Genomic DNA, 55,190 nt, shown 5'->3' with positions numbered 1-55,190 from the left:
GAGGAAGAGTTCGCCGACCAGTTCAAGGCGGCCGGCATCCACTACGAGCATCGCCTGATCGACGACATGGTCGCCTCGGCGATGAAGTGGTCGGGCGGCTATGTCTGGGCCTGCAAGAACTACGACGGCGACGTGCAGTCGGACACGGTCGCGCAGGGCTTCGGCTCGCTCGGGCTGATGACTTCGGTGCTGATGACGCCGGACGGGAAGATCGTGGAATCGGAAGCCGCGCACGGCACGGTCACGCGCCACTACCGCGAGCACCAGAAGGGCAACGCGACCTCGACCAACTCGATCGCGTCGATTTTCGCCTGGACCGGCGGCCTCAAGCACCGCGCGAAGCTGGACGACAACACGGCGCTGATGAACTTCGCCAGCACGTTGGAGAAGGTCACCGTGCGCGCCGTGGAAGACGGTCACATGACCAAAGACCTCGCGCTGCTGGTCGGCCCGGACCAGAAATGGCTCACCACGATGGGCTACCTGGAAAAGGTGGACGAGTACCTGAACAAGGCGCTCGCCTAAGATCGACGGCCGGGCCAAGCGCCCGGCCTCTTTCTTTGCGGCCCCGGCTGCGCTAAGGGGCTGCCATCCCAGATCAGGAGCCGCGCCATGAAAGCCGCCGTCGTCACCTTTCCCGGATCGAATTGCGACCGCGATCTGGCCGTCGCCTTGAAAGCGGCCGGTGCCGAGGTCGTGCGGGTCTGGCACAAGGACAGCGCGCTGCCCGAGGGGATCGACCTCGTGGGCGTGCCCGGCGGCTTCTCCTATGGCGACTACCTGCGCTGCGGGGCCATCGCGGCTCATTCGCCCATCGCGGGCGCGCTGCGCGCCCATGCGGCGCGGGGCGGCTACATGCTGGGCATCTGCAACGGCTTCCAGGTCCTGACCGAGCTGGGCCTGCTGCCCGGCGCGCTGATGCGGAACGCGGGGCTGACCTTCCTCTGCAAGCCGGCCAAGCTGCGGGTGGCGACGGCAGAGAGCGCCTTCACTGCGGGCTATGCAGCGGGGCAGGAGATCACGATCCCGGTCGCACATCACGACGGCAACTACCAGATCGATCCCGAGGGGCTTGCCGCGCTGCGGGCCGAGGACCGCATCGCCTTTACCTACGTCCCGGCGATGAACGGCTCGGTCGCTGACATCGCGGGGGTTCTGTCGGCCAACCGCCGCGTCCTCGGCATGATGCCCCATCCCGAGCGCGCGGCCGACGCCGCAACCGGGGGCGAGGAGGGCGCGCCGCTCTTTCGCGGACTGGTTGAATCGCTCGTCCGCGCCTGATCCGTCGGGTCACCGGAACGCCCTGCGGCTTGAGAAGCGGGGCGCTTGCGCGTAGATTGCGCCAGCCATCTGGTGCGGGGTTGCCGCGCGGACAGGCTCCGGGGGGGTGATGGCTCGGCGCGCGAAGATCGACGACGACATCGAAAGCAGGACGAACGGCCGGCGGGATTTCACCGCCCGGCTGAACGGCCAGTGGTGGCTTCGTGCCGCCTTGGCGCTGCTGTTCCTGGGCGCCGCCGCGACGATCTGGACGACGAACGCCTGGCTGACGGAACGGTTTTCCGAGAACACGCGCGTGCGGTCGGAACTGCGCCTCGCGCTCTATACCGGCAACCTGATGTCGGAGCTGCAGCGCAACTCGGTCGTGCCGCTGCTGCTGGCGCGCGATCCGGCGCTGATCGGGGCGCTCAACGGCAACGACTTCTCGACCACCTCGGCCCGGCTGATGACCGCGCAGAAAGAGATCGGCGCCGCGACGATCCGGCTTCTGGATGCCACGGGCCGCGTCGTCGGCTCGACCGACCGCTACCAGATCAGCGCCAACATGTCCGCCGCGCCCTACTTCGTCGAGGCGCTGCGCTCGCGGGATACGGTCTTCTCCGTCTCCGAGCAGGCCTCGGGCGCCTATGAGTTCAGCTATTCCCGCGCCGTCGTGGCCGAGGGGCGCACGCTCGGCGTGATCGTCGTCGGCGCGGACCTGACGCGGCTCGAGCGGTCCTGGGCCGGGATCTCGGACGCTGTCGCGGTGACGGACAGCGAGGGCAACATCATCCTTTCGACCGAGCCGCGCTGGCGGGGGCTGACGCTGCCGCAGGCGCTGGCGGTGCGCTCGGCCCCGTCCGCCATCCAGCGCGCCTTCCAGGTCACCGCCGACTGGACCAGCCAGCCGGCCGACGCCTATCTGCAAGGCCGCGCCGTGATGCAGTCCGACGCGCGGGTGCCCTTCCGCGGCTGGCGCATGATCAGCTTCACCGCCTATTCCAGCGTCCGCGAGCGGGTGAACGCGATCCTCGCGCTGCAGATCATGGGCTTTGCCATCCTGCTGGCCGGGACCTTCTGGGTGCTGTCGCGCCGTGCCCGGATGCAGTCGGTCGCCTACATGCGCGAATCGGCCGACCTGCGCGCCCTGAACGCCCGCCTCACGCGCGAGATCGCCGAGCGCGAGCGCGTGCAGAAGGAACTGCGCGTGGCCGAGCAGACGATGCAGCAATCCTCGAAGCTGGCGGCCCTGGGCGAGATGTCGGCCGGCGTCAGCCACGAGCTGAACCAGCCGCTGGCCGCGATGAAGACCTATCTCGCCGGGGCGCGCCTGCTGCTGCAACGCGGCCGGCCCGAGGAGGCGCTGTCCTCGTTCCAGCGCATCGACGACCTGATCGACCGCATGGGCGCGATCACACGGCAGCTCAAATCCTATGCCCGCAAGGGCGGCGAGGCGGTCGAGCCGGTGGACCTGCGCGCCGCCGTCAGCAGCGCGCTGACGATGATGGAGCCGCAGCTGCGGACCCGCCCCATCCGCATCATCAGGAACGTGCCGCGCCAGCGGGTCATGGTCATGGCCGACCGCATCCGGCTGGAGCAGGTGCTGATCAATCTGCTGCGGAATGCCGTCGATGCCGTTCACGGCCGGCCAAACGCCCAGATCGAGATCACGGTCGAGGCCGGCTCTCACGCCTATGTGTCCGTCAAGGACAACGGTCCGGGTGTCTCGGACCTGGAAAAACTGTTTGAACCCTTCTTCACCACGAAGAAGCCGGGCGAGGGGACCGGGCTGGGCCTGGCCATCTCCTCGAGCATCGTGGCCGATTTCGGGGGCAGGCTGACCGCGCATAACGAGACCGCCGATGCCGAGAATGGCGGCGGCGCCGTCTTCCAGGTCGAGCTGCCGCTGCACGCCCCCACCGAGACACGTCCGGCGCTGGCCGCCGAATGACCAAAGAGAGGAAGAAATGTCCCGCAAGTTGAAGATTGCCATTGTGGACGACGAACCTGACATGCGGGAATCGATCAGCCAGTGGCTGGTCCTGTCCGGGTTCGAGACCGAAACCTATGCCAGCGCCGAGGATGCGCTGAAGATCATCGGCCCGGACTGGCCCGGCGTCGTCGTCAGCGACATCCGCATGCCGGGCATGGACGGGATGGCCTTCCTCAAGCGCCTGATGCAGCTCGACAGCAGCCTGCCGGTCATCATGATCACCGGGCATGGCGATGTGCCGATGGCGGTCGAGGCGATGCGGATCGGCGCCATGGACTTCATGGAAAAGCCGTTCAATCCCGACCGGATGACGCAGCTGGCCAAGAAGGCCACGCAGTCCCGCCGCATGGTTCTGGACAACCGCGCGCTGCGCCGCGACCTGTCGGAAGGCCAGCAGGTCATGTCCAAGCTGATCGGCACCAGCCCGGTGATGGAGCGTCTGCGCGAGGACATTTTGGATCTTGGCCAGGCCGACGGGCACGTCCTGATCGATGGCGAGACCGGCACCGGCAAGACGCTGGTCGCCCATGCGCTGCACGCGGTCGGCCCGCGCGCCTCGAAGAAGTTCGTCCCCGTCTCCTGCGCCGCCTACAACGACGAGGCGCTGGCCGCGCGGCTCTTCGGACCGCTGGAGGAAGGGCTGCCGGCGGTCGAGGAGGCGCGGGGCGGCACGCTCTGCCTCGAGGACATCGAGGCGCTGTCCGAGGCGATGCAGGCCCGGCTGCTGGCCTTCATCTCCGAGCAGGGCACCCCGGCCGAGACGCGGATCATCGCCATCTCGAACGCGCGAGGCGAGGGGCGGCGGGCCGAGGATTCGCTGCGGCCGGACCTCTTCTACCGCCTCTCGGCGCTGAAGATCACCCTGCCGCCCCTGCGCGCGCGGGGCGAGGACATCCTGTCCCTGTTCGCGCGCATGACCGAGCAGTTCAGCGAGGAATATGGCTGCGAGCCGCCGCAGGTCAGCGCGCAGGAAGCCGCGCAGCTGCTGCAGGCCCCGTGGCCCGGCAACATCCGCCAGCTGATCAACGTGGCCGAACGGGCCGTGCTGCAGAACCGGCGCGGCTCGGGCTCGATCGCCTCGCTGCTAATGGCGGATGGCGAGGACAACCAGCAGGCCACCACGACCGAGGGCAAGCCGCTGAAGGAATATGTCGAGAGCTTCGAGAAGATGCTCATCGACAACACCATGCGGCGCCACAAGGGCAGCATCTCGGGCGTGATGGAGGAGCTGTGCCTGCCGCGCCGGACGCTGAACGAGAAGATGGCGAAATACGGGCTCCAGCGCGGCGACTACCTCTAACGGCGCACTTGCGCGGGATGGGCGCGGCGGGTTAGTCCCGCGCCCATCAGGGAAAGGCGCGACATGTCCGAGACGAAGCTTCACCCCCGCACGCAGGCGGTCCACCACGGCACCCGCCGCAGCCAGTATGGCGAGATGGCCGAGGCGATCTTCCTGACGCAGGGCTTCGTCTATGACAGCGCCGAAGAGGCCGAGGGCCGCTTCCAGCAGGCGGGCCCGGACGAGTTCATCTATGCCCGCTACGGCAACCCCACGAGCCGCATGTTCGAGGACCGCATCGCGGCGCTGGAAGGGACCGAGGACGCCTTCGCCACCGCCAGCGGCATGGCCGCCGTCAACGGCGCCATGTTCGCCATGTGCAAGCCTGGCGATCACGTCGTCGCGGCGCGGGCGCTGTTCGGCTCCTGCCTCTATGTGCTGGAGCTGCTGGCGAAGTTCGGGGTTGAGGTCAGCTATGTCGACGGCACCGATCTCGATCAGTGGCGCGCGGCCATTGGGCCTTGCACCAAGGCCGTCTTCTTCGAGAGCGTGTCGAACCCGACGCTGGAGGTCGTGGACCTGAAAGCCGTCGCGGACCTTGCCCATGCGGCGGGCGCCACGGTGGTGGTGGACAACGTCTTCGCCACCCCGGTCTTCTCGCGCGCGGTCGAGCTGGGCGCGGATGTGGTGATCTATTCGGCGACCAAGCATATCGACGGCGGCGGGCGGGCGCTGGCCGGCGTCATCTGCGGCACGCGGCATTTCGTGCGCGAGGTGGCCGAGCCCTACATGAAGCACACGGGCGGGGCGATCAGCCCCTTCCACGCCTGGATCATGCTGAACGGGCTGCAGACGATGGACCTGCGCGTGCGGGCGCAGGCGGCGAGCAGCGCGACGATCGCGGCGGCGCTGCAGGGCCACCCGGCGCTGTCGCGGGTGATCTATCCGGGCCTGGCCGACCATCCGCAGCACGCGATCGCGATGGAGCAGATGGGCTCGGGCGGCACGATGATCGCCATCGACCTGCATGGCGGCAAGGAGGCGGCCTTCGCCGCGCTGAACCGGATGCGGATCGTCAAGATATCGAACAATCTCGGGGACGCGAAATCCATCGCCACCCATCCGGCGACGACGACCCACCAGCGCCTGACGGACGAGCAGAAGGCGCATCTGGGGATCACCCCCGGCCTCATCCGCCTGTCGGTGGGGCTGGAGGATGCGGGCGATCTGATCGCGGACCTGCACCAGGCGCTCGGCTGAGGCGGGCGCCGCGACAATCCGTCCGGGGTCTGGTTTCCGGAGGATCATCTTCTATATCCCTGTGGCCCCATCCGGAGGTTGCCATGACCGAGATCCGTCCCCTGACCCCCGCCTATCCCGCCCTGGCGCGGGACTACGACCGCAGCTTCCGCGTCACCGACGACTACAAGGCCGGGCTGCCCGACCTGCAGAACGGACCCGCCAGCCTGATCGTCGGGGCGCGCGCGCCGATCCAGCATGTCGGCATCTCGAACTTCCGCCTGCCGATCCGCTACCTGATGCGCGACGGCGGCGAGATCACGCTGGAGACCAGCGTGACCGGCACGGTGAGCCTGGAGGCAGACCGCAAGGGCATCAACATGTCCCGGATCATGCGCTCGTTCTACAACCACTCGGAACATGCCTTCAGCCTGTCCGTGCTGGAGGCGGCGCTGCAGGACTACAAGATCGACCTCGGCTCGCTGGACGCGCGCATCCAGATGCGGTTCTCGTACCCGATGCGGGTCGAGTCGCTGCGCTCGGGCCTGTCGGGCTGGCAGTACTACGACATCACGCTGGAAGTGGCCGAGCACCAGGGCCAGCACCTGCGGAACATGCATATCGACTATGTCTATTCCTCGACCTGCCCCTGCTCGCTGGAGCTGTCGGAACATGCCCGCCAGACCCGCGGTCGGCTGGCGACGCCCCATTCGCAGCGCTCGGTCGCGCGCATCTCGCTGGTCATGGCCGGTCCCGAGCGGCTGTGGTTCGAGGACGTGATCGAGCTGTGCCGCCGCGCGGTGCCGACCGAGACGCAGGTCATGGTCAAGCGCGAGGACGAGCAGGCCTTTGCCGAACTTAACGCGGCGAACCCGATCTTCGTCGAGGACGCGGTGCGGGCCTTCGCCGCCGAGCTGCAGGCCGAGCCGCGGGTCGGGGACTTCCGCGTGGTCGCGAGCCATCAGGAATCGCTGCATTCCCACGACGCGGTGAGCCTGCTGACCAGCGGGACGACCTTCGCGCAGGCCTCGCTGGACCCCGCGACCTTCATGGGGCTACGGGCCTGATCTCTTGCGTCCCGCGACGGCCGGGGGCGCTTCGCCCCCGTCGCCGGCTGGTCCTCGGACCAGTGGCGCACCAGCCTGCGACCCCCCGGAGGATATTTTCGCACAGGTGATTTCTGCGCCGGAAGGGAACGGATGAGGAACAGAGGCTTTCCTCGCCGCCGCGGCGCGCTTATGTTGGGCGCATGGACCTGATCGACGAATCCGACCGCGGGGCGCGGGTGCCCCTGTCGCAGCGCGCCGTGGCGGCGCGGCCTGCCCCCTATCTGGACGGGCTGAACCCGGCGCAGCGCGCGGCGGTCGAGGCGCTGGACGGGCCGGTGCTGCTGCTGGCCGGGGCGGGGACGGGCAAGACGCGGGCGCTGACCACGCGGATCGCGCATCTTCTCATGCTGGGCCGCGCGCGGCCGGGGCAGCTGCTGGCGGTGACCTTCACCAACAAGGCGGCGCGCGAGATGAAGGACCGCATCGCCCGGCTTCTGGGCGAGACGGTCGAGGGGATGCCGTGGCTGGGCACGTTCCACTCGATCAGCGTGAAGATCCTGCGCCGCCATGCCGAGCTGATCGGCAACGGGCAGGTGCATCTGAAGCCGTCGTTCACGATCCTCGACACGGACGACCAGATCCGGCTTCTGAAGCAGCTGCTGTCGGCCGAGAACATCGACGAGAAGCGCTGGCCCGCCCGCCAGCTGGCGCATCTGATCGACGGCTGGAAGAACCGCTGCCTGACGCCATCGAACCTGCCGCGGGGCGAGGGCGAGGCCTTCGACGGGCAGGGCGGCAAGCTCTATGCCGCCTACCAGGACCGGCTGCTGACGCTGAACGCGGTCGATTTCGGCGATCTGCTGATGCATTGCGTCATGCTGTTCCAGGCCCATCCCGACGTGCTGCGGCAATGGCAGGACCGCTTCCGCTACATCCTCGTGGACGAATACCAGGACACGAACGTCGCGCAGTACATGTGGCTGCGGCTGCTGGCGCAGGGGCATCGCAACATCTGCTGCGTGGGCGACGACGACCAGTCGATCTATGGCTGGCGCGGCGCCGAGGTCGGCAACATCCTGCGCTTCGAGAAGGACTTTCCCGGCGCAGAGGTGATCCGGCTGGAGCAGAACTACCGCTCGACGCCCGAGATCCTGGGCGCGGCCTCGGGCCTGATCGCGGCGAACCAGGGGCGGCTTGGCAAGACGCTGTGGACGGATGCCGCGCCGGGCGAGAAGGTGCGGCTGATCGGGCATTGGGACAGCGAGGCCGAGGCCCGCTGGATCGGCGAGGAGATCGAGGCCTTCCAGGGCGGCCACCGCGCCGCGCTTGGCCGGGTCAGCCTGAACGACATGGCGATCCTCGTGCGCGCGTCCCACCAGATGCGGGCCTTCGAGGACCGCTTCATGACCATCGGCCTGCCCTATCGCGTCATCGGCGGCCCCCGCTTCTACGAGCGGCAGGAGATCCGCGATGCGATGGCCTATTTCCGGCTGGTCGTCAGCCCGGACGACGACCTGGCCTTCGAGCGGGTGGTGAACACGCCCAAGCGCGGCCTCGGCGACAAGGCGGTGCAGACGGTGCAGCAGATTGCGCGGCAGAACGGCGTGAACCTCCTCGAGGGCGCGCGGATCGCCGTCGAGGAGCAGCAGCTGGGCGGCAAGGGCCTCGCGAACCTGCGGGACTTCGTGGCGCTGATCGGACGCTCGCACATGGCCGTGCGCGACGGCGCGCCGCATGTGGAACTGGCCGAGCGCATCCTGGACGAGTCGGGCTACACGGCGATGTGGCAGAACGACAAGTCGCCCGACGCGCCCGGCCGCCTCGACAACCTCAAGGAGCTTGTTAAGGCGCTGGAGGAGTTCGAGAACCTGCAGGGTTTTCTCGAGCATGTCTCGCTGGTCATGGACCGCGACGATGGCGAGCAGGCCGAGCAGGTCAGCATCATGACGCTGCACGGCGCCAAGGGGCTGGAGTTCCCGGTCGTCTTCCTGCCGGGCTGGGAGGATGGGCTGTTCCCCAGCCAGCGCGCGATGGACGAGCTGGGCACCCGCGGCCTGGAGGAAGAGCGGAGGCTGGCCTATGTCGGCATCACCCGGGCCGAGCGGCTGGCGACGATCAGCTTCGCGGGCAACCGGCGGCTCTATGGGCAGTGGCAAAGCTCGATGCCGTCACGCTTCGTCGACGAGTTGCCCGAGGAGCATGTCGAGGTGCTGACGCCGCCGGGCCTCTATGGCGGGGGCTACGGGGCGGCGATGGCCTTCGCCGGCGCCGCGCCGGCGGGCGGGGCGATGCATGACCGCGTGGCGCAGGCGGATGTCTACAACTCGCCCGGCTGGAAGCGGATGCAGGCGCGGGCGAGCGAACGCAAATCCCCCGTGGGCCGCACGCCGGTGACCATCGATGCGACGCCGGCGGCGCGCTTCGCCGTCGGCGACACGGTCAGCCATGCCAAGTTCGGCACCGGCAAGATCATGGGCATCGCCGAGGACACGCTGACCGTGCAGTTCGACGCCGGCTTCAAGAACATCAAGGCGGCCTATGTTCAGCCGGCCGGGGGCGGGGACGACGTGCCCTTCTGAGCCGGGTCGGCGCGGCTTCTCGTGCCGCTATCGGCCAGCCGCTTCAACCGGGCGCCAAGCCCGCGCGGGCGGGCGCGGACCCGCTCCAGCGCGCGGGCATATTCGGCGTGGATGTCGATGCCGGGGTTCTGGGCCTCGAGCCGCAGCAGGCGGAAATGGATCTGCGCCACGCGCTCGTAATAGTCGACGAAGGCGAAGTTGATCGCCGCGCCGGTGGCCGCGCCAAGCACCGGGATCGCCTGCGCCCCCAGCTTCGTGGTCAGCCTTGCCGCAAAGCCGCTGGCAAAGCGCGAGATCAGCGCCGAGACGGTCTGCCCGTTGGTCAGGACGCGGTTCGCGAGGAAGGACTTGGCGGCCGCGTCCCCGCCCTCGCCGGGCTCGCCGAACTGGAAGACGGCCAGGCATTCCAGCCGAACCTCGGGATCGGTCGTGTCGAAGCCGTGCTGCCGCGCGACCTTCTGGATCGAGTTGAAGATGACCGTGGTCGAGGCGATCAGGTCCGGGACGATCCCGACCAGCCCGAACCAGCCGCCCGTCGCGCCCGACAGGACCGCGGCGGCGCGATTGGCGATAAGGGGCGAATCGCGCACCACGCTGACCTGATCCCCGCGCCCGGACAGGTCGTAGAGCTGGCGGAACGCGCTTTCCAGCACCGTCTCCAGCGCGACGGGCGAAAGGTTCAGCACCGTCGTCGCCGCCCCTTCGGTCATCCGTCCCACCGCCTCGACCCCGCGCATCAAGAGGCCGCGGCTCTCCAGCTGCGTGGCGGCGATCCGGTCCAACTCGGCGCGCAGGGCGGCCTGGGGATCGAGGGGCAGCGTCATCTTTGCTCTCCTTGCCATGACCCCGTGCGGGGCGTCGTCCGTGAGGGATCAATCCGCCGGCCGGCCCTTGGGTTCAGTCGGCCCATTCGGGATCGGTGGTAAAGGCGATGGTCAGCCAGCGGTCGGGGCTCTCGCCGCCGATCGCCTCGCCGATCTCGTCGCGGATGGCGTCCCATTCCTCTAGCGGGCGGGCGGGCGCGCCGCGCGGGACGATGAAGAACAGTTCGATCTGGCGGCCGCGGCCCACACGCGCGACATAGGCGCGGTGATCGGTGAAGCCGTGGCGGGCGGCGATCTCGGCGGCGATGGAGTCGATGCGGGCCTTCATCTCGGGCGGGGTGATCAGCAGGATGTCGGCCAGCGCCCGCCGGATCGTCGGGATCGGCAGGGGCAGCATGACCAGGCAGACCAGCGCCAGGATCGCGGGGTCCACGTAGGGCGACATCCAGTCGAGCGCGGTTCCCTGAATCAGCCAGCCAAAGAGGAAGGCGGCCAGCAGCGCCCCGGTCAGCGCGGCGGACATGGTCCAGCCCTTCACGTCCAGCGCGACGAAGCTGGACCGGATGGTCCGGTTCGCCCGGCGGTTCTTCAGCGCCATCAACGCCGCGACCACGACGACGATCGCGGCGTAGAGGATCGCCTGCCCGAAATCCAGCTCGCGCCCGCCCGACAGCAGGCTGCTGACCGCCGTCACCAGCGCGTACAGCGCAGCACCCGTCAGCAGGACGCCGTTCACGCCCAGCACCATGGGCTCCAGGTGCCAGAAGCCCATGGTGAAGCGGTGGGCCAACCGCGCCTGCCGCCGCTCGGCCATGGTCTGGGTGATCAGCATCGAGACGACCAGCGCCACCGCCGTCATCGAGGCGTCGATCAGAGAATAGATCCCGTCGAAGATGATCGAGGCCGCGCCGCTGGCGATCCCGAAGCCGATCCCGACCACCGCCAGCACGAAGGTCATCGCGATGGAAAAGCGCAGCACCCCCTGCTCGGTCGGCGCGGCGCGGCTGGACGTGGCGTCGGTCATCTTCTTCATGTCCCCCTGCCTCGCCCCAACGCCGCTGCGCCTTGCGCGGTTCAGCCGCAGGCGGCGTGTCGCAAATCGAGGTGATCCTGCCGCAACCCGTCTTGAGCCGGACGTGCCGCCGCCGCATTCTCTGCCCCGAAACGACAGGAGCTGCCATGCCCGAAGCCCCGACCTCCGGCCGCTATTCCGTCTTCGCCCTCGCGCGCGAGGCGCTGCGCCAGCACACCGGCTGGCGCCGGGCCTGGGCCAGCCCCGAGCCGCGGAACCGCTACAAGGTCATCGTGGTCGGCGCGGGCGGGCACGGACTGGCGACGGCCTACTATCTCGGCAAGAACTTCGGCATCACCGACATCGCGGTGCTGGAGAAGGGCTGGCTGGGCGGCGGCAACACGGGGCGGAACACGACGATCATCCGCTCGAACTACCTGAAGGACCCGTCCGCGGCGCTCTACGAGAAGGCGCGCAGCCTCTACGAGACTCTCAGCCAGGACCTGAACTACAACATCATGTTCAGCCCCCGCGGCCTGATCATGCTGGCCCAGACCGAGCACGAGGTCCGCGGCTACCGCCGCACCGTCCATGCCAACACCCTGCAGGGCGTCGCGACCGAGTGGATCGAGCCCGCCCGCCTCAAGCAGCTGGTCCCGATCATCAACCTGGACGGCCCGCGCTACCCGGTGCTCGGCGGGCTCTACCAGGCCCGCGGCGGCACGGCCCGACACGACGCGGTGGCTTGGGGCTATGCCCGCGCCTGCAGCGACATGGGCATGCACATCATCCAGAACTGCGAGGTCACCGGCGTCGAGACCGAGGGCGGCAAGGTCCGCGCCGTCAACACCTCGAAGGGCCGGATCGGCTGCGACAAGCTCGCCATCGTGGTCGCCGGCCATTCCAGCCAGCTGGCCGAGATGGCCGGCTTCCGCCTGCCCATCGAAAGCGTCGCGCTGCAGGCGCTGGTGTCCGAGCCGATCAAGCCCTGCATGGATGTCGTCGTGATGGCGAACACCGTTCACGGCTATCTCTCGCAATCGGACAAGGGCGAGATGGTGATCGGCGGCGGCACCGACGGCTTCAACAACTTCACGCAGCGCGGCTCGTGGCACCATGTCGAGGAGACCGTGCGGGCGCTGATCGAGACCTTCCCCATGCTTTCGCGCCTCAAGATGCTGCGGCAATGGGGCGGGATCGTGGACATGACCGGCGACCGCTCGGCGATCCTCTCGGCCACCCCGGTCGGCGGGATCTTTGTCAACTGCGGATGGGGCACGGGCGGCTTCAAGGCCATCCCCGGCTCGGGCTGGGCCATGGCCGAGCTGATCGCGAAGGGCAGTCCCGGCCCGCTGGCCGCCGATTTCGGCCTCGGCCGCTTCCGCGAGGGCCGGTTCATCGACGAATCCGTCGCCGCCGGCGTGGCGCATTAGGCACGGAGCCGCGCATGAGGACGCTGTCCGGAACTCCCGCCCAAGTTGTCGCATTGGATTGTCATCATTCGGAAAACCGAAAGGGACATCCATGGCTGACCGCAACAACAACGGCCTCTACTTCATCGTCGGCGGCATCGTCGTCGTCGTCGCGCTGCTCTTCTTCTTCATGTCCGGCAGCAACACCGGCACCGGCACGGTCGAGACCACGGCCCCTGCCGCCGGCGGCGACACCGTCATCATCGACACGCCCGACACCGGCGCCGCGGCCTCGCCCGACGTCTCGGTCGAGCCTGCCCCGGCCGATCCCGCGACCACGCCCACTCCGGCAAACTGACCGCTCCGGCTTCGGTCTTGAAATATCCACGGGGGTCCGGGGGCAGTCAGCCCCCGGTTTCCGCCTGACCGCAGGTCAGGCAGGTCTCGCCCGGCGCGTCCGGTGCGGGGCTCTTGTCCGTTCCACCCCTCCGACCAAGGCGCCGCCATGCTGATCCTGACCTGCCCCTGTTGCGGCGTAGCAGCCGAGGAAACCGAGCTTCAGCCCGGAGGCGAGGCGCATCTGAAGCGCGTCGGCCCCGGTGGCAGCGACGACGAGTTCGAGGCCTATCTCTTCGCCCGCAAGAACCCCAAGGGCGTCCATTTCGAGCGCTGGCGCCATGCCTATGGCTGCGGCAAGTGGTTCCTCGCCGCCCGCTGCACCGCCACGCTTCAGGTCTTCGGCACCTACAAGGCGCAGACTCCGCACCCGCCCGCCGAGATCGTCGAGAAGATCCGCGAAGCCCGCCCCGACTGGCAGCCAGACTGGAGCGCCGAATGACCCACACGCCCCCCTTCCGCCTCTCCTCCGGCGGCCGGCTGATCGACCGCGCCTGGCAGGTTCCGTTCCGCTTCGACGGCCGCCACCTCAAGGGCCTGACCGGCGACACCATCGCCTCGGCGCTCTTGGCGAACGGCCAGATGCTCATGGGCCGGTCCTTCAAGTATCACCGCCCGCGCGGCCCCCTCGCCTCGGGCGCCGAGGAGCCGAACGCCCTCCTCGGCCTCGGCCAGGGCGGCCGGTTCGAGCCGAACCAGCGCGCCACCACCACCGCCCTGACGCAAGGCATGGTCCTGCGCCCGCAGAACTGCTGGCCCTCGCTCGACGCGGACATCGGCGCGATCAACAACTGGCTGGCGCCGCTGCTGCCGGCGGGCTTCTACTACAAGACCTTCATCCAGCCGCGCCCCTTCTGGAAGCATCTCTTCGAGCCGGTGATCCGCCGCAGCGCCGGCCTCGGCCGCGCCCCGACGGAAGCCGATCCCGACCGCTACGAACAGGCCTACGGCTTCGCCGACGTGGTCGTCGTCGGCGGCGGCATCGCCGGGCTGGAGGCCGCGCGCGAGGCGGCCGAAGGCGGCGCAACCGTACTGGTGCTGGAGCAGTCCCCGGTCTGGGGCGGCCGGACGCCGACCGACCATCCGGGCGGGCAGGGCGCCATCGACGCGCTGCTGGCCGACCTGCGCGCGCGGAAGAACGTCACCCTGCGCCGCAACACGATGGCGACGGGGCTCTACGACCACGGCTATCTCATCGCCCGCGAAGCGCTGGCCGATCATGACCCGAACCAGGGCATCCCCCGCCAGCGCCTCTGGCGCATCCGCGCGGGCCATGTGATCGCCGCCACCGGCGCGCTGGAGCGGCCCCTCAGCTTTGCCTGCAACGACGTGCCGGGCGTGATGCTGGCCTCGGCCGTGCGCGACTTCATCGCGGATTATGGCGTCGCCCCCGGCCGGCGCATCGTCGTCGTCACGAACAACGACGACGCCTATCGGACCGCGATCATCGCCAAGCGTGCCGGGCTCGACGTGCCCGCCATCATCGACGCCCGCCACAACCCGGCCGGCGCTCTGCCGGACGAGGCACGCGCGCTCGGCATCACCGTCCTCGGCGGCACCGGCATTGCCAAGGTCAAGGGCCACCGCCATGTCGAGGCGGTCGTCACCTGCGCCTATCACGGCGAGGGCGCGCCGCTTCAGACCATCGACTGCGACGTGGTCGCCATGTCGGGCGGCTGGTCGCCGGTCGTGCATCTCTACAGCCATTGCGGCGGCAAGCTCACCTGGGACGAGGCCGGCGCCATGTTCCGCCCCGACCCCGACCGCCCGCCGCTCGGGCCTGACGGCAAGGGCAACGTCACCTGCCTCGGCGCCGCCAGCGGCAACCTGACCTGCGCCGGCGACCTGGAGCATCCCGAGGCGCCCATCATGCCCGTCTGGGTCATGCCTGCCCGCGCACCCTACAAGCTGCGCGCTAAGATGTGGCTCGACTTCCAGAACGACGTGAAGGTGACCGACGTGGAACTTGCCGCGCGCGAGGGCTACGCCTCGGTCGAGCACACCAAGCGCTACACCACGCTCGGCATGGCGACGGACCAGGGCAAGGTCAGCAACATCAACGGCCTCGCCGTCCTGTCGGGCACGCTGGACCAGCCCATCGCGGCGACCGGCACCACGACCTTCCGCCCGCCCTACACGCCGCTGACTCTCGCCACCATCGCCGCCGAGGCCAAGGCCGAGGCCTTCCAGCCCCTCCGCAAGAGCCCGATGCACAGCTGGCACGAGGCCCACGGCGCCAGCTTCGAGCCCATCGGCCAATGGCGCCGCCCCTATGCCTACCTGCAGGGGACCGAGGACCGCCACGCCGCCGTCCACCGCGAGATCCTGGCGGTCCGCCGCGGCGTCGGCACGCTGGACGCCTCGACCCTCGGCAAGATCGTGGTGAAGGGCCCGGATGCCGGGCGTTTCCTCGACATGCTCTACACGAACATGATGTCGAATCTCGGCATCGGCAAATGCCGCTACGGCCTCATGTGCAACGAGAACGGCTTCCTGATGGACGACGGCGTCGTCGCGCGCCTCGCCGAGGACACCTGGCTCTGCCACACCACCACCGGCGGGGCCGACCGCATCCACGGCCATATGGAAGACTGGCTGCAATGCGAATGGTGGGACTGGAAGGTCTACACCGCCAACCTGACCGAGCAATACGCCCAGGTCGCCGTCGCCGGCCCGCAGGCCCGCACCCTGCTGGAACGCCTCGGCGGCAGCATCGACCTGTCGCCCGAGGCGCTGCCCTACATGCAATGGGCCGAGGGCGATCTCGCCGGCATCTCCGCGCGCATCTTCCGCATCAGCTTCTCTGGCGAACTGAGCTTCGAGATCGCCGTTCCTAGCAATCGCGGGCTGGAGCTGTGGGAGCGTCTGCACCAAGCCGGCCAAGACCTCGGTATCACCCCCTACGGGACCGAGGCGATGCATGTCATGCGCGCCGAGAAGGGCTTCATCATGATCGGCGACGAGACCGACGGGACCATCATCCCACAGGACCTGGGCCTCGAGTGGGCCATCTCGAAGAAGAAGGCGGACTATATCGGCAAGCGGGCGCAGTCGCGGCTGCACATGAAGGACGGCAACCGCTGGAAGCTGGTCGGCCTCGAAAGCCTCGACGGCCGCGTGATCCCCGACGGCGCCCATGCCGTGGCCGAGGGCACGAACGCCAACGGTCAGCGCAAGGTGCAGGGGCGCGTCACCTCCTCCTACCACTCGCCGACGCTGGACCGGCCCATCGCGATGGGCCTCGTGCACCACGGCCCCGCGCGCATGGGTCAGGTGCTGGACTTCCCGATCCCCGGCGGCGGGGTGATGAAGGCCCGCATCGTGGACCCGGTCTTCTACGACAGGGAAGGGAGCCGCCTTCATGGCTGAGACGCTCGCCACCATCGCCCGCATTCCCGGCCTCGGGATGCTGACCATCCGCGCCGACCTCGCCCGCGCCGGCGAGGCGCTGGCCGAGGCGGCCGGCCTTGGCCTGCCCGACACCACGCAGATCACCACCGACGGCAGCCGTTCCCTCGGCTGGATGTCCCCCGACGAGCTGCTCCTGATCCTGCCCGAGGCCGAACTGCCCGAGGCCCATGAGGCCCTGACCCAGGCCCTGATGGGCGAGCACGGCCTCGTCGTCGACGTCTCGGACGCCCGCGCCGTCTTCGACGTGACCGGCCCGCACGCCGCCGACGTCATCGCGAAGCTCGCCCCCGTGGACGCCGCCCACCTGCCCGAGGGACATCTGCGCCGCACCCGCATGGCCCAGACCGCGGCCGCCATCTGGCGCATCCAGGGCGGCTTCCGCGTGATCGGCTTCCGCTCCACTGCCGACTACCTGGGCCTCATCCTCACCAATGCCGCGCTCCCCGGCAGCACCCTCGCCCCGCGCTGATCATCTTCTGTGCCGAAATATCCTCAGAGGGGGGAATTGGCCGTCAGGCCAAGAGGGGGGCGCGAGCGCCCCCTTCGCGCCCCGGCCGCGGCGCGGCGAGGAACCGCCCCCGCCCCCTTGCGTTGACCGGGCGAATGCGCGACCGTGCCGCCGGCCAAGGTTGCAACCTTCTTGAAAGGACAGGAAAATGGCTTTCACGCTTCCCGATCTTCCGTATTCCCACGACGCTCTGGAAAGCGCCGGCATGTCGCGCGAGACGCTGGAATATCACCATGACAAGCACCACAAGGCCTATGTCGACAAGCTGAACGAGCTGGTCCAGGGCACCGAGTGGGAAGGCAAGTCGCTGGAGGACATCGTCAAGGGCACCTACCAGCCCGGCGCCGTCGCCCAGAACGGCATCTTCAACAACGCCAGCCAGCACTGGAACCATGCCCAGTTCTGGGAGATGATGGGCCCGAACAACGCCGCCATGCCGTCCGAGCTGGAATCCGCGATCAAGGACAGCTTCGGCTCGGTCGATGACTTCAAGAAGAAGTTCACCGAGGCCGGCGTCGGGCAGTTCGGCTCGGGCTGGGCTTGGCTGGTGAAGAACGCCGAGGGCGGTCTGGAAGTCACCAAGACCGAAAATGGCGTGAACCCGCTCTGCCACGGCCAGACCGCGCTGCTGGGCTGCGACGTGTGGGAGCACAGCTACTACATCGACTTCCGCAACGCCCGGCCGAAATACCTCGAGAACTTCCTGTCGAACCTCGTGAACTGGGAAAACGTGGCCTCGCGCATGTAAGGCGCAGGCACCATCCGCCCTCCAAGGCCCGCCCGTCCGGCGGGCCTTTCGCGTTGCGGATCAGGGAACCAGCCCGTGATCGGGCGCGCCATTGGCTTTTCCGCCGGCCGCGGTGTATGACGCTCGGCAACACGACCGACAACACCTGACGAAGGCGGCCATGGCCAACCAGAACGACAGCTTCATCGACGAGGTGACCGAGGAACTGCGCCGCGACCGGCTCTACGCGGCTTTCCGGCGCTACGGCTGGATCGCGATTCTGGCGGTCCTGCTGCTGGTCGCGGGTGTCGTCTGGCGCGAATACAGCCGCAGCCAGGACCGCGCTGCGGCCGAGGCCTTCGGCGACGAGATCCTCGCGGCCGAGGCCAGCGGCGATCCGGCGGCCATCCTGGCCGTGGACCCGCGCGGCTCGGAAGGGCGCGAGGCGCTGGCGGCGCTGCTGGCCGCCTCGGCCCGGGCCGATGCGGGCGACCGCGCCGCCGCCGCCGAAGCGCTGCGGGCCCTGGCGGCCGATGACGCGGCCGCCCCGCAGGACGACGTGCTGCGCGAGCTGGCGCAGCTGAAGCTGGTGATGCTGGCCGGCCCCGAGATGGACCCGTCCGAGCGTGACGCGATCCTCACCCAGCTCTCGCGCGCCGGCGCGCCCTTCGAGCTGTTGGCGCTGGAGCAGAAGGCCGTGGCGCTGATCGGCGCGGGCCGGACCGAGGACGCGCTGACGCTGATCGGCCAGATCCAGCAGCGCGAGGGGCTGAGCGAAGCCTTGCGCCGCCGCCTCTCCGAGATGATGATCGCCCTCGGGGAAGAGCCCGGCGTCGCGACCGACACCCAGTTGCCGGGCTGAGCGGCGCGAAGACCAACAAGGACGAGGGAGAGCACGGCATGATCCTGACCTTGCGCACCGGCTTGACGCTGGCCGCCGCACTGGCGCTGACGGCCTGCGCCGACCGGGACATCATCCTGCCGGGCGAGCGGCTGGACCCGCTTGCCGTGACCTCGCCCGACGGTCCCGCGGTGGAGGGTCCGGCGGGCATCACCACGACCGCGCTGTCCCTCGCCGCGCCGCAGACGAATGCCGAATGGACCCACCGCGCCGGCAATGCCGCCCATCAGCCCGGCCACGTGGCGCTGGCGCAGGGCACGCGGCTGCAATGGTCCGCGCCCATCGGGCAAGGCGACAGCCGCCGCCACCGCATCACCTCCGAGCCGATCATCGGCGGCGGGCTGATCTTCACGCTGGACAGCCGCGCGCAGGTCACCGCGACCGCGCCGAACGGCGGCACGGTCTGGACCGCTGACGTCACCCCGGCGCTGGAGGCGCGCGACAGCGCTTCGGGCGGCGGTCTCGCCTACGAGGGCGGCCGCGTCTACGCCACCACCGGCTTTGGCGAGCTGGTCGCGATGGACGCCCGCTCGGGCGGGGTGCTCTGGCGCCAGCGCGTCGGCGCCCCCATCGGCGGCGGGCCGGCCGTGCAGAACGGCACCGTCTATGTCGCCGACCGCAACAACGTGGGCTGGGCGGTCAACGCCGCCGACGGTCGCGTGCTGTGGCAGAACTCGGGCACGCGCTCGGGCTCGGGCGTGATGGGCGTCTCGGTCCCTGCGGTTGCGGGCAACGCCGTGATCTTCCCCTTCTCCTCGGGCGAGCTGCTGTCCGTGGACCGCGCCACCGGGGTCACCAACTGGAGCGCGCAGATTGCCGGCACCCGGCCCGGCCGCTCCATCGCCGTGATCCGCGACATGACCGGCGATCCCGTCGTCGCGGGGGCCCGAGTCTATGCCGGCACGTCGGCCGGACGGATCGAGGCGGTGGACCTGGCCTCGGGCTTCACCGACTGGTCCGCGCGCGACGGGGCGAACAGCCCGGTCGTCGTCGCGGGCGGCGCGGTCTTTGCCGTCAACGACCAGGCCGAGCTGATCCGCCTCGACGCCGCGACGGGCGGGGTGGTCTGGCGCCAGCCGATGCCCTATTACACAACCGACCGGGTCCGCCGTCAGGACCAGATCCACGCGCATTACGGCCCGGTGCTCGCCGGGGGGCGGCTCTACGTCGCATCAACGGACGGGCTCTTGCGGATCTTCGATCCGGCCTCGGGCGCGCCGCTCGGGCAGGCTGCCATCCCCGGCGGAGCCGCCGCCGCCCCGGCCATCGCCGGGCAGACCCTTTACGTCGCCTCGCGCAGCGGCCAGTTGCACGCATTCAGATGACATTCACCCTCGCCATCGTCGGCCGCCCCAATGTGGGCAAGTCGACCCTCTTCAACCGTCTCGTCGGCAAAAAGCTGGCGCTGGTCGACGACCAGCCCGGCGTCACCCGCGATCTGCGCGAGGGGGCGGGCCGGCTTGGCGATCTGCGCTTCGTCGTGATCGACAGCGCCGGCCTGGAAATGGCAGAGGATGACAGCCTGCAGGGCCGCATGCGCCGCCTGACCGAGCGGGCGGTGGACGAGGCCGATGTCTGCATGTTCGTCATCGACGCCCGCGTGGGCGTGACCGCGGCCGACGAATACTTCGCCGAGATCCTGCGCCGCCGCGCAAAGCACGTCATCGTTGCCGCCAACAAGTCCGAGGGCAAGGCGGGCGAGGCCGGCGCGCTCGAAGCCTACAGCCTCGGCCTCGGCGAGCCGCTGCGGATCTCGGCCGAGCATGGCGAGGGGATGGACGACCTCTATCGCGTCCTCATGCCGCTGGCCGACCAGATCGAAGAGGAACGCCCCGCGCCCATTGAGGCTGTCACCGACGTGGACCTGTCCGACGAGGATGCCGAAAGCGGCGAGGGTTCGGAAGACTGGCGCCCCTCGGCGGCGCGGCCCCTGCAACTGGCAGTGATCGGGCGCCCGAATGCGGGCAAGTCCACGCTGATCAACAAGATCATCGGCGAGGACCGCCTGTTGACCGGTCCCGAGGCGGGGATCACCCGCGATTCGATCAGCGTCACGACCGAGTTTATGGGCACGCCCATGCGCATCTTCGACACGGCCGGGATGCGCAAGCGCGCCAAGGTCACCGACAAGGTGGAAAAGCTTTCCGTGGCCGATGGGCTGCGCGCCGTGCGCTTCGCCGAGGTGGTGGTGGTCCTTCTGGACGTCGCCATCCCCTTCGAGCAGCAGGACCTGCGCATCGCGGACTATGCCGAGACCGAGGGCCGCGCCGTCGTGGTCGCCGCGAACAAGTGGGACCTCGAGGAGGACAAGCCGCACAAGCTGAACGAGCTGCGCGCCAGCTTCGAGAAGCTTCTGCCGCAGCTGCGCGGCGCGCCGCTGGTGACCGTGTCGGCGCAGACGGGCAAGGGGCTGGACCGGCTGCACGCCGCGATCCTGAAGGCGCACGAGGTCTGGAACCGCCGCGTGCCGACCGCGCGGCTGAACCAGTGGCTGGGCGTGATGACGGAAAGCCACCCGCCCCCTGCGCCGGGCGGGCGCCGCATCCGCCTGCGTTACATGACGCAGGTGAAGACCCGGCCGCCGGCCTTCGTGGTCAAGGCGACGCATACGGACCAGATCCCGGACAGCTACCAGCGCTATCTCATCAACGGGCTGCGCGCCGATTTCGACATGCCCGGCACGCCGATCCGGCTGTTCTTCCGCGACCAGGGCGCGAAGAACCCCTACAAGGCCAAGGCCGACAAGATCGTGCAGTCCGGCGCGCTGTCCAAGCACAAGGATCGGCAGAAGCCGAAGGGCAGCTAGTTCCGCCTCAGGACGCGGCCCGCACCAGCACGCTCGCCATGCCCGCGATCCCCAGGATTGCGGCCAGGGCGATGGTCGGATCGGTGCCCATCGTGGTGACGGCGAGCGCGCAAAAGGCCCAGATCAGCGCCGCCGAATAGCCGATGCTCTGCCCGATCCACAGCTGCGCGGCCATGCCGAAGGCGGTCGCGGGCAAGATCGAAAGGGCCGCGACCCACTCCATCGGCATGGAAAATCGCGTGCCGATCACGGCCGCCAGCCCGGCCGAGGTCACCGCCGTCGCCCAGCCCCCCAGAAAGCCCAAGGCCGGCCTCTGCCGACCCGCGCCGCGCCGTGCGGCGAGCACGGCCGCGGTGGCGGCCAGCGCCATCAGCGCGGCAAGCCCGCCCGGCGCGTGCGGGAAGATCCAGGGCGCCGCCGACGCCGCGGCCAGCGCGACCAGCAGAAGCGGGCGGATGGCCAGGACGCGGCGCCCGTCCGGCTCGCCCGGATCGATCCACTGGCCGATGGCGTCCAGCGCGACCGTCGCCCAGACTGCGATCAGAAGCGACCACATCAGCGGGTTCTCGGGCTGCAGGTAGAGCCGGCTGATCGCGGAGGCGGCGATCGGCTCGGCATCGATCATGTCCGGCAGAAACGGGCCGGTCATCTGGCTGCCGTCCATGACGGCGCGCGGCGACATCCAGTCCGCGGCGGCATAGATGGCGCCGGCGATCACGAAGACCGCCGCCGTAAGCCCATGCAGGATGTCGCCCAGTCTGCTCATGCCCCCGGAACGCGCGGCCGGCAGAGGCAGTTTCCGCATCTTGCGCGACAGGTCAGATAAGTTGACCTTCCGCCGAGATCGCCTCGGCGCCGCCGAGGTAGGGGCGCAGGGCGGCGGGCAGGCGGACCGAGCCGTCGGCCTGCTGGCCGTTCTCGACCACGGCGATCAGCGCGCGCCCGACCGCAAGGCCGGACCCGTTCAGGGTGTGGACGAACTCGGGCTTGCCACCCTCTGCCGGGCGGTAGCGCGCGTTCATCCGCCGGGCCTGGTAGTCGCCGCAATAGCTGACGCTGCTGATCTCGCGGTAACGGTTCTGGCCCGGCAGCCAGACCTCGAGATCATGCGTGATCCGCGCCCCCGCGCCCATGTCGCCGGTGCAGAGGACAATGGTGCGATAGGGCAGCTCCAGCGCCTCCAGCACCGCCTCGGCGCAGCGGGTCATGCGCGCGTGCTCGGCCAGACCGCTTTCGGCGTCGGTGATCGAGACCATCTCGACCTTCTCGAACTGGTGCTGACGCAGCATCCCGGTGGTGTCGCGCCCGGCGCTGCCGGCCTCGGAGCGGAAGCACTGGCTGTGCGCCACCATGCGGCGGGGCAGGGCGGCCTGATCCAGCAGATCGCCGTGAACGGTGTTGGTCAGCGTCACCTCCGAGGTCGGGATCAGCCAGTAGCCCTCGCGCGTCTGGTAGCTGTCCTCCCCGAACTTCGGCAGCTGGCCGGTGCCGACCATCATGTCCTCGAGCACGAGAACCGGGGTCCAGGTCTCCTCTAGTCCGTGCTGGGTGATGTGCAGATCGATCATGAACTGCGCCAGCGCCCGGTGCAGCCGCGCGACGCTGCCCTTCAGCACCGTGAACCGGCTGCCCGAGAGCTTCGCGCCCGTGGCGAAGTCCATGCCCGGCCTGATGGCGGGGATGTCGAAATGCTCGACCGGCTGGAAGTCCAGCGCGCGGGGCGTGCCCCACCGGCGCAGCTCGACATTGTCCTCTTCGCCGCCGCCGTCCGGCACGCTCTCGAGCGGCAGGTTCGGGATGGTCAGCAGCAGATCGCGCAGCTGCCCGTCCAGATCGCCCGCCTCGGCCTGCATCCGCGCCACGTCGGCCTTCTTCTCGGCCACCAGCACGCGCAGCCGCTCGAACTCGGCCTCCTCGCCACGGGCCTTCGCGGCGCCGACGTCCTTGCTGGCGCGGTTCTGCTCGGCCTGCGCGGTTTCGGCGGCCGAGATGCGTTCGCGCCGCGCGCCGTCCAGCGACAGGATCTGCGAGGTCAGCCCCGTCAGCCCGCGCCGGTTCAGCGCGGCCTCGAAAGCCTCGGGATTGTCGCGGATGGCGCGGATGTCGTGCATGTCGTCCCTCTCAGGTTGTTGCCGCTTCCCTAGCCGAAAGGCACGGCCCGGCAAAGGGCTTCAGAGGCCCGCCTGCCGCAGCAGGTCGCCCAGCACCGGGTGGAAGTAGCGCTGCCCGACATAGCCCTCGATCCGGCCCAGCTCGACGCCGTTCCGCAGAAGGATGAAGCTTGGCGTGATCCAGGGCCTGCGGTCCAGCGCGAGGCCGTCGGGATAGGGCCCGTCCAGGTCCACCTCGAAGATCGGCGCGATACGGCCGGCCGGGCTGGCGGCATAGCCCGGGCCGATCTCGCGCTTCCAGGCGGCGCAATAGGCGCAGTGCCGGGCGGTCACCATCATCAGCTGCACCCGGTCCTGCGCCAAGGCGGGGCGCGCCAGAAGCAGAAGGGGCAGGGCGAGAAGCTGGCGGCGCGTCGGCATGGGGGCAGACTACGCCCGGCCGGGACAGGCGAACAGTCACATGCGCGGGATGGACGCGCGGGCGGCGCTGGTCCAAGGTCGGCCCGCTTGAGCTTGGACGATGATGACCAACGATCCGCTTCTTCACCCGCTTCTGGATGGCGACCGCCGCGCCCTGTCCCGCGCGATCACGCTGGTCGAATCGACCCGGCCCGATCACCGCGACCGCGCGATGGCGCTGCTCGCCGCGCTGCCGGACCGGCAGGCGCTGCGGATCGGCCTGTCGGGCACGCCCGGCGTCGGCAAGTCCAGCTTCATCGAGGCGTTCGGGATGATGCTGACCGGGCAGGGGCTGCGCGTGGCGGTGCTGGCGGTGGACCCGTCCTCGACCCGCTCGGGCGGCTCGATCCTCGGCGACAAGACCCGGATGGAGCGGCTGTCCCGCGACCCCCGCGCCTTCATCCGCCCCTCGCCCTCTAGCGCCGTCCTCGGCGGCGTTGCTCGCCGCACGCGCGAGGCGATCCGCCTGTGCGAGGCCGCCGGCCATGATGTCGTGCTGGTGGAAACCGTGGGCGTCGGCCAGTCCGAGGTGCTGGTCGCCGGCATGACGGACCTCTTCGTGCTGCTGCTGGCCCCGGCCGGCGGGGACGAACTGCAGGGCGTCAAGCGCGGGATCATGGAGGTGGCCGACCTGATCCTGGTGAACAAGGCCGATGGCGAGCTGCTGGCCCCCGCCCGCCGCACCGTCGCCGACTACGCGGGCGCCCTGCGGCTTCTCAGGAAGCGCCCGCAGGACCCCGACGGCTTCCCGAAGGCGCTGCCCGTCTCGGCCCTGACCGGCGACGGGCTGACGCGGGCCTGGGACGAGATGCGGGCGCTGGCCGACTGGAGGCGCGAGACCGGCCATCAGGATCGCGCCCGGGCCGCGCAGGCGCAGGACTGGTTCACCGCCGAGCTGCGCGCCGCGCTTCTGGCCCGGCTGCAGACGCCCGAGGCAAAGGCGCAGGTGGCGGCGCTTGGCGCGCGGGTTGCGGCCGGCGCGCTGCCCCCGGCGCTCGCGGCGCAGCAGGTGCTGGACTGGCTCGACGGGACGTAGATGTCCTGCCCGTTTCTGCGTCCCGCCCGGCCGCCGAATCGACTAGAAGAAACGCAAGGAGCAAAGCCATGCGTGATCTTCCCGGCCATGACCAACTTTACGCCGCGCTTCTGGCGCGCGATCCCGCCTATGAGGGGCAGGCGCTGGTCGGCGTCACCTCGACCGGCATCTTCTGCCGCCTGACCTGCCCGGCCCGCAAGCCCCGCCCCGAGAACTGCCGCTGGTTTGCGGATGCCGACGCCGCCCGCACTGCCGGCTTCCGGCCCTGCAAGCGCTGCCAGCCCGGGGGCGAGGCGCCCGCGCTGGTCGCCGCCCTCACTGCGGCGCTGGAGCAGGACCCCACGCGCCGCTGGACCGAGGCCGACGTGGCGGCCCTCGGCCATGACCCCTCGACCGTGCGCCGCCTCTTCCGCCGCCAGTTCGGGCAGAGCTTCCTGCAGATGGCCCGCGCCGCGCGCCTGCGCGCCGGGGCGCAGGCACTGCCCGAAAGCGTGATCGCGGCGCAGCTGGATGCGGGCTTCGAATCGGCCTCGGGCTTCCGCGCCGCCTTCCGCCGCCTCTTCGGCCATGCGCCGCAGGAGATGCGCGGGCCGGGCGTGGCGCTTGCCGACTGGATCGACACGCCGCTCGGGCCGATGATCGCCATCGCCGACGAATCGCACCTGCACCTGCTGGAGTTCACCGAGCGGAAGGCGCTGCCGCAGGGCCTCCGCCGCATCTCGGCGCATCTCGGCGGCCGCCTCGGCCTCGGCCGCACGGCAGTGACGGAGCGGACCGAGGCCGCGCTGGCCGCTTTCCTCGCGGGGCAGGACGGTCGGCTCGACCTGCCGCTGCGCCTGCACGGGACGGCCTTCCAGCAAAGCGTCTGGCAGGCCCTGCGCCAGATCCCGCCCGGTGAGACCCGCAGCTATGCCCAGCTCGCCGCGGCCATCGGCGCGCCCACGGCCACCCGTGCCGTCGCGGCGGCCAATGCGGCGAACCGGCTGGCGCTGGTCGTGCCCTGCCACCGGGTGATTGGCGCGGACGGGCAGCTCTCGGGCTATGCCGGAGGCGTCTGGCGCAAGCGGCGCCTGCTGGAAATCGAAGCCGCCTTCGCCCGAAAGGCGCGCGAAGCGGGTTGACGGCGCGGCCTTGGCGCTGTAGTCACCCGCGAACGGAATTCCGGGCGCTGCCTCGCGGCGCCCTTTCACATTGGGACGGACCCTGCCGGGACCGCCCGCATAGCTGAGACGAAGGAACACACCATGTCGCGCGTCTGCGAACTGACCGGCAAAGGCCCGATGAGTGGCAACAACGTCAGCCACGCCAACAACAAGACCCGTCGCCGGTTCCTGCCGAACCTGAACGACGTCACCCTGCTGTCCGAGAAGCTGGGCCGCGGCTATTCGCTGCGCATCTCGGCCGCAGCGCTGCGTTCGGTCGACCACCGCGGTGGGCTGGACGCCTTCCTCGCGAAGGCCAAGGACACCGAGCTGTCGGACCGCGCGCTGAAGATCAAGCGCGACATCGCCAAGGCCGAGCAGCCCTCGGCCTGAGCCGAGCCGCCGCCATGCTGCCGCGTGACCCTGCCCGACCGGGCGGGGTTTTTGCGTTCTCGCGAGCGGCGAGAGGTCGCGCCGTCTTGCGCGGGCGTCGTGCTGACACCTTCCTCGACCACAGCTATGCTGCGGCGATGTTGCGCCCGCTGACCGCTGCCCTGATCCTTCTCGTCGCCCTGACGGCCATCGGCCTTGGGACGGCGCGCGGCACCGTGCGGATGGGCGAGAGGATCGTCCTCTGCACCGGGCAGGGGCTTGTCGTTGCCAGCCGCCCCGGCCCGGATGATCCCGCGACGGCCCATGTCTGTCCCGACATGGCTCTTCTTTTGCTGGCCGCTCCGGGTCCTGCGGAAGACGCCGCTCCTCTGATGGCATCCGCCGCGCGCCTGCACCTTCCACCCCAACATGCGGCTGCGACCCCTAATCATGTCGGCTGTCCATGCGCTCGCGGCCCGCCTGCGCGACCGTCTCGCACGCTTGCCTGACACGAGAACAAGGATGACGAAGATGAAGTCGATGACACTCGCCGCCGCTGCGACACTCTTGCCGCTCGCCGGCCTCGCTGCAGATCTGACGGTCGAAGATGCCTACCTGCGCAGTGCGAATCCCATGACCGGCGCGGCCTTCATGCGGATCGACAACCCGGGCGAGGCTGCCTGCATGCTGACGGCCGTCACGTCCGACGTGGCCGAGCGGATCGAGCTGCACACGCATGAGGAGGAGGACGGCGTCATGCGCATGCGCCGGATCGAGGGCGGCATCGCCATCCCCGCCGGCAGCGCGGTGCAACTGGACCGCGGGGGCGATCACGTCATGCTGCTGGGCCTGACGCGCTCGTTGGCCGATGGCGACCGGGTCGCGTTCCAGCTGGATCTTGGCGACTGCGGAACGCAGGAGGTGGAGGCCGTCGTGGACAACACCCGCGATGCCTCTCACGCTGCCGAGGGCGCAGATCCCCACGCGGACCACAGCGGGCACTAGCCTTGCCCTTCGTCGCGCCGCGAGGGGGTGCGGCTGTCGGCATGGCTGCCCGGGCATGCGGTTTCGGGCATCCGGCCCGTGTGCCTGCACGACGCGGCGCCGCTGAAGGCTCCTTCGCGCGTTCTGCCGATAGAGCTCTCTCGTGCCACGAACGGCAGCCATGGCGGCACGTGTCGTCCGCCTTGCGGCCAAGGGGCAGATCGGCTGCGCCAGCGAACATCCATGTGAGTTGCATCGGAACCATCGCGGCGTGTATCGCTTGACCAACTGACAAAGACCGAGGGACATCCATGAACCGCCGTCAGATGATGAAGCTTGCCCTGCCGCTGATCGCCCTGCCGTCGCTGGCGGCGGCGCAGACCGAAGATCCCTACGCGCCGACCGAGGTGGCGATCCGCGATGATTTCGAGGTTGGCAGCATCGTCGTCGTCAGCCGCGACTTCTATCTCTACCATGTCGTGGCACCTGGCCGAGCCGTCCGCTACGGCGTCGCCGTCGGCCGCGACGAGCTCGTCTGGAAGGGAAAGGCCACGATCGGCCGAAAGGTCGAGTGGCCCAGCTGGCGCCCGACGCCCGAGATGATCGCCCGCAACCCGGCCGCCTACGAGAAGTACAAGGACGGCATGCCTGGCGGACCGCAGAACCCGTTGGGGGCCCGCGCCCTCTATCTCTACAATGACCGTGGCCAGGACACAGCGATCCGGATCCATGGCACGACCGAGCCCGGCTCGATCGGCCGCGCCGTGTCAAACGGCTGTCTGCGGATGCGGAACGAGGCGGTCATGAGCCTCTATGACCGCGTGCCGTTGGGAACACCGGTCTACGTCTTCTGAGGCCGGCTCGCGGGGAACTGTCCAAGCTCGCTTAAGCCAAGCGCCGATGCTGGACGACCGGCCAGTCCGAAAGCCAGGTCGAGCCTGCACAGCCGGGCGAGGAAGAAGCGCCCGCGCGATCGCGCGCGCTTCGGCCGGTTGAAGGGCGATGATCCTCATCAAGTTGGTAATTTTGCCTTCCGCAGGTGCTTGGACCTGCGTAGCGCTGCCAGCTTTATGGTCTGGAAGCCGCCGCACCGTTCAGCGGCAGCTCCCGTGCTTTCAGGATAGATCCGTCAGAATTCCGCCAGACTGCGGCCACCTCCGCCCGCCACGCGGAGCGACGTGACGTCCGCCGCTGGTGCCGAAAGCGCATGCCGTGCGACGTGCTGGACCCGAGGCGGTCGGGCGCTGCCTGTCTGGAAGCCGGCAATTTCTTGCAGAAGCTCGTTCGACTGCTGCTGCAGCGCGGCCGCGGCGGCATTGGTCTCTTCGGCGACGGCGGCGTTCTGCTGCGTGACCTGATCCAGCTGGTTCACGCCCGTGTTGATCTCGCCAAGGCCGATGGACTGCTCCTGTGCCGCGGCCGCGATGGCGGTGATCTGCTCCGAAACCTCCTGCGCCTTGCTCAGGATCTGGGCAAGGCTCGCGCCCGTGCGCCCCACCAAGGCCGAACCGGTCTGGACCTGTGCCGTACTTTCCGAGATCAGCGATTTTATCTCGCGAGCGGAATCGGAAGCGCGCTGCGCCAGCCCGCGCACTTCCGAGGCGACGACGGCGAAGCCTCGTCCGGCCTCGCCTGCGCGGGCGGCCTCGACACCGGCGTTCAGGGCCAGCAGGTTGGTCTGGAACGCGATGTCGTCGATCACGCCGATGATACGGGTGATCTGCTCGGACGATTTCTCGATCCCCTTCATGGCCGCGACCGCGTCCTGCACCACGGTAACCCCGCTTTCCGCGATGTTGCGGTTCTCCCGACTGACGTGCTCGGCACTGCGCGCACGCTCAGCGGTCGAGCGCACGCTTTCGTTCAGCTCGTTCAGTGCCGCGGCCGACTGTTCCAGCGTCGCGGCCTGCGCCTCGGCGCGTCCCGACAGGTCCTGCGCGGCCGACGAAATCTCGGCCGAGCCGTTTCGCACCTGATCCGCCACATCGGAAATGCGCCCGAGGGTGCCCGAGAGAGAGTGCAGCACGCTGTTATACGCCGCGCGAAGGGTGTCGTACTCCGACGGAAAGGGATCGCTCGCCGAACTGGCGATGCTCTGAGTCAGGTCTCCCTTCGCCAGCCGGTTCAAGCCGTCGCCGATGTCACGCACCACCCGGGCCTGGCGGCGCATCTCGTCCTCGCGCCGTGCGGACTGTTCATCTTCCGCGATCCGGGCAGCTTCGGCCAGGCGCAGTCGCTCGAGCTCGTTCTGCTTGAACACCTCGAGGGCGCGCGCCATCTTCGCCAGCTCGTTCGACCCGTCGATCCCGTCGATCTGGACCGACAGATCGCCGTGAGCCAGGCGCTCGGTCTGATCGGCGCTCCGCGAGAGCCGCCTGGACAGCGGCAGCGCAATGCCTGCCGCGATGGACGCACCCAGCACAATGGCGGCCAGAACCCCTGCAAGGATCGACAGCGTCGTCCCGCGCATGATGCTGGCGGCCTGCGCATCGAGATCCAGAGCGGTCCGCCGCTCCTCTTCCTGAATGACTGCAACCAGTGCCTTCACCTCGGCGGTAGTCTCGTCGAGGCGTTGCAGGGCCGCACGCGCGTCCAGCTCCACATCGCGCAGCTGCTCGGCCAGCGGCCAGAACGCGGCCACGCCACCGGCAGCTTCTTCCAGTTGAGCACGCTCGCCTTGGTTGATCGTCATGCCCCCCAAGCGGTTGATGGCCTGCTGCGCTGTATCATACTGGGGACGGGCACTGTCGAAGTCCTCCTGCGTGCCGCCGCCAATGAAGCGGTCAACGCGGACTCGCGCGACCAGGAAGGCCTCGGAAGCCGAAAGGGCGAGAGAGGCTTCCTCGTTTGCAGCGCGGCGTGCCAACGCGTCTTTCAGCGCGCCGAGGGCGCGGCGGCTCTGGGTGCCGATCGCCGCGAGTTCCCCTTGAAGTCGCGCATGTTCCAGCCGGCGTTCGATCAGCGCCTGTGCCTCAACCTCGTGGCGGTCCTTGAGCTCGACGAGGTCGCGGGCGTTCGTGCTGCCCGTTGCGGCAAGCTGTGCCGCCTTCTCGCGCGTGGTCGTCATCGCCGTGATGACATTCTCGCCTTGTTCCGGTGTGCTGTCCGTCATGAAGCGCAGCACGGCTTGACCGGCAAGTGCAACATCGGTGGCGATGTCGGATGCCATGACGAGCTGTGCGTTCGCCTCGGCTTCCTTGACGGAGACGTCCTCGAGATGATTGAGCCGGGTCCAGAAGAAGGTGCCGAGCAGGATCAGCATCAGAATGACGAGACCGAAGCTGCCGGCAACCTGCGTTGCGATCTTGATGTTCTTGAGCATGGGGTGACCTTGTCCGTGAGCTGCGTCGATATGTTCAGTAGGAGGTGACCGCGCGGCGGGCCTCGGAAGCAGGAGGATCCAGAGCAGCCCCGACATCCGTCAGGGACGGCAACTCGTCGAGATCGCTCCAATCGGCGGGACGCGGCGGGGTCAGGAAACCGAGAAGCGTCGCCGTCAGCTCGTCGCTCCGACGCGCGACCGCTGCGGCCGAGGCTTGGTTCTCGCCGGCTGCATCGGTCGTCTCCCGAGTGCTCGCCTCGACCTTGGAAAGGGCTGCCGCGACCTCGTTCAGGCCAAGCTCCTGTTCCCGGGTGGCCGCCGATATGGCCTCCATGAGGTGGCGCATCTCTTTGGCTGAGGACACGATCTCGTCGAGTGCCGCCCCGGCACGGCGCACCAGGCCGGAGCCCGCGGAGACCTGCCCTTCCGAGGCCGAGATGAGGCCGCGGATCTCGCGGGCGGAGGTGGAGGCGCGTTCGGCCAGGCCGCGCACCTCGGTGGCGACAACGGCAAAGCCTCGGCCGGCCTCGCCCGCGCGCGCTGCCTCGACGCCGGCGTTGAGCGCCAGCAGGTTGGTCTGGAACGCGATGTCCTCGATCACGCTGATGATGCGGGTGATCTGCGTGGAAGAGGCCTCGATGGCCTGCATGGCCGCCACGGCCTCCGCAACGATATTGCCGCCCGACGTCGCGCGCTCCTCGTTCGCACGCGTAGCTTGGGTGGCGTCTTCGGCCTTCTCCCGCGCACGAGAGACAAGTGACGCCACGCGCACGACCGTTCCGTTGCTGCTGTCGAGCATGTCCACCTGCTGGGCCGAGTTTCGGGAGAGCTCGGCTGCGCGCTGTTCGATGTCATTCGCATCGTGACGCACCGCGTCCGCGATCGTGTCCACGCGCAGGAACAGGCTGTCGATCTGCTCCAGCAGCTGGTTGTAGCCAAAGCGCAGCGTGTCGAATTGAGGTGGAAAGGGATGATGCGCCGGGCTGTCGATCGGCTCCTTGAGATTGCCGGCTGCCAGTCGGGCAAGTCCGGCCTCAATCTCGCGCACCACCCGTGCCTGCGCCACAAGCACGGCCTCCTGCTCGCTGGCATGCGCACGCTCGTTCGCGGCCTGCTGCCGCGCAAGCTCGTCCGCAGTCGCGCGCGTCGCCTCCGACTCCTGCAACGCGGCCGCAGCCTTGGCACGGCTTTGCGCAAGAAGCGTGCAGAGGCCCATCAGGGCTGTCGCCTCGATCGCCAGGATGGCGGCATGCAGGGCCGTGCGGCCGAGGTCCAGCCCGCCCTCGAAGACGGCGCCGGGAATGATCATGTTCACCAGCGCATGGTGAAAGGCCACGAAGGCGGTGAAGGTCGCGATGGGCCTCCAGTCACAGAAGATCGCGAGTGCGGCCAGACAGGCGAAGAAGAGCATGTGCAGATCGCCCTGCCACACGTGGCCGCGCATCTGGTAGACGAGCATCGCGACCGACGTGGCGAGCGTGGCGGCAGCTGCCATCTGCGAGCCGACGTCCATCGGAGCACGGCGGAGGACGACCGTCACCAGCGATGCCAGCAGCAGGAGTGCGCCGAGCGGCACGATGTCCGGGCGGCCCAGAATGTTCGAGATTGAGAGCCCGGCAAGGACCAGCATCCAGTGCAGGACAATGAGTCCGGATGCTCCCCACCACGCGGTGGCTGTTTCGGGATTTGCTGATCTCACTTGGTACATGATGAACACTCCGATCTAGAGGCGGGCGAGGCAGGATGCGCCGGGTCCGGCGCGAAGTTCCAGGAAGGGCAGGGCGCGCCGGATGCTGCCCGCCTGTGCCTCCGGCCCAGAGGGGCCCAATGTAACCTTCCAGCCGCCCCATGAGATGTCCTCTACCGACCGACCTGTTGCCACCGCGTCCGCGACGGCCGCCTCCGGCGGCACCCAAGGCGCGTAGATGCGCATGACGGTGCGATCGCTCTCGGATGGCTGGAGGTGGAGCAGGGCGAGCACCGAGAGGCCGATCGCCCCAATGAGGAACACCAGACGGCGCGGAGTGGTGGGCGCAGGGCTCAAGTCATTTTCAGAACAGCTCGACATGGCCCACCGTCGGAATGGTCGGAACCTCGCTGCGCGGCGCTGCCTGTCCGACGAGTTGCACCTGAACCCTTCCGGTGCGCGGCCAGAAGCGGATACGCCGGGCCTGCGTGCCGCACAGGTCGCTGGCGATGAGCGCGATCCCTTCCTGCCGCAGGAAGCTTCGGGCAGCTTCCGCATTGCGCGCCCCGATGTCCGGCAAGCCGCGCATCATCCTGGCGCCGCCGAAGAGCTTCGCTTGCAGGCCTCCTCGCGATGCGCCCCGCCGAAGCAGGGCATTTACAAGCCGCTCCATCGCAGCGGCGGCGTGACGATGGTCGGGCGCACCGCTCCCGGCGTCCGGCAGCAGGAAATGGTTCATGCCTCCGACGCCGCGCGCCGGATCGCTGATGCAGGCGGACACGCAAGAGCCGAGCACGGTCGTGATGATCGCGTCGGACTCGTCGGTGACGGCCTGCTCGCCCTGAACGACGTGGATGAGGCGCATCTCGCTGCTGTTCACGTCGCTTGGCCTCCCACGGCATCGTCACGCAGCAATGCGCGCGCGATCTGGTCCAGAGGCAGCACCTGCTGCGCGCCTCCACGCTCGACAGCTACGCGCGGCATGCCCCAGACCACTGACGTCTGCTGGTCTTGCGCGACGGTACGCGCGCCGGCGGAGCGCAGGGCCACCATGCCATCCGCACCATCCGCACCCATTCCTGTCAGCAGCGCCGCGCTCACCTGGACCCGCGGTGCAACTGCGGCGGCTTCATGGAAGAGCACGTCAACAGACGGGCGGTGGCCGCTGACCGGATCCAGCGACAAGAGGCGGAGCCGAAGGCCGCCGCGCGACGAGATGCCCACATGCTGGTCCGGCGCCGCCGCAACATAGACAGTGCCGCGGACAAGCGGAGCTCCGTCAGTCGCCGCCACGACCCGCGGCGACAGCGCTTGATCGAGCCGCCGGATCAGACCCTCCGCAAATACTGGGCGGATGTGTTGGACCACGACGGTGGGCGGGCAAGAGGCATCGAAACTCTGCAGCACGGCCTCCAAGGCCGAAACGCCCCCTGTGGACGCGCCGAGACAGATGATATGGCGCACCGCCTGTTCGGAACGGGCCATGGCGGCAACAGCAGCGGGCGCGATCTTCAGTGGCTTCGAAGGCGCAGGCGATGTCTGCCGGGATCCGGTCAACATCTCGATCAGCGCATCCTCGTGTGGAACGCGCTCGGCCGCGGAGTCATGATCTAGCGCGCCAGTGCCGTAGACGATCACGCGCGCGCCTATCATCTGCGCGACATCCGCGAGAGGCGCAAAGTCGCGAAGGGCTGCCATCTCCGCGGCAACGGCAATGACCGTCGGCATGTCCCGCTCCATAAGCCGATACACCTCGCTCAGCGTTGCGGCGCTGGACGGAGCCTTGGACGTCGCTTCCTGATAGCGCCTGAGCACGTTGCTGCGGCGCATCGAATTCGGATCGGCGATGAGAAGAGCCGCTTCTGGCACGGACATGCTCCGGTTTCTGACCAGACGAAGATGCCCAGAGAAGATGAAGAATTCCCAAACGCTGCAACGACTTGTTGGCGAAAATGCGAAGCGTTTCACGCAACGGTTTCTTAACTTGGCGGTGCTATCCAGTCAGCGTCACAATTCATGACGAGGTTTGCCGTGCCGTCTCTCAGCCTGCCAGAAGCGCTGGACCGAACAACCGTCTCAGCTTTCGCCAGCACCCTCCTGGCCTCTCGTGGCGAGGCATTGCTGCTCGATGCAAGCCCACTGCGACGGCTTTCTGCATTGGGGCTTGAAATGCTGGTGTCGGCCAGCAAGCAATGGACCGACGACGGAAAGGAGTTTCGCATCGACGGCTGGCGCGACGACGTGGCCGGAGTCCTTGAGCAGCTTGGCGGCAACGCTTCCATGCTAAACGCGGAGCGGATGTCGTGAGCGCGCGCATTCTGGCTGTCGACGATTCGCCGACCATTCGGGCTCTGGTAGGCCGTGCATTGCGGACTGCGGGCTACGAGGTCTTCCTAGCGTCGGACGGTGTCGAGGGCGTCGGATCGCTCAAGGATGTCGAGCCGGAGCTGATCATCACGGATATCAACATGCCGCGCCTTGATGGCTTCGGATTGATCGAGACGGTCCGGGCCAGCGCCGACTATGGATCCGTACCCATCCTCGTGCTGACGACCGAAAGTGGTGCCGACCTCAAGGCGCGTGCCCGCGCCGCCGGGGCGACCGGGTGGATCGTCAAGCCATTCGACGATGCCCAACTGGTTAGCGTCATTGCACGCGTCTTGGGAAAGTGAAGAAGATGAGCGATCTGGATGAATTCCGCGACATGTTCTTTGTCGAGTGCGACGAGCTTCTGGAGGTCCTGGCGACCGGGCTGCGCCGCATGGAAGATCCCCTGTCCGACAAGGAGACTGTACATGGGGTCTTTCGCGCCGTGCATTCCATCAAAGGGGGCGCCGCAGCGTTCGCGCTGACCGAGCTCGTCACCTTCGCCCACCGCTTCGAGACGGTCCTGGATCAGGTTCGATCGGACCGTCTCAAGGCGACGTCGCAAGTGATGTCAGTCATGCATCGTTGCTCGGACTGCCTGTCGGATCTCGTGTCAGCCGCACGGCAGCAACGCAGCCCCGATCCGCAGAAGTCGGCGGTTTTGCTGGTCGAACTGGAAGGGCTATTGGCGCCCGAAGAAGAGGCTCCGGCCGACTTCGGGTTTGTCCCGATCACGATCGCTCTCGAGGAGCCCGACAGCACTGAGTTCGGGGAAATCTACAACATCCGGTTCACGCCCCATGCGGACCTATATCGGTCGGGAAATGAGCCGGCGGCACTTCTGAATGCTTTGCGGAAGCTGGGCGAGGCGACCGTCCAGATCGACAGTGCCTCAATCCCTCCGCTCAAGGACTGGTCGGCAGAGGAGCCGTCGTTGTCGTGGCAGGTCGAGTTGAGCCACTCGGGCAGTAAGGACGAAATTGCCACCGTATTCGACTTTGTTGAAGACTGCTGCGAGCTGAGCATCGAACGTAAGGCTGCTGAGATGCACCCGGCTCTCGATCAGGCGCCGCTGGACATGGAAGCTCCCACGAAAGCTGCTCCGACCGATGAAGGCGCAGCCACGCCGTCAACTGCGGAAGGAACGCCTTCCGCCCGGGACGGAGCCGCAGGTGCCACAATCCGCGTGAGCCTGGATCGCGTCGACAGGCTCATGAACATGATCGGGGAGATGGTCATCAAGGAGGCCATGCTCTCGCAGGTCATCCGCACCGCGAGCTTGAACGAGGATCCTGACGTGAGCGCCGGGCTGGATGCAATCCGACAGCTGGCTGGCGACATCCAGGAGAGCGTGATGGCCATCCGCGCACAGCCTTTAAAACTGGTATTCCAGCGGATGCATCGGATAGCGCGTGAAACATCCGATGCAACCGGAAAGCCCGTTCGTATGGTCACGCTTGGCGAGCAGACCGAGGTCGACAAGACGGTCATCGAGCGCCTCGTCGACCCGCTGACCCACATGATCCGCAACTCCATCGACCACGGCCTGGAGGATGCGCTGACCCGTCAGCGCCGGGGCAAGCCACAGGAAGGGACAATCACGCTCTCGGCGGCACATCGTTCGGGCCGAGTGCAGATCGAAGTTTCCGACGACGGCGGGGGGATCGATCGGGCGCGCGTGCGGCAGATCGCCGAGGAGAAAGGACTGATTGCACCCGGTCTTGCGCTGACGCCGGCTGAAATCGACCAACTGCTGTTCTTGCCTGGATTCTCCTCGAAGCAGGAGGTGTCTGCTCTGTCCGGCCGAGGCGTCGGTCTGGATGTCGTGCGACGTGAGATCATGGCGCTCGGCGGACGGGTCATGATCAACTCGGTGGAAGGCAAGGGCACGACCTTTTCGATCGCCCTTCCCCTGACGCTCGCGGTGCTTGAGGGGATGCTGATCCAGCTGGGCGATCAGACGATGGTTCTTCCGATCACGGCCGTGCAGGAAACGTTGCGACCAAGCGCGTCGATGCTTCATTCGGTCGGGCAGAGCGGTCGGCTCCTCGCTAGTCGTGGCGAGCTGATCCCGGTGATCGACCTCAGCGGCGTCTTCGGGCTTCCGCGAACTGAACTTGAAGCTGATGACGGCATCCTCATCGTCGTGGAGACGGACAGCCAGCGGCGCGCGGCATTCCGCGTCGACGCGATCTTCGATCAGCGGCAGGTCGTCATCAAGAGCCTCGAGCAGAACTACGGACGTGTTCCAGGCGTGTCGGCCGCAACCATCCTAGGGGACGGCAAGATCGCGCTGATCATCGATCCCGAGGAGATCGTTCTGTCTTCATCTAGCGACCACAACCGTGCGGCCATGGTCCGCGCAGCCAACGGGTGACACATGCTCCAATCGATCTCGCACAACTCAGTCGGCAAGAGCGACGTCGTCGCCTTCAAGCTCGCTGACCAGGACTTTTGCATCGACATCGGCCTTGTCCGTGAGATCCGCGGCTGGACGCCGACAACGGTGCTTCCTCACGCACCGGATTACGTCAAGGGCGTCATCAACCTCCGCGGTGCGGTCGTGACCGTCGTGGATCTGTCCGCGCGACTGGGCTTCGGCCCTGCGGATCCATCGCCGAGACATGTCGTCATCATTGCGATGCATGCTGGCCGCGTGGTCGGTCTGCTGGCCGACCTGGTGTCCGACATCGTGACCGTCAACGACGAGCACATGCAGAGCGTGCCTGACCTCGCCTCCGACCCCTCCCGCGAGTTCATCTCCGGCATGATCACCTTCGATGACGGCCGCATCCTGCGCAAGATCGACCTTGAGCAGTTGCTGCCTGCCTCCCAAGGGGGCGAGGCGTGATCACCACCCCGCCCGAGTTGACCCAGGCACAGTTCCGGAAGCTCGCCGACATCATCCATGCCGACAGTGGCATCGTCATCAACGAGGCAAAGAGAAGCCTTCTTGTTGCGCGCATCAACCGGCGCCTCCGGATTCTGGACCTTCAGGACTTCGGTGCCTATTGCCAGAAGCTGGATGGCGCGGACGGCGCCCAGGAGCGACGTCACCTCCTCTCGGCGATCACAACGAACGTCACGGCATTCTTCCGCGAGCCTCACCACTTCGACGCCCTCTCGAGCGAGATCCTGAAGCCCCTCATGGCAGATGCGCGCGCGGGCAAGCGGGTACGCTTCTGGTCGGCGGCTTGCTCTTCCGGCGAGGAACCCTATTCGCTCGCCTTCACGGTGCTTGAGGCTTTGCCCGAGGCGGCGCGTCATGACGTCCTGATCCTTGCATCTGATGTCGATCCTCAGATGGTGCGGCGGGCCGAGGAAGGTCTCTATGCCGAAGATGCCGTGCGCGTTCTCGGCCCCGAGCGCAGCCAGCGCTTCATGGTCCGCCGTGACGATGCCTACGCCGTGCGTGACGACGTGAAGGCCATGCTGCGCTTCGTCGAGCTGAACCTCCATGCGCAGTGGCCCTTCACGGGGAAGTTCGACGTCATCTTTTGCCGCAACGTGACGATCTACTTCGACGGTGAGGCGCGGCGGCGGCTTTGGCAGCGATTTGCGGGCCAGCTGAACGAGGGCGGGACGCTGTTCATCGGCCATTCCGAGCGCGTGGATGGACCCGCCGCCGAATTGTTCGAGCTCGTCGGAACCACACAGTACCGGCGCAACGCCGTGCCGGTGCAGACAACAGCGTCTTGAAGGAAAGTGCCATGCCTCTGAAATCAAATCTGCATGTCATGGTCGTCGACGACATGGCCATCAGCCGAGCCTTGGTCGAGCAGGCCCTGGACTGGGCAGGCATCACCAACGTGCAGTACGAGTCTAATGGCGAGGCAGCGTACAGGCGGCTTGCTGCGGCGCCGGTTCACCTGGTTATCTCCGACTATAACATGCCAGGAATGGACGGGCTCGCGCTTCTGGAGGCTCTGCGCCAGACGAAGAGCACGCAGCGCATCGGCTTCATCCTCATCACGGGCACCGCGACACGGGAACTCATCGAGAGAGGTCAGCGCGCGGGCATGAACAACTTCATTGCCAAGCCTTTCACGAAGGAGTCCCTGCTGCGCACGATCGAGACGGTGACTGGAAAGCTGCAATGATGGCCGGGAAGCTTGCCGCGGATCCGGACGCAGCGGCGCTGTGCAGCCTGCAGGACGCCGTCAGGCGTGCGGCGGAGGAGGCAGCGATCTGGGCCGAGAGCGTTGCAGCGCTGGAGAGGCAGATCGAGAAGCGGGGCTCTCACGCGAGCCTCCTCACCGAGTTGCAGAGTCTTGATCGGGTTCGGCAGGGTCTTGCTGGATTGACGACGTTCCTGCGGATGGTGGCGGATCGCGCAGATCCTGCTTTGCCTTTCCCTGTCGGGCCGATTCTCCGCGTCCTCGACATGGAGGAGCAGGCTTCTCGTCTGGCGGGTCGGGGCGTCACGCGGCAGGCGGGAGCAGAAAGCTCAATCGATCTGTGGCACGAGTAAGAACCGGATTTACCGAAGAAGCGTCATTGCAGCGTGACACAGGCCGCGCGAGACACGATGCCTCAAACCAACCAGGCATACCGCATTGCCTGATCCATCGGTCCCGCGCGCCGCAGGCCTTACGCGGCTGCACGTCTGCGTCGACAGACATGCGAGACGAGCCCGCTGTCCTTTCCACAGCAGGCTGCGGAAAGCAGCAGATGCCTCACGCCCCGCCGTCGCGCAGGAAGCGTCGCAGGATCGTCTCCAGCTTTGCGGCGCCGAGAGGGGCCATGGCCTTGGTGTGCTCGTGGCTGATGGACTCGGTCGAGAGGCCAGCGCCCATGTTCGTCATCACCGAGATCGCCGCGCAGCGCAGGCCGAGGAAGCGCGCCAGGATGATCTCAGGAACCGTCGACATGCCCACCGCGTCGGCGCCGAGCACCCGCGCGGCGCGGATCTCGGCCGGGGTCTCGAAGCTGGGGCCCGAGAACCAGCAATAGACCCCTTCCGGCAGCTCGATCCCCTCGGCCGCCGCCGCCGCAGAAAGACCCGCGCGCAGGCCGGCGTCATGGGCCTCGGTCATGGGCACGAAGCGCCGCTCGTCCTGCTCGCCAATCAGGGGGTTGGTGCCGGCAAAGGCGATGTGGTCGCTGAGCAGCATCAGCGCGCCCGGCGGGATGTCCTGGCGCAGCGAGCCCGCCGCGTTGGTCAGGATCAGGCGCCGGCAGCCCAGAGCCTCCAAAACCTCCAGCGGCAGGCGCATGGCGTCGGCGCGGCCGGTCTCGTAGTAATGGGCGCGCCCACCCAGGACCGCCACCCGTCGCCCCTCGAGCTCGCCGATCACCAGTTGCGGGACATGGCCCGAGACGCCGGCATGCGGGAAGCCCGGCAGGTCGGAATAGGGGATGGTCGTTCCCTCGACCTGGGCCGCCAGATGGCCGAGGCCCGAGCCGAGGATCAGCCCAAACTCGGGCGCGGCATCCCCGGTCCGGGCGCGGATCAGGCCGGCGAGTTCAGCGCTCTTTGACATAAGGCTCTCCGCCCGCGCGTGGCGGGATGGCGCGGCCGACGAAGCCCGCGAGGATGATGACGGTCAGGATGTAGGGCAGCGCGTTCATGAAGGCCGAGGGGATGGTGATCGCGCCGACGGTCAGGTTGGGATAGAGGATCGCGACCGCCTCGAGCAGCGCGAAGAGGAACGTCGCGACCAGCGCCTGCCAGGGTTGCCAGCGCGCGAAGATCAGCGCGGCCAGCGCAATGAAGCCGCGCCCGGCGGTCATGTCCTTGACGAAGCCTGCCGAGAGGCCCGTCGCGAGATAGGCGCCCGCGATCCCGGTCAGCAGCCCGCAGATCGCGACGGCCGTGTAGCGCAGCCGGGTCACCGAGACGCCCGCCGTGTCGACCGAGGCCGGGTTCTCGCCCACCGCGCGCAGGCGCAGGCCGAAGCGGGTGCGGAACAGCACCCACCAGGTGATCGGCACGGCCAGCAGCGCGACGTAGACGAGCGCCGAATGGCCCGACAGCAGCACCGAGTAGAGCGGGCCGATCACCGGCACGTCGCGCAGCGCGCCGGCGAAGGGCAGGGTGATCGCCTGGAAGCGCGCCTCGCCGACCAGCGGCGGCGTGCGCCCGCCAAGCGCGAAGGCGTTCTGCCCGATCAGCACCGTGAGGCCCGCCGCCAGGAAGTTGATCGCCACGCCCGAGATCAGCTGGTTGCCGCGGAAGGTGATCGAGGCGAGGCCGTGGACCAGCGACAGCACCATCGCCCCGCCGATCCCCGCGATCAGCCCCAGCCAGGCATTGCCGGTCAGGAAGGCGACCGAGGCGGCGGTGAAGGCCGACATCAGCATCTTGCCCTCGAGCCCGATGTCGAAGACGCCCGCGCGTTCGGAATAGAGGCCCGCGAGGCAGGCCAGCAGCAGCGGCGGCATCAGCCGCAGGGCGCTGTTGATCCCCTGCATTGCCGCCGCGTAATCCGCAGCGACCCAAGTCAGGCAGATCGCCAGGACGATGATCGCCGTCAGCCATTCCCTCAGCTTCATCACGCGCCTCCGCGGCTGCGGCGGGCCGCCAGGAACAGCCGCTCGAGCGGCATCCGCACCATGTTGTCCAGCGCCCCGGTAAACAGGATCACCAGCGCCTGGATCACGACGATCAGCTCGCGCGGGATCGAGGTCCAGAGCGCCAGCTCGCCCCCACCCTGGTAGAGGAACCCGAAGAGCAGCGCCGCCAGGAAGATGCCGAAGGGGTGGTTGCGGCCCATCAGCGCGACGGCGATGCCGATGAAGCCCGCGCCCTCGACCGCGTTCAGGACCAGCCGGCCGGCCTCGCCCATGACGTTGTTGATCGCCATCATGCCGGCCAGCCCGCCCGAGATGAGCATGGCGATCACCGTGATCCTGACCGGGCTGATCCCGGCATAGATCGCGCCGCGCTCGGACCGGCCGAGGGCGCGGATCTCGAAGCCGAGGCGCGTGCGCCAGATCAGCAGCCAGACGAGGATGCAGGCCAGCACCGCCACGAGGAAGGTGACGTTCGCCGGCGTGTTGCGCCCCCAGAGGATGCCGACCGAGGCGAGGATCTCGGACAGGCTCGGCAGGTTCGTCTCGGCCGGAAAGCGGGCCGAGGCGGGGTCCATGCTGCCCACGGGGCGCAGCAGGCTGACGAGGATGTAGTTCAGCGCGGCGGCGGCGATGAAGTTGAACATGATCGTGGTGATCACGATATGGCTGCCGCGCTTGGCCTGAAGGATCGCGGGGATGAAGGCCCAAGCCGCGCCGAAGAGGGCGGCGGCGAGCATCGCGACCGGCAGCGCCAGCCCCCAATGCGGCAGCGGCAGGTACAGCAGCGCCAGCGCGACGCCAAGGCCGCCCATCGCCGCCTGCCCCTCGCCGCCGATGTTGAAGAGGCTGGCATGATAGGCGACGGCCACCGCCAGCCCGGTGAAGATGAAATTGGTCGCGTAGTAAAGCGTGAAGCCCCAGCCATAGGACGAGCCGAGTGCCCCCTCGACCATCACCGACAGCGCCTCGAGGGGGCTCTCACCGATCGCCAGGATCACCAGCGCCGAGATCGCCATCGCCAGCACAAGCGAGATCAGCGGCGTCAGGATGACATCCGCCCATTTCGGCATCTTCTCCATCAGGCGGACCCTTCCGGCAGTTCTTCCACATGCGCCTGTCCCGGCGGGATGCCGGCGCTTTCCGGGATGTTGGTGGTGTCGGTGACGCCGGCCATCAGCAGGCCCAGCTCGCCGGTCGTCGTCTCCGACGGCAGCCGCTCGCCCATGATGCGGCCGTCGAACATCACCGCGATGCGGTCGGCCAGCGACAGGATCTCGTCCAGCTCGACCGAGACCAGCAGGATCGCCTTGCCTGCATCGCGCAGGGCGACGATCTGCTTGTGGATGAACTCGATGGCGCCGATGTCGACGCCCCGCGTGGGCTGGCCGATCAGCAGCAGGTCCGGGTTCCGCTCGATTTCGCGCGCCACCACGATCTTCTGCTGGTTCCCGCCCGAGAAGTTGCGCGCCGCCAGGTGGCAGTCGCGGGGGCGGACGTCGAAGCGCTCCATCTTGGCCTGCGCGTCGCGGCGGATGGCGTCGTTGTCCATCAAGAGGCCGCGCTGGAACTCGGGCGCGTCCTGCCAGCCGAAGGCGACGTTCTCCCAGGCCTTGAAGTCCATGATCAGCCCCTCGACCTGCCGGTCCTCGGGGATGTGGCCGACGCCCTCGCGCCGCCGCTGGCCGGAATCGCAGCCGCGTCCGGTCAGGGGCAGGGGCCGGCCGTTCATCCGCACCTCGCCGGTGACGCGCGCGCCCTTCTCGGGATAGCCGCCGAGGATCTCCAGAAGCTGCGTCTGCCCGTTGCCGCTGACCCCGGCGATCCCTAGGATCTCGCCCGCGCGGATGTTCAGGCTGATGCCGCGCAGGCGCTCCACGCCCTCGTCGTCGACCATCGTCAGGTCGCGCACCTCCAGCACCGGGGCCTGAGGCCGCGCCGGCGCCTTCTCGACGTTCAGCAGCACCTTGCGGCCGACCATCAGCTCGGCCAGCTCCTCGGGGCTGGTCTGCGAGGTCTGCACGGACGCGACCATCTCGCCCCGCCGCATGACCGAGACATTGTCCGTGATCTCCATGATCTCGCGCAGCTTGTGCGTGATGAGGATGATCGTCTTCCCCTCGTCCCGCAGCCCTTCGAGGATGCGGAACAGGTGATCCGCCTCGGCCGGGGTCAGAACGCCCGTCGGCTCGTCGAGGATCAGGATGTCGGCCTGCCGATACAGGGCCTTGAGGATTTCCACCCGCTGCTGGTGGCCGACCGACAGCTCGTCGATGGTGGCGTCGGGATCGACGTTCAGCTGGTATTCGGCGGCCAGCTTCTTCAGCACGCCCCGCGCCTTGGACAGGGACGGCCGGAGCAGCCCGCCATCTTCGGCCCCGAGGATGATGTTCTCGAGCACCGTGAAATTCTGCACCAGCTTGAAATGCTGGAAGACCATGCCGATGCCGGCGCGGATCGCGGCCTGGCTGTCGGGGATCGTGACGGGCTTGCCGCCGACCAGGATCTCGCCTGCATCGGGCTTGTAGAAGCCGTAGAGGATCGACATCAGCGTGGACTTGCCCGCGCCGTTCTCGCCGATGATGCCGTGGATGGTGCCGCGCGGCACGCGCAGGTCGATGTTGCGGTTCGCCTGCACCGCGCCGAACGCCTTCGAGATGCCACGCAGCTCGATGGCAGCGGGGGCGGCCGCATCCGGCCGCCCCCCTGTCGCCTGGCCCGTGGCCCTCATCAGGAGGCCGGGCAGCTGTTGTCGGTCATGAAGTCGTGGACTTGGATCTCGCCCGAGACGATGCCGGCGCGCGCCTCGTCCACGGCGGCCTGCATCTCGTCGGTGACCAGCTCGGCATTGGCCTCGTCGATGGCCACGTCGACGCCGCCAGCCTCGAGGTTCATCACCCGCACGCCCGGCTCAAGCTCGGTGCCGGCGCTGAAGGCCTCGTAGACGGCATTGTCCACGCGCTTGACCATCGAGGTCAGCACCTGGCCCGGATGGAGGTGGTTCTGGTTGCTGTCCACGCCGATCGACAGGATGTTCTCGTCGGCCGCCGCCTGCAGCACGCCGATGCCGGTGCCGCCCGCGGCCGCGTAGATCACGTCCGCGCCCTGCGAGATCTGCGCGCGGGCCAGCTCGCCCCCGCGCACCGGGTCGTTCCAGGCGGCCGGCGTGTTGCCGGTGTAGTTGACCAGCACCGTGCCCTCGGGCTGCGCCGCCTTGAAGCCCTGGGCGAAGCCGCACTGGAACTTCTGGATCAGCGGGATTTCCATGCCGCCGATGAAGCCCGCCGTGCCCGATTCCGAGGCCATCCCAGCCATCACCCCGGCGAGGTAGCTGCCCTCTTCCTCGGTGAAGACGATCGACTGCACGTTCGGCTGCTCGACCACCATGTCGATGATGGCAAAGCGCGTGTCGGGGTAGTCGGCCGCGACGCTGTTCAGCACGTCGCCGAAGGCGAAGCCCACCATGACGATCGGGTTCGAGCCGCTCTCGGCCAGCCGGCGCAGGGCCTGCTCGCGCTGCGCCTCGGACTGCATCTCCAGCTCGCGATAGGTGCCGCCGGTCTCCTCCGTCCAACGCTGCGCGCCCATGTAGCCGGCCTCGTTGAAGGATTTGTCGAACTTGCCGCCAAGGTCGTAGATCAGGGCCGGATCGGCCAGCGCCGCGCCGGCACCGAAGGCCGTCAGGGCGGCGCCCGCCAGAAGCGTTCTCGTCAGGGACATGAAGGACCTCACCATGTGTTTTTCTGCGGGCGATTCAATGCGCCCGGCCGATGGCTGCGATTAGGGCGCATCGGTCTGGGCCGGTCAACTGCCTTCTTGCCGGCGACGCAGCGGCAGTCGCATCACAAGCGCGTCGCTGTCCGGGCCGTAGTAGTTGCGCCGCCGTCCCGCCTCCTGCCAGCCCGCCTTGGCATAAAGCGCCTGCGCCGCAAGATTGTCCGCGGCGACCTCGAGGAAGGCCGTCTCGGCGTCCAGAAGGTTTGCGCGCGCGGCGAAGTCCCGGGCCAGCGCCGCGCCGATGCCGCGCCTGCGGGCCTCCGGCGCGACCGCCAGGGTCAGCAGCTCCGCCTCGCCGGCGATGGCGCGGCCCAGCAGGAAGCCCGATTGTGTTTCCAGCAGGAAGGCGCCGCGCGTGCGCAGCAGGTCGGCGAACGCGGCGGCCGACCATGGGCGCGGCCGGTCGGTGAAGCAGCGCGCGTGCAGGGCCGCCAGTGCGGCCGGGTCCGCCGTCACGGCAGGATCAGGGGCGCCGCCTCGCGCGGCGGGGCCGCATCGGCCGGCCGCAGGTAGAGCGGGGCGGGGCGGGGCAGGTCCGGCAGATGCGCGCGCGCGGCGGCGATGCGCGCCACGGCCACCGCCAGCGGAACCGCCGGCGCAGCCGGCGCGGGGCCGGGCGGCAGCACGCCGTCCGCAGCCTGCTGCGGACGGCTCCCCCGGCTGGCCTCGTCCGGGCCGCCCCGCTCGCAGACTGGAAAATCCTCCCAGATCAGCGCGCCGCCGCGCCCCTCCAGCGCCACGCGGCAGGGGCGCGGCAGCCCGAAGGCCGCCGCCTCGGTCGCGCTCACGCCCACCGCCGGAACGCCGAGCGCCAGTGCAAGTCCGCGCGCCGCCGCGACCGCCACCCGGATGCCGGTGAAATTGCCGGGCCCGACGCCGACGCCGATCGCGCCCAGATCGGCATAGCCCAACCCCGCCTCGGCCAGCAGCGTCTCGATCATCGGCATCAGCCGCTCGGCCTGGCCCTTGGCCATCGGCTCGACGCGTTCGGCCAGGATCGCCTCCCCGCGCAGCAAAGCGGCCGCGCAATGCGCGGCCGATGTGTCGAAGCCCAGGACGATCCGGTCAGGCAACAGGCCGGACCTCGATCACTTCCGGGATGTAGTGCCGCAAGAGGTTCTCGATCCCCATCTTCAACGTCAGCGTCGAGGAGGGGCAGCCCGCGCAGGCGCCCTGCATGTGCAGGTAGACAATGCCGCGGTCGAAGCCGTGGAAGGTGATGTCGCCGCCGTCCTGCGCCACTGCCGGCCGCACGCGCGTGTCCAGCAACTCCTTGATCTGCCCGACCACCTCGGCATCCGGCCCGTCATGGGCGGCGTGGCCCGAGCTGTCCGGCTCGGCCCCCTCCAGCGCCGGAGCGCCGGACTGGTAATGCTCCATGATCGCGCCCAGGACCGAGGGCTTCAGGTGGTCCCAGACCGCCCCGTCGGCCTTGGTCACGGTGACGAAGTTGCGGCCCAGGAACACGGCCGAGACGCCCTCGACGGCGAAGATGCGCCGGGCGAGCGGCGAGGCTGCGCCCTCCTCGGCCGAGGTGAAGTCGGCCGTGCCGCTGCCCAGCACGTTCTCGCCGGGCAGGAACTTCAGAGTCGCGGGATTGGGCGTGGTCTCGGTCTGGATGAACATGGCGGAACTCCTTTGGCCTCGATATGGCCCCGGCCCCGCCCTGGGTCAAGCCGCGCGGGGCGACGCGGTGCGGGCGCGAAGCCGTCCCGCAAGCCGCAGCAGCCCTCAGGTAATCGCCTCCAGCCGCTCCTTCGAGAGCGAGCCGGGCACGATGGTGATCGGGCAGGGCAGCGAGGCCGGATCGCGCAGCATCCGCGTCAGAAGCGGGTTCTGCGCGCCGCTCTCGCTGCTGAGGCCCAGCACGACGATGCCGATCTCGCCATCCTCCTCGATCTGCGCCAGCAGCTGCTCGGCCGGGTCGCCCTCGCGGATGACCAGCTCCGGCTCGACCTTGGGGCGCGAGCGCATCCACTTGGCGAAGACCTCGAAATGCGCCTCGATCCGCTCGCGGGCCTCGGCGCGCATGACCTCGGCCACCCCGAAGCCGTGCTGGATGTCCTCGCCCGAGATGACCGCCAGGATCACCACGCCGCCGCCGGAATTCGACGCGCGCATGGCGGCGAAGCGCATGGCGTTCAGGCATTCGCGGCTGTCGTCCAGCAGGACCAGGAACTTGCGCATCCGAGCGGTTCATCCTCCGATTGAGCGACCGGCCCGTCGGCCGGGTCGCGCGGCGGGGCTCAGAGTGGCCGATGTGCCATGGCTGCGCAAGGTATCGCTGACATTGACCCTCCGGCAGTTCCCATTGCGCCGGGCCTGTGCTACCGCAAAGTTTACTCGATCAGACAGAAGCGGATGGCGACGTGACGATCCACCATGACTGGGACAAGTCGGACGGCGCGCGCCTCGGGGCGCTGACCGCGCCGCGCATGGCCTGGTTCATCGAGGGTGCCGCCGCGCCGGGCGTCAACCCGATGCCCGCCTCCAAGCGGGTCTTCGACATCGTCCTCGCCCTCGTCCTCCTGGTGCCGCTCTCGGTCGTGATGACGGCGGTCGCGCTGCTGCTCCTGGTGCTGCAGGGTCGGCCGATCCTCTACGCCGCTCCGCGGATGCGGGGTCCGAACCAGCCCTTCATGCACCTCAAGTTCCGCACCATGCTGCACCAGAAGGATGACAGCGGCGTGACGGGCGGACACAAATCCTGGCGCATCACACCGGTTGGCAAGTTCCTGCGCCGCACGCGCATCGACGAGCTGCCGCAGCTCTTCAACATCCTGCGCGGCGACATGAGCTTCGTCGGCCCGCGCCCCACGATCCGCGAATATGTCGAGCGCTATCCGGCCGTCTACGCCCAGGTGCTCAAGAGCCGCCCCGGCGTCACCGGCCTTGCCACGCTGATCTACCACCAGCACGAGGACCGCATCCTCGCCCGCTGCAAGAGCGCCCGCGCGACCGAGGCCGCCTATGCCCGCCGCTGCCTGCCGACGAAGCTGAAGATCGACCTCATCTACCAGCGCAACCGGACCTTCGCGCTGGACATGTGGATCATGTGGCGGACGCTGCGAATCGTGCTCTGGCGGGACGAGAAGCCCCGCCGCCGCGGCCGCTAATCCCCGAACGGGTCGCTCGGATAGACCGCCTCGGTCAGGTAGAGCCCCTGCGGCGGGCAGACCGGGCCGCAGGCGGCGCGGCTGCGGGCCGCGAGCGCCTCGGCCACGCGCGCGGGCGGCCAGGCGCCGGCGCCCACCCGCTCGAGCGTGCCGACGATGCTGCGGACCTGATTGTGCAGGAAGGACCGCGCGCTCAGGTGGAAGCGGTATTCCATGCCGTGCGGGACCTCCAGCGCCTCGATCCTGATCTCGTCGAGCGACTTCACCGGGCTCTTGGCTTGGCACATGGTCGAGCGGAAGGTGGTGAAGTCGTGAAGTCCGACCAGATGCGCCGCCCCCGCCCGTATCGCCTCGAGGTCCAAGGGTTGCAGCACCTGCCAGACCCGCCCCCGCTCATGCGTCACCGGCGCCCGCCGCGAGATCAGGCGGAACGTGTAGCGCCGCCCCGTGGCCGAGAACCGCGCGTGGAAATCTTGCGGAACCTGAGCCGCCGCGAGCACGGCCACAGGTGCGGGCTTCAGGTGCCAGTTCAGCGCCTCGGAGAGGCGGAACGGGTCCCAGTCCTTCTCCAGATCGGCATGCGCGACCTGCCCCGTCGCATGAACGCCCGCATCGGTCCGCCCCGCCGCCGCCACCCGTGCCCCGGCGGCGAAGCCCGCATCCAGCCGCGCCAGCGCGGCCTCCAGCGCGCCCTGCACCGAGGGCTGGTCGGCCTGCGCCTGCCAGCCGGCGAAGGGGCCGCCGTCATATTCGATCTTCAGGGCGTAGCGCGGCATTACTCGCGCGGCACCTTCTGGCCGGGGAAGGGCATGGCGAGCAGCTGGTCCAGCGTCTGCGCCTCGTGGCTCTGCAGCTGCGGCCGGTCTTCGGGGGCAAGCGCGGTCGCAGCCCCGGTCAGCCCCTCGCGGGCCAGCCGCTCGCGCAGGACCGACATCTCGATGTCCAGCGCCGCCCGGTCGCCCTCGGCCAGCTTGTCGGCGCGGGCGAGGAAGTCCCGCTCCAGCTCGTCCAGGAACGCCAGATACTGCGCCCGCACCGCCTGGTCCTGCGTGCGCGCATAGAGGTCCGCGAAACGCACCGTCGCATCGCGCACGCCCATCAGGTACACGCCCAGATAGCGCCGGGCCGAGGACAGCCCGCCCGGGTTTTCCCGCAGCCGGTCGAAAAGGTGATGCACGGCGGCGGCGAACAGCTCGACCCGCGCCTCCAGCCGCCGGTCCCCGGCGCGGGCGATGGCGTCCGTGGTCTGGCGCAGATAGCCCTCGGCCTCCTCGATCATCCGCTGCGCGCGGCCCTGCTGGAACTCGTCCACCCCGGCCGCGCCCTTGTCGCGCATCGGATCGGTCCCGAAGGCCAGCACATGCAGCGCCAGCCCCGCCGCGCCGACCAGCGCCGCGTCGGGCATCATCCCCGGCGCCGCGACCGCGAGCCCGAGGCCGCCGCCCGCCATGACGCCTCCGAAGAGCTTCCTCGGGATCGCCGGCCGCTTGGCGACGCGACGTGCCTCATAGGCGGCCTGCGCGATCAGCCCCTCGCGCGTCATCCACATGCCGCTGGCGATGAGGCCGAAGGCCGCGAGGTCCGTCACCATGCCCGTGGCGCCCTGGAAGAACGCCCCCAGCACCATCGGGAAGGCCGCGACGGTGATCCATTTCGGCCGCCCCTCGTGCGGATGGCGCGGCACCGGCGGCGGCGCGGGCCGGCCCTGCGGCAGGTTGTTGCCGAGGATGCTGTCCCAGAGGCCGCGCGCCATCAGCCCGCGAACCCCGCATAGAAGGTCAGCAGCACCAGAAGGTAGAAGCAGAGCCTTTGCCGGGCCGTGGTGGACATCGCAATTCCTTTCCGGGACGTGGTCCGCCCCTATATCGGCACCAGCGCGGCGATTTCAAACGCCCTTGGGAAACAGCCGGTCCAGCGCCGCCTCCAGCGGGGCGGGGTCGGCCAGATGCAGCCGCACCGGCAGGGCCATGACCTTGCGCCGGAAGGCGCGGGGCAGGCGGGCGGCGTCCTTTTCCGTCGTGACCAGCTGGGCGCGGGTCATCCGCGCCTCGGTCTCGAGCCGGGTCAGCAGGGCGGGGGTGAAGGGCTGGTGATCCTCCAGCGCCTCGGCCCGGACCAGATCGGCGCCAAGGGCGCGGAGCGTGGCGAAGAACTTCTCGGGATGCCCGATGCCCGCGAAGGCCAGCGCCCGGTGCCCGCGCCAGTCGAATCCCATCTGCAAGGGCCGCAGCTCGGCCCGCAGGTGCGGCGGCGCGCCCGGCGGCGGGGCAAAGGCCGCCTGCGCCGCCTCGGGGCCGATGGACAGCAGCAGGTCGGCGCGGGCCAGCCCGACCGCCACCGGCTCGCGCAGCGGCCCGGCCGGCAGGCAGAGCCCGTTGCCGAAGCCCTTGGCCGCGTCCACCACGACCAGCGACAGGTCATGCGCCAGCGCCGGGTCCTGGAAGCCGTCGTCGAGGATGATCGCCTGCGCCCCGGCCTCGGCCGCCGCCCGCGCCCCGGCCAGCCGGTCCTTCGCCACCCAGACCGGCCCGAAGGCGGCCATCAGCAGCGGCTCGTCCCCCGTCTCGGCCGCCTCATGCGTCCGCTCGTCGACGCGCAGCGGCCCCGTCGCCGTCCCGCCATAGCCGCGCGAGACGACATGCGCCGCCACCCCGCGCGCGGCCAGCGCCATCTGCAGATGGATCACCGTCGGCGTCTTGCCCGTCCCGCCCGCGTTCAGGTTGCCGACGCAGATCACCGGCACGGCCAGGCGCGCGCGCGGCCCGCCGGCCAGCCGCCGCGCCGTGGCGCGGGCATAGGCCGCCCCAAGGGGTGCCAGCAGCCGTGCGCGCAGGCTGGGGGGGCGGCGGAACCAGAAGGCGGGGGCGCGGCGGATCATGCGCGGCTCCGCGTCGGCGCGGCATCGCGCGCCAGCGCCTCCAGCGCGGCATCGGCGATGCGCATGGCGACGCCGGCGCCGCCGGTGCTGACGCGCCAGGCGTTGTGGGCGAGGCCGGCGATCAGCTCGGGCGAGGTCAGCTCGGCCACCGCCAGCGCCAGCTCCTCGGCCGCGCCGACATGGCGGGCGGCCTGCGCGCGGTCCAGCTGCTGCCATTCCGTCGCGTGGCGCCCGGTTTCGGGCCCGTGGACGATGGCCGAGCCGAGCGCGGCAGGCTCGAACGGGTGGCGCGCGGCGGCGTCGTCGCCGCTGAGCGTGCCGCCCATGAAGCTGACCGGCGCGAGGCGGTACCACAGGCCCAGCTCGGTCACCCCGTCGGTCAGGTAGACCTGCACCTCGTCCGTCGGGTCCTCGTCCTCGGTGCGGCGGGCGGTCGCCATGCCGCTGGCCTCGATCCGCGCGGCCAGCGCGTCGACGCGGCCCACATCTCGCGGGGCGAGGATCAGCAGCGCCCGGTGCGAGCGGCGCAGCGCGGCCTCGTGGGCGGCGAGCACCGCGTCCTCCTCGGCCTCGGGCAGGGCGGCGGCGAACCAGGCGTGGCGACCGTCCAGCATCGCGGCCATGGCGGCGCGCTCAGCCTCGGCGCAGCGCAGCGGCTCACGGATGTCGGTGACGGGGCCGGGCATGGCAAGCCGCGCGGGCGCCACGCCCATGCGGCGCGCGGCGGCCTCGCTGGCCTGGTCGGTGACCAGCACCGCCGACATGCGCTGGATCAGCTGCCGGCGCATCCGCGACTCCAGCCCCAGGCTCAGCCCGAGGGTTCCGCCGCCGGCATCCAGCCGCGCCTCGGCCAGCACGACGGGCAGGCCGCGTTCCTCGGCCCCCGCGATCAGCGCCGCCGGCAGGGCCGAGCCGAGCAGCAGCAGCGCCCGGGGTTTGCCCTCGTCGAGAAGCCGCGCGACGAGGTCCGGGTCCTCGGCCGCGTCCGCGCCCTCGGCCGTCGCCAGGCGGATCAGCCGCAGGTCGGGGCGCAGCTTCATCAGCCGCCGCGTGACCTGCGCCTCGGCGCCGGCGGCCTCGGGCGCGACATGCAGGATCAGCGCCGGGCCGCTGCCGGCCGGGATCGCGGGCAGGGCGGCGCCGCCCCCCCGCCGACCGCGCAGGTGCAGCCACAGGCCCAGCTGGCCCAGTCCCGCGCCGGACATGGCCTCAGCCGCCCAGTTCCTCGGTCGGGCTGACCTCGCGCTCCTCGTCGCGCAAGCGGTGCAGGTGCGCGATGAAGTAGCGGGTATGGGCGCTGTCCACGGTCCGCTGCGCCTCGGCCTTCCAGGCGGCGAAGGCGCTGGCGTAGTTGGGATAGATGCCGACCATGTGGATCTGGCTGGTGTCGCGGAACTGGGTGCTTTGCGGATCGACAAGCTCGCCGCCGAAGACGAGGTGCAGGCGCTGGTTCATGTGACCTCCGATGGGTGCCGTTCGGGCGCGACCCTAGCCTGCCGCACCTGCAAGATGAAGGCTATTTGCGGAAAATGCCGCGCATCGCGCGCTTGCCCGGACACGGGCGGCGGCGTAGGGTGCAGGAAATCGGGCCAGAAGGCCGAAGCCGAATCCGTCAGGGGCGCGCGTGGGGTGCGACTTGGGGGGAGGGGGCCTCGGCCGCAGCGCCGGGGCCCCTTTTTCATGGCGTATCGCCTGCGCCTGCCCTCAGGCGCTCTCGCCGGCCAGCTCCATCATCACGGCCCATTCCTCCTCGGTCACCGGCTGCACCGACAGCCGCATCGACGTGACCAGCGCCATCTTCGCCAGCCGCGGCTCGGCCTTGACCGTCTCCAGCGTCACCGGCTGCCGGAGCGGGCGCACCGCCTTGACGTCCACGCATTCCCACCGCGGATCGTCCGTGCTGCTGTCGGGATGAACCTCGGCCGCGACCTCGCAGATGCCGACCGCCTCCTTGCCGATGTTCGAGTGGTAGAAGAGGCCCAGATCGCCGACCTTCATCGCCCGCATGTTGTTGCGCGCCTGGTAGTTGCGCACACCGTCCCATTCCTCGCCCGCATCGCCCTTGGCGACCAGGTCGTCCCATCCGAAGACATCCGGCTCGGACTTGAAGAGCCAGTAGGCCATCAGCCGATCACCTTCTTCCACTCGACGATGTCGGTGAAGGCGAAGAGCCCGGCCGCCTTGTAGGGATCGCCCGCCGCCCAGTCCCGCGCCTCCTGAAGGCTGCCGGCCTCGATCACCAGCAGCGAGCCGCGCATCTCGCCCTCCTCGATCAGGGGGCCGGCCATGCGCAGCCCTTCGAAGGCCTTGAGAAAGGCCAGATGCGCATCGCGCGTGTCGAGGCGGGTTTGCAGCGCGCCGGGCTTGTCCCGGCAGATCACGGCGAAAAGCGGCATCATTCCTCCTTCAGCGGGCGGGCCAGCAGATGTTCCATGGCTTTCTCGACGGAAATCGCGCCTCCCGCAAGCCGCGCGACCATCGCGGCGAGCGGCAGGTCCAGTCCCTCGGCCGCGGCCAGCCGCGCCAGCGCCTCGGCCGTCGCCGCCCCCTCGACCGTCACGCCCGTGTCAAAGGCCTCGCCCGCGCCGAGTGCCCGGCCGAAGCGGAAGTTGCGCGACTGCTCCGAGGAGCAGGTCAGCACCAGGTCCCCGAGGCCCGAAAGCCCGGTCAGCGTCTCGCCCCGCGCCCCCAGATGCACGGCGAGCCGGGTCATCTCGGCAAAGCCGCGCGTGATGATCGCCGCCCGCGCGCTGTCGCCGAGGCCGGCGCCGATCACCGCGCCCGCCGCGATGGCCATCACGTTCTTCAGCGCCCCGCCCAGCTCGGCCCCGACCACGTCCGTCGTCCGGTAAAGCCGCAGCACCGGCGTCGCCAGCGCCTCCTGCAGCGCCGCGCCCGCCTCGGGGTCCGCGCAGGCCAGCGTCAGCGCCGTCGGCAGCCCCCGCGCGATGTCGGCCGCGAAGGAGGGGCCGGTCAGCACCGCCACCACCGCCTTGGGCGCGGCCCCGGCGATCAGCGCGGACGGCCCGCGCAGCGTCCCGAGGTCGATCCCCTTCGCAGTGCTGACCAGCCGCTTGCCGCCCATCCGCCCGCCGTGCTCGGCCAGGAAACCGCCCAGCTTCTGCGCGGGCAGCGCCAGCAGCAGCGTGGCGGCGGCCAGCGCCGCGTCCAGATCCTCGGTCACCCGCACCGGCGCCGGGACCGCGACCCCTGGCAGGCGGGGGTTCTCGCCCTGCCAGTCGATGCGCCGGCCCCAGAGCGTGACATCGCCCTTCGCCGCCAGCGCCACGGCGAGCGCCGTGCCGAAGGCGCCTGCGCCCAGAACCGCGATCATGCCTTCGCCCCCTTCTTGCCGCTGCCCAGCATCGGCGCGGCGCCTTGGTCCAGCGGCCAGCGCGGCCGCGCGACCAGGTCCATCCCGTCGCGCGCGCCCTCCCGGAACCGCTCGATCCCCGCCCAGGCGATCATCGCGCCGTTGTCCGTGCAGAGCCGCAGCGGCGGCGCGAGAAAGCGGGCGCCGGCCCGCGCCGCCACCTCCTGCAGCGCCGCGCGGATCTGCGCGTTGGCCGCGACCCCGCCTGCCACCGCCAGCACCGGCACCGGATGCGCCGCCAGCGCCCGCCGCGCCTTTTCGGCCAGCACCTCGGCCACGGCCGTCTGAAAGGCCGCGCACAGGTCCGCCCGGTCCCGCTCGCGCAGCCCCCCCTGCGCCGCGATCAGCGCATCGCGCTGGCGCAGGGCGGCGGTCTTCAGCCCCGAGAAACTCATGTCGCAGCCCGGCCGGTCCAGCAGCGGGCGCGGCAGGGCGATCCGCCCGGCATCCCCGTCCCGCGCCGCCGCCTCGACCGACGGCCCGCCCGGCTGCGGCAGCGCCAGGAGCTTGGCCAGCTTGTCGAAGGCCTCGCCCGGCGCGTCGTCGATCGTGCCGCCGAGGCGCGTGAAGTCCTCCGGTCCCCGGACCAGCAGGAACTGGCAATGCCCGCCCGAGACGAGCAGCATCAGGTAGGGAAACTCGACCCCATCCGTCAGC

General features: G+C 69.3%; 57 protein-coding genes (2 of these 57 cut by a window edge). 29 read left to right on the top strand and 28 right to left on the bottom strand.

Annotated elements, in window-relative coordinates; all coding sequences use genetic code 11:
• The 7 genes from BLP73_RS14535 to BLP73_RS14505 all read left to right on the top strand — a co-directional run.
• Positions 1-525, top strand: partial view of an NADP-dependent isocitrate dehydrogenase gene (locus tag BLP73_RS14535; protein ID WP_090746168.1) — the final stretch only. It extends 687 nt beyond the left edge of the window; the window shows 525 of its 1,212 coding nt (coding positions 688-1,212); the start codon falls outside the window, past its left edge; the stop codon is at positions 523-525.
• 87 nt (positions 526-612) lie between these two features.
• On the top strand, positions 613-1,281 hold the full coding sequence (purQ, locus tag BLP73_RS14530; protein ID WP_090746166.1) for a phosphoribosylformylglycinamidine synthase subunit PurQ: 669 nt from the start codon (positions 613-615) through the stop codon (positions 1,279-1,281).
• A gap of 109 nt (positions 1,282-1,390) precedes the next feature.
• Complete coding sequence (locus BLP73_RS14525; RefSeq protein WP_090746163.1) at positions 1,391-3,211, top strand: sensor histidine kinase; 1,821 nt, start codon at positions 1,391-1,393, stop codon at positions 3,209-3,211.
• Positions 3,212-3,227: 16 nt separating this feature from the next.
• The gene (locus BLP73_RS14520) at positions 3,228-4,553 is read left to right on the top strand and encodes a sigma-54-dependent transcriptional regulator (RefSeq protein WP_090746160.1); all 1,326 of its coding nucleotides are present in this window, start codon (positions 3,228-3,230) and stop codon (positions 4,551-4,553) included.
• A 63-nt stretch (positions 4,554-4,616) separates the two neighbouring features.
• Positions 4,617-5,792, top strand: coding sequence for an O-succinylhomoserine sulfhydrylase (gene metZ, locus BLP73_RS14515; protein ID WP_090746157.1), 1,176 nt, complete (start codon positions 4,617-4,619; stop codon positions 5,790-5,792).
• A 29-nt stretch (positions 5,793-5,821) separates the two neighbouring features.
• Positions 5,822-6,838 (top strand): GTP cyclohydrolase FolE2, encoded by a 1,017-nt coding sequence (gene folE2, locus BLP73_RS14510; RefSeq protein WP_425415697.1) that lies wholly within the window; start codon positions 5,822-5,824, stop codon positions 6,836-6,838.
• 182 nt (positions 6,839-7,020) lie between these two features.
• Positions 7,021-9,399 carry an ATP-dependent helicase gene (locus BLP73_RS14505; protein ID WP_090746151.1) on the top strand — a complete coding sequence of 793 codons (2,379 nt, stop codon included), beginning with the start codon at positions 7,021-7,023 and terminating at the stop codon, positions 9,397-9,399.
• Here the strand turns inward: BLP73_RS14505 and BLP73_RS14500 are convergent.
• Complete coding sequence (locus BLP73_RS14500; RefSeq protein ID WP_175453374.1) at positions 9,363-10,223, bottom strand: EcsC family protein; 861 nt, start codon at positions 10,221-10,223, stop codon at positions 9,363-9,365. The genes BLP73_RS14505 and BLP73_RS14500 overlap by 37 nt on opposite strands.
• 73 nt (positions 10,224-10,296) lie before the next feature.
• On the bottom strand, positions 10,297-11,256 hold the full coding sequence (locus BLP73_RS14495; protein ID WP_217630696.1) for a cation diffusion facilitator family transporter: 960 nt from the start codon (positions 11,254-11,256) through the stop codon (positions 10,297-10,299).
• Positions 11,257-11,402: 146 nt separating this feature from the next.
• Here BLP73_RS14495 and BLP73_RS14490 point away from each other — a divergent pair, with 146 nt between their 5' ends.
• The 9 genes from BLP73_RS14490 (at position 11,403) to der (ending at position 21,396) form a co-directional block, all read left to right on the top strand.
• Positions 11,403-12,668: a sarcosine oxidase subunit beta family protein gene (locus BLP73_RS14490; RefSeq protein ID WP_090746145.1), complete on the top strand. Its 1,266-nt coding sequence runs from the start codon at positions 11,403-11,405 to the stop codon at positions 12,666-12,668.
• A 91-nt stretch (positions 12,669-12,759) separates the two neighbouring features.
• Positions 12,760-13,005 (top strand): hypothetical protein, encoded by a 246-nt coding sequence (locus BLP73_RS14485; RefSeq protein ID WP_090746142.1) that lies wholly within the window; start codon positions 12,760-12,762, stop codon positions 13,003-13,005.
• Between the two features lie 147 nt (positions 13,006-13,152).
• Positions 13,153-13,485 (top strand): sarcosine oxidase subunit delta, encoded by a 333-nt coding sequence (locus tag BLP73_RS14480; protein ID WP_090746136.1) that lies wholly within the window; start codon positions 13,153-13,155, stop codon positions 13,483-13,485.
• Positions 13,482-16,412: a sarcosine oxidase subunit alpha family protein gene (locus BLP73_RS14475; protein WP_090746134.1), complete on the top strand. Its 2,931-nt coding sequence runs from the start codon at positions 13,482-13,484 to the stop codon at positions 16,410-16,412. Before BLP73_RS14480 ends, BLP73_RS14475 begins: the two co-directional genes overlap by 4 nt.
• Positions 16,405-16,923 (top strand): sarcosine oxidase subunit gamma, encoded by a 519-nt coding sequence (locus BLP73_RS14470; protein WP_090746131.1) that lies wholly within the window; start codon positions 16,405-16,407, stop codon positions 16,921-16,923. The genes BLP73_RS14475 and BLP73_RS14470 overlap by 8 nt, the downstream gene beginning before the upstream one ends.
• Positions 16,924-17,110: 187 nt before the next feature.
• Positions 17,111-17,710 (top strand): superoxide dismutase, encoded by a 600-nt coding sequence (locus BLP73_RS14465; protein ID WP_090746128.1) that lies wholly within the window; start codon positions 17,111-17,113, stop codon positions 17,708-17,710.
• A 160-nt stretch (positions 17,711-17,870) separates the two neighbouring features.
• Entirely contained in the window at positions 17,871-18,551 is a 681-nt protein-coding gene (locus BLP73_RS14460; RefSeq protein WP_090746125.1) for a tetratricopeptide repeat protein, read from the top strand.
• 38 nt (positions 18,552-18,589) lie between these two features.
• Positions 18,590-19,915 (top strand): PQQ-binding-like beta-propeller repeat protein, encoded by a 1,326-nt coding sequence (locus BLP73_RS14455; protein WP_090746122.1) that lies wholly within the window; start codon positions 18,590-18,592, stop codon positions 19,913-19,915.
• Positions 19,912-21,396, top strand: coding sequence for a ribosome biogenesis GTPase Der (gene der, locus BLP73_RS14450; RefSeq protein ID WP_090746118.1), 1,485 nt, complete (start codon positions 19,912-19,914; stop codon positions 21,394-21,396). Before BLP73_RS14455 ends, der begins: the two co-directional genes overlap by 4 nt.
• Before the next feature lie 7 nt (positions 21,397-21,403).
• Here der and BLP73_RS14445 read toward each other — a convergent pair whose 3' ends face one another.
• The 3 genes from BLP73_RS14445 to BLP73_RS14435 are packed head-to-tail and all read right to left on the bottom strand — an operon-like array spanning position 21,404 to position 23,927.
• Complete coding sequence (locus BLP73_RS14445) at positions 21,404-22,162, bottom strand: hypothetical protein (protein WP_090746115.1); 759 nt, start codon at positions 22,160-22,162, stop codon at positions 21,404-21,406.
• Between the two features lie 52 nt (positions 22,163-22,214).
• Positions 22,215-23,507 carry a serine--tRNA ligase gene (gene serS / locus BLP73_RS14440; RefSeq protein ID WP_090746112.1) on the bottom strand — a complete coding sequence of 431 codons (1,293 nt, stop codon included), beginning with the start codon at positions 23,505-23,507 and terminating at the stop codon, positions 22,215-22,217.
• Positions 23,508-23,567: 60 nt separating this feature from the next.
• The gene (locus BLP73_RS14435) at positions 23,568-23,927 is read right to left on the bottom strand and encodes a thioredoxin domain-containing protein (protein ID WP_090746109.1); all 360 of its coding nucleotides are present in this window, start codon (positions 23,925-23,927) and stop codon (positions 23,568-23,570) included.
• 103 nt (positions 23,928-24,030) lie between these two features.
• Between BLP73_RS14435 and meaB the strand changes: the two genes are divergently transcribed.
• The 5 genes from meaB to BLP73_RS14410 all read left to right on the top strand — a co-directional run bounded on the left by meaB (position 24,031) and on the right by BLP73_RS14410 (position 28,354).
• The gene (gene meaB / locus BLP73_RS14430; protein WP_090746242.1) at positions 24,031-25,002 is read left to right on the top strand and encodes a methylmalonyl Co-A mutase-associated GTPase MeaB; all 972 of its coding nucleotides are present in this window, start codon (positions 24,031-24,033) and stop codon (positions 25,000-25,002) included.
• Positions 25,003-25,070: 68 nt separating this feature from the next.
• Entirely contained in the window at positions 25,071-26,123 is a 1,053-nt protein-coding gene (locus BLP73_RS14425) for a bifunctional transcriptional activator/DNA repair enzyme AdaA (protein ID WP_090746106.1), read from the top strand.
• Between the two features lie 123 nt (positions 26,124-26,246).
• Complete coding sequence (gene rpmB, locus BLP73_RS14420; RefSeq protein WP_090746103.1) at positions 26,247-26,537, top strand: 50S ribosomal protein L28; 291 nt, start codon at positions 26,247-26,249, stop codon at positions 26,535-26,537.
• Positions 26,538-27,047: 510 nt separating this feature from the next.
• Positions 27,048-27,521, top strand: coding sequence for a copper chaperone PCu(A)C (locus BLP73_RS14415; protein WP_090746239.1), 474 nt, complete (start codon positions 27,048-27,050; stop codon positions 27,519-27,521).
• Between the two features lie 290 nt (positions 27,522-27,811).
• Positions 27,812-28,354 (top strand): L,D-transpeptidase, encoded by a 543-nt coding sequence (locus BLP73_RS14410; RefSeq protein WP_090746100.1) that lies wholly within the window; start codon positions 27,812-27,814, stop codon positions 28,352-28,354.
• A gap of 275 nt (positions 28,355-28,629) precedes the next feature.
• On the opposite strand, the gene BLP73_RS14405 is transcribed toward BLP73_RS14410, so the two are convergent.
• The 5 genes from BLP73_RS14405 to BLP73_RS14385 all read right to left on the bottom strand — a co-directional run bounded on the left by BLP73_RS14405 (position 28,630) and on the right by BLP73_RS14385 (position 34,477).
• Positions 28,630-30,822 (bottom strand): methyl-accepting chemotaxis protein, encoded by a 2,193-nt coding sequence (locus BLP73_RS14405; protein ID WP_245686687.1) that lies wholly within the window; start codon positions 30,820-30,822, stop codon positions 28,630-28,632.
• A gap of 34 nt (positions 30,823-30,856) precedes the next feature.
• The gene (locus tag BLP73_RS14400) at positions 30,857-32,452 is read right to left on the bottom strand and encodes a methyl-accepting chemotaxis protein (protein WP_175453373.1); all 1,596 of its coding nucleotides are present in this window, start codon (positions 32,450-32,452) and stop codon (positions 30,857-30,859) included.
• A gap of 93 nt (positions 32,453-32,545) precedes the next feature.
• Positions 32,546-32,833: a hypothetical protein gene (locus BLP73_RS14395; protein WP_090746094.1), complete on the bottom strand. Its 288-nt coding sequence runs from the start codon at positions 32,831-32,833 to the stop codon at positions 32,546-32,548.
• Between the two features lie 40 nt (positions 32,834-32,873).
• On the bottom strand, positions 32,874-33,389 hold the full coding sequence (locus tag BLP73_RS14390) for a chemotaxis protein CheD (RefSeq protein ID WP_090746091.1): 516 nt from the start codon (positions 33,387-33,389) through the stop codon (positions 32,874-32,876).
• Positions 33,386-34,477 (bottom strand): CheB methylesterase domain-containing protein, encoded by a 1,092-nt coding sequence (locus tag BLP73_RS14385; RefSeq protein WP_139165977.1) that lies wholly within the window; start codon positions 34,475-34,477, stop codon positions 33,386-33,388. Before BLP73_RS14385 ends, BLP73_RS14390 begins: the two co-directional genes overlap by 4 nt.
• A gap of 48 nt (positions 34,478-34,525) precedes the next feature.
• Between BLP73_RS14385 and BLP73_RS14380 the strand changes: the two genes are divergently transcribed.
• The 7 genes from BLP73_RS14380 to BLP73_RS14350 are packed head-to-tail and all read left to right on the top strand — an operon-like array spanning position 34,526 to position 39,347.
• Entirely contained in the window at positions 34,526-34,816 is a 291-nt protein-coding gene (locus BLP73_RS14380) for an STAS domain-containing protein (RefSeq protein WP_090746085.1), read from the top strand.
• Positions 34,813-35,181 (top strand): response regulator, encoded by a 369-nt coding sequence (locus BLP73_RS14375; protein ID WP_090746081.1) that lies wholly within the window; start codon positions 34,813-34,815, stop codon positions 35,179-35,181. Before BLP73_RS14380 ends, BLP73_RS14375 begins: the two co-directional genes overlap by 4 nt.
• 5 nt (positions 35,182-35,186) lie before the next feature.
• The gene (locus tag BLP73_RS14370; RefSeq protein WP_090746079.1) at positions 35,187-37,253 is read left to right on the top strand and encodes a chemotaxis protein CheA; all 2,067 of its coding nucleotides are present in this window, start codon (positions 35,187-35,189) and stop codon (positions 37,251-37,253) included.
• Between the two features lie 3 nt (positions 37,254-37,256).
• Entirely contained in the window at positions 37,257-37,727 is a 471-nt protein-coding gene (locus BLP73_RS14365; protein WP_090746076.1) for a chemotaxis protein CheW, read from the top strand.
• Entirely contained in the window at positions 37,724-38,575 is an 852-nt protein-coding gene (locus tag BLP73_RS14360; protein WP_245686686.1) for a CheR family methyltransferase, read from the top strand. The genes BLP73_RS14365 and BLP73_RS14360 overlap by 4 nt, the downstream gene beginning before the upstream one ends.
• An 11-nt stretch (positions 38,576-38,586) precedes the next feature.
• Positions 38,587-38,976 (top strand): response regulator, encoded by a 390-nt coding sequence (locus BLP73_RS14355; RefSeq protein WP_090746073.1) that lies wholly within the window; start codon positions 38,587-38,589, stop codon positions 38,974-38,976.
• Positions 38,976-39,347, top strand: coding sequence for a hypothetical protein (locus BLP73_RS14350; RefSeq protein WP_090746069.1), 372 nt, complete (start codon positions 38,976-38,978; stop codon positions 39,345-39,347). The genes BLP73_RS14355 and BLP73_RS14350 overlap by 1 nt, the downstream gene beginning before the upstream one ends.
• A gap of 205 nt (positions 39,348-39,552) precedes the next feature.
• On the opposite strand, the gene BLP73_RS14345 is transcribed toward BLP73_RS14350, so the two are convergent.
• From BLP73_RS14345 to BLP73_RS14305, 9 genes are all read right to left on the bottom strand, one after another.
• Positions 39,553-40,359 (bottom strand): purine-nucleoside phosphorylase, encoded by an 807-nt coding sequence (locus tag BLP73_RS14345; protein ID WP_090746067.1) that lies wholly within the window; start codon positions 40,357-40,359, stop codon positions 39,553-39,555.
• A complete protein-coding gene (locus tag BLP73_RS14340) occupies positions 40,343-41,290 on the bottom strand; it encodes an ABC transporter permease (protein WP_175453376.1) in 948 nt (315 codons plus the stop codon). The genes BLP73_RS14345 and BLP73_RS14340 overlap by 17 nt, the downstream gene beginning before the upstream one ends.
• Positions 41,291-41,370: 80 nt before the next feature.
• Complete coding sequence (locus BLP73_RS14335) at positions 41,371-42,471, bottom strand: ABC transporter permease (protein ID WP_090746061.1); 1,101 nt, start codon at positions 42,469-42,471, stop codon at positions 41,371-41,373.
• Positions 42,471-44,120, bottom strand: coding sequence for an ABC transporter ATP-binding protein (locus tag BLP73_RS14330; RefSeq protein WP_090746058.1), 1,650 nt, complete (start codon positions 44,118-44,120; stop codon positions 42,471-42,473). Before BLP73_RS14330 ends, BLP73_RS14335 begins: the two co-directional genes overlap by 1 nt.
• The gene (locus BLP73_RS14325) at positions 44,120-45,109 is read right to left on the bottom strand and encodes a BMP family lipoprotein (protein WP_090746055.1); all 990 of its coding nucleotides are present in this window, start codon (positions 45,107-45,109) and stop codon (positions 44,120-44,122) included. The genes BLP73_RS14330 and BLP73_RS14325 overlap by 1 nt, the downstream gene beginning before the upstream one ends.
• 84 nt (positions 45,110-45,193) lie before the next feature.
• Positions 45,194-45,622: a GNAT family N-acetyltransferase gene (locus BLP73_RS14320; protein WP_090746052.1), complete on the bottom strand. Its 429-nt coding sequence runs from the start codon at positions 45,620-45,622 to the stop codon at positions 45,194-45,196.
• Positions 45,619-46,239, bottom strand: a complete 621-nt coding sequence (gene tsaB, locus BLP73_RS14315; protein WP_090746049.1) for a tRNA (adenosine(37)-N6)-threonylcarbamoyltransferase complex dimerization subunit type 1 TsaB — start codon at positions 46,237-46,239, stop codon at positions 45,619-45,621. The genes BLP73_RS14320 and tsaB overlap by 4 nt, the downstream gene beginning before the upstream one ends.
• The gene (locus BLP73_RS14310; RefSeq protein ID WP_090746046.1) at positions 46,232-46,792 is read right to left on the bottom strand and encodes a NifU family protein; all 561 of its coding nucleotides are present in this window, start codon (positions 46,790-46,792) and stop codon (positions 46,232-46,234) included. The genes tsaB and BLP73_RS14310 overlap by 8 nt, the downstream gene beginning before the upstream one ends.
• A 105-nt stretch (positions 46,793-46,897) precedes the next feature.
• The gene (locus BLP73_RS14305) at positions 46,898-47,353 is read right to left on the bottom strand and encodes a universal stress protein (RefSeq protein WP_090746043.1); all 456 of its coding nucleotides are present in this window, start codon (positions 47,351-47,353) and stop codon (positions 46,898-46,900) included.
• 182 nt (positions 47,354-47,535) lie between these two features.
• On the opposite strand from BLP73_RS14305, the gene BLP73_RS14300 reads away from it, so the two are divergent.
• Positions 47,536-48,282 carry a sugar transferase gene (locus BLP73_RS14300; protein WP_090746040.1) on the top strand — a complete coding sequence of 249 codons (747 nt, stop codon included), beginning with the start codon at positions 47,536-47,538 and terminating at the stop codon, positions 48,280-48,282.
• Here BLP73_RS14300 and truA read toward each other — a convergent pair.
• The 9 genes from truA to tsaD form a co-directional block, all read right to left on the bottom strand.
• A complete protein-coding gene (gene truA, locus BLP73_RS14295) occupies positions 48,279-49,058 on the bottom strand; it encodes a tRNA pseudouridine(38-40) synthase TruA (RefSeq protein WP_090746037.1) in 780 nt (259 codons plus the stop codon). The two genes, BLP73_RS14300 and truA, sit on opposite strands and share 4 nt — an antisense overlap.
• On the bottom strand, positions 49,058-50,035 hold the full coding sequence (locus tag BLP73_RS14290; RefSeq protein ID WP_090746034.1) for a 5-bromo-4-chloroindolyl phosphate hydrolysis family protein: 978 nt from the start codon (positions 50,033-50,035) through the stop codon (positions 49,058-49,060). The genes truA and BLP73_RS14290 overlap by 1 nt, the downstream gene beginning before the upstream one ends.
• A 132-nt stretch (positions 50,036-50,167) precedes the next feature.
• Complete coding sequence (gene lpxK, locus BLP73_RS14285) at positions 50,168-51,160, bottom strand: tetraacyldisaccharide 4'-kinase (protein ID WP_090746031.1); 993 nt, start codon at positions 51,158-51,160, stop codon at positions 50,168-50,170.
• Complete coding sequence (locus BLP73_RS14280; RefSeq protein WP_090746028.1) at positions 51,157-52,365, bottom strand: 3-deoxy-D-manno-octulosonic acid transferase; 1,209 nt, start codon at positions 52,363-52,365, stop codon at positions 51,157-51,159. The genes lpxK and BLP73_RS14280 overlap by 4 nt, the downstream gene beginning before the upstream one ends.
• A gap of 4 nt (positions 52,366-52,369) precedes the next feature.
• Positions 52,370-52,615, bottom strand: a complete 246-nt coding sequence (locus BLP73_RS14275; RefSeq protein ID WP_090746025.1) for a DUF4170 domain-containing protein — start codon at positions 52,613-52,615, stop codon at positions 52,370-52,372.
• Positions 52,616-52,864: 249 nt separating this feature from the next.
• Positions 52,865-53,284: an EVE domain-containing protein gene (locus BLP73_RS14270; RefSeq protein ID WP_090746022.1), complete on the bottom strand. Its 420-nt coding sequence runs from the start codon at positions 53,282-53,284 to the stop codon at positions 52,865-52,867.
• Positions 53,284-53,559: a YciI family protein gene (locus BLP73_RS14265; protein WP_090746019.1), complete on the bottom strand. Its 276-nt coding sequence runs from the start codon at positions 53,557-53,559 to the stop codon at positions 53,284-53,286. The genes BLP73_RS14270 and BLP73_RS14265 overlap by 1 nt, the downstream gene beginning before the upstream one ends.
• Positions 53,556-54,494: an NAD(P)H-dependent glycerol-3-phosphate dehydrogenase gene (locus BLP73_RS14260; RefSeq protein WP_090746016.1), complete on the bottom strand. Its 939-nt coding sequence runs from the start codon at positions 54,492-54,494 to the stop codon at positions 53,556-53,558. Before BLP73_RS14260 ends, BLP73_RS14265 begins: the two co-directional genes overlap by 4 nt.
• Positions 54,491-55,190 carry the 3' portion of a tRNA (adenosine(37)-N6)-threonylcarbamoyltransferase complex transferase subunit TsaD gene (tsaD, locus tag BLP73_RS14255; protein WP_090746013.1) on the bottom strand. 368 nt of this gene lie beyond the right edge of the window, so the window shows 700 of its 1,068 coding nt (coding positions 369-1,068); the start codon falls outside the window, past its right edge; it ends in the stop codon at positions 54,491-54,493. Before tsaD ends, BLP73_RS14260 begins: the two co-directional genes overlap by 4 nt.

The sequence above is a fragment of the Paracoccus tibetensis genome (genome assembly GCF_900102505.1).
GTDB classification, from domain to species: domain Bacteria; phylum Pseudomonadota; class Alphaproteobacteria; order Rhodobacterales; family Rhodobacteraceae; genus Paracoccus; species Paracoccus tibetensis.
The sequence above is the reverse complement of the archived record's forward strand: the minus strand, read 5'-3'. Positions and strand labels throughout refer to the sequence as shown.

Bases quoted from the DNA above. Each gene is read 5' to 3' on its own strand.
- purQ (WP_090746166.1), top strand. From the start codon at position 613: ATGAAAGCCGCCGTCGTCACCTTTCCCGGATCGAATTGCGACCGCGAT.
- BLP73_RS14525 (WP_090746163.1), top strand. From the start codon at position 1,391: ATGGCTCGGCGCGCGAAGATCGACGACGACATCGAAAGCAGGACGAAC.
- BLP73_RS14520 (WP_090746160.1), top strand. From the start codon at position 3,228: ATGTCCCGCAAGTTGAAGATTGCCATTGTGGACGACGAACCTGACATG.
- metZ (WP_090746157.1), top strand. From the start codon at position 4,617: ATGTCCGAGACGAAGCTTCACCCCCGCACGCAGGCGGTCCACCACGGC.
- BLP73_RS14505 (WP_090746151.1), top strand. From the start codon at position 7,021: ATGGACCTGATCGACGAATCCGACCGCGGGGCGCGGGTGCCCCTGTCG.
- BLP73_RS14500 (WP_175453374.1), bottom strand. From the start codon at position 10,223: ATGACGCTGCCCCTCGATCCCCAGGCCGCCCTGCGCGCCGAGTTGGAC.
- BLP73_RS14495 (WP_217630696.1), bottom strand. From the start codon at position 11,256: ATGAAGAAGATGACCGACGCCACGTCCAGCCGCGCCGCGCCGACCGAG.
- BLP73_RS14490 (WP_090746145.1), top strand. From the start codon at position 11,403: ATGCCCGAAGCCCCGACCTCCGGCCGCTATTCCGTCTTCGCCCTCGCG.
- BLP73_RS14485 (WP_090746142.1), top strand. From the start codon at position 12,760: ATGGCTGACCGCAACAACAACGGCCTCTACTTCATCGTCGGCGGCATC.
- BLP73_RS14480 (WP_090746136.1), top strand. From the start codon at position 13,153: ATGCTGATCCTGACCTGCCCCTGTTGCGGCGTAGCAGCCGAGGAAACC.
- BLP73_RS14475 (WP_090746134.1), top strand. From the start codon at position 13,482: ATGACCCACACGCCCCCCTTCCGCCTCTCCTCCGGCGGCCGGCTGATC.
- BLP73_RS14470 (WP_090746131.1), top strand. From the start codon at position 16,405: ATGGCTGAGACGCTCGCCACCATCGCCCGCATTCCCGGCCTCGGGATG.
- BLP73_RS14465 (WP_090746128.1), top strand. From the start codon at position 17,111: ATGGCTTTCACGCTTCCCGATCTTCCGTATTCCCACGACGCTCTGGAA.
- BLP73_RS14460 (WP_090746125.1), top strand. From the start codon at position 17,871: ATGGCCAACCAGAACGACAGCTTCATCGACGAGGTGACCGAGGAACTG.
- BLP73_RS14455 (WP_090746122.1), top strand. From the start codon at position 18,590: ATGATCCTGACCTTGCGCACCGGCTTGACGCTGGCCGCCGCACTGGCG.
- der (WP_090746118.1), top strand. From the start codon at position 19,912: ATGACATTCACCCTCGCCATCGTCGGCCGCCCCAATGTGGGCAAGTCG.
- BLP73_RS14445 (WP_090746115.1), bottom strand. From the start codon at position 22,162: ATGAGCAGACTGGGCGACATCCTGCATGGGCTTACGGCGGCGGTCTTC.
- serS (WP_090746112.1), bottom strand. From the start codon at position 23,507: ATGCACGACATCCGCGCCATCCGCGACAATCCCGAGGCTTTCGAGGCC.
- BLP73_RS14435 (WP_090746109.1), bottom strand. From the start codon at position 23,927: ATGCCGACGCGCCGCCAGCTTCTCGCCCTGCCCCTTCTGCTTCTGGCG.
- meaB (WP_090746242.1), top strand. From the start codon at position 24,031: ATGACCAACGATCCGCTTCTTCACCCGCTTCTGGATGGCGACCGCCGC.
- BLP73_RS14425 (WP_090746106.1), top strand. From the start codon at position 25,071: ATGCGTGATCTTCCCGGCCATGACCAACTTTACGCCGCGCTTCTGGCG.
- rpmB (WP_090746103.1), top strand. From the start codon at position 26,247: ATGTCGCGCGTCTGCGAACTGACCGGCAAAGGCCCGATGAGTGGCAAC.
- BLP73_RS14415 (WP_090746239.1), top strand. From the start codon at position 27,048: ATGAAGTCGATGACACTCGCCGCCGCTGCGACACTCTTGCCGCTCGCC.
- BLP73_RS14410 (WP_090746100.1), top strand. From the start codon at position 27,812: ATGAACCGCCGTCAGATGATGAAGCTTGCCCTGCCGCTGATCGCCCTG.
- BLP73_RS14405 (WP_245686687.1), bottom strand. From the start codon at position 30,822: ATGCTCAAGAACATCAAGATCGCAACGCAGGTTGCCGGCAGCTTCGGT.
- BLP73_RS14400 (WP_175453373.1), bottom strand. From the start codon at position 32,452: ATGCTGGTCCTTGCCGGGCTCTCAATCTCGAACATTCTGGGCCGCCCG.
- BLP73_RS14380 (WP_090746085.1), top strand. From the start codon at position 34,526: ATGACGAGGTTTGCCGTGCCGTCTCTCAGCCTGCCAGAAGCGCTGGAC.
- BLP73_RS14370 (WP_090746079.1), top strand. From the start codon at position 35,187: ATGAGCGATCTGGATGAATTCCGCGACATGTTCTTTGTCGAGTGCGAC.
- BLP73_RS14365 (WP_090746076.1), top strand. From the start codon at position 37,257: ATGCTCCAATCGATCTCGCACAACTCAGTCGGCAAGAGCGACGTCGTC.
- BLP73_RS14355 (WP_090746073.1), top strand. From the start codon at position 38,587: ATGCCTCTGAAATCAAATCTGCATGTCATGGTCGTCGACGACATGGCC.
- BLP73_RS14350 (WP_090746069.1), top strand. From the start codon at position 38,976: ATGGCCGGGAAGCTTGCCGCGGATCCGGACGCAGCGGCGCTGTGCAGC.
- BLP73_RS14345 (WP_090746067.1), bottom strand. From the start codon at position 40,359: ATGTCAAAGAGCGCTGAACTCGCCGGCCTGATCCGCGCCCGGACCGGG.
- BLP73_RS14340 (WP_175453376.1), bottom strand. From the start codon at position 41,290: ATGCAGGGGATCAACAGCGCCCTGCGGCTGATGCCGCCGCTGCTGCTG.
- BLP73_RS14335 (WP_090746061.1), bottom strand. From the start codon at position 42,471: ATGGAGAAGATGCCGAAATGGGCGGATGTCATCCTGACGCCGCTGATC.
- BLP73_RS14330 (WP_090746058.1), bottom strand. From the start codon at position 44,120: ATGAGGGCCACGGGCCAGGCGACAGGGGGGCGGCCGGATGCGGCCGCC.
- BLP73_RS14325 (WP_090746055.1), bottom strand. From the start codon at position 45,109: ATGTCCCTGACGAGAACGCTTCTGGCGGGCGCCGCCCTGACGGCCTTC.
- BLP73_RS14310 (WP_090746046.1), bottom strand. From the start codon at position 46,792: ATGTTCATCCAGACCGAGACCACGCCCAATCCCGCGACTCTGAAGTTC.
- BLP73_RS14305 (WP_090746043.1), bottom strand. From the start codon at position 47,353: ATGCGCAAGTTCCTGGTCCTGCTGGACGACAGCCGCGAATGCCTGAAC.
- truA (WP_090746037.1), bottom strand. From the start codon at position 49,058: ATGCCGCGCTACGCCCTGAAGATCGAATATGACGGCGGCCCCTTCGCC.
- BLP73_RS14290 (WP_090746034.1), bottom strand. From the start codon at position 50,035: ATGGCGCGCGGCCTCTGGGACAGCATCCTCGGCAACAACCTGCCGCAG.
- lpxK (WP_090746031.1), bottom strand. From the start codon at position 51,160: ATGATCCGCCGCGCCCCCGCCTTCTGGTTCCGCCGCCCCCCCAGCCTG.
- BLP73_RS14280 (WP_090746028.1), bottom strand. From the start codon at position 52,365: ATGTCCGGCGCGGGACTGGGCCAGCTGGGCCTGTGGCTGCACCTGCGC.
- BLP73_RS14275 (WP_090746025.1), bottom strand. From the start codon at position 52,615: ATGAACCAGCGCCTGCACCTCGTCTTCGGCGGCGAGCTTGTCGATCCG.
- BLP73_RS14270 (WP_090746022.1), bottom strand. From the start codon at position 53,284: ATGGCCTACTGGCTCTTCAAGTCCGAGCCGGATGTCTTCGGATGGGAC.
- BLP73_RS14265 (WP_090746019.1), bottom strand. From the start codon at position 53,559: ATGATGCCGCTTTTCGCCGTGATCTGCCGGGACAAGCCCGGCGCGCTG.
- BLP73_RS14260 (WP_090746016.1), bottom strand. From the start codon at position 54,494: ATGATCGCGGTTCTGGGCGCAGGCGCCTTCGGCACGGCGCTCGCCGTG.